General features: G+C 61.6%; 53 protein-coding genes and 2 pseudogenes (2 of these 55 only partly in view). 26 read left to right on the forward strand and 29 right to left on the reverse strand.

Annotated elements, in window-relative coordinates:
• The 14 genes from hutH (BM026_RS10810) to BM026_RS10875 all read left to right on the forward strand — a co-directional run.
• Positions 1-799, forward strand: the 3' portion of a protein-coding gene (gene hutH / locus BM026_RS10810; RefSeq protein ID WP_093121939.1) for a histidine ammonia-lyase. The gene continues 713 nt to the left of window position 1, outside the view; the window shows 799 of its 1512 coding nt (coding positions 714-1512); the start codon falls outside the window, past its left edge; it ends in the stop codon at positions 797-799.
• Between the two features lie 20 nt (positions 800-819).
• Positions 820-2358 carry a histidine ammonia-lyase gene (gene hutH, locus BM026_RS10815; RefSeq protein WP_093528485.1) on the forward strand — a complete coding sequence of 513 codons (1539 nt, stop codon included), beginning with the start codon at positions 820-822 and terminating at the stop codon, positions 2356-2358.
• 151 nt (positions 2359-2509) lie between these two features.
• Complete coding sequence (gene hutI / locus BM026_RS10820; RefSeq protein ID WP_092246322.1) at positions 2510-3715, forward strand: imidazolonepropionase; 1206 nt, start codon at positions 2510-2512, stop codon at positions 3713-3715.
• 12 nt (positions 3716-3727) lie between these two features.
• A complete protein-coding gene (gene hutG / locus BM026_RS10825; protein WP_093121421.1) occupies positions 3728-4528 on the forward strand; it encodes an N-formylglutamate deformylase in 801 nt (266 codons plus the stop codon).
• A 205-nt stretch (positions 4529-4733) separates the two neighbouring features.
• Positions 4734-5666, forward strand: a complete 933-nt coding sequence (locus BM026_RS10830) for a choline ABC transporter substrate-binding protein (RefSeq protein WP_093121415.1) — start codon at positions 4734-4736, stop codon at positions 5664-5666.
• Positions 5663-6598, forward strand: coding sequence for an alpha/beta hydrolase (locus BM026_RS10835; RefSeq protein WP_093121412.1), 936 nt, complete (start codon positions 5663-5665; stop codon positions 6596-6598). Before BM026_RS10830 ends, BM026_RS10835 begins: the two co-directional genes overlap by 4 nt.
• A 103-nt stretch (positions 6599-6701) precedes the next feature.
• Positions 6702-7673 carry a prolyl aminopeptidase gene (gene pip / locus BM026_RS10840; protein WP_092246333.1) on the forward strand — a complete coding sequence of 324 codons (972 nt, stop codon included), beginning with the start codon at positions 6702-6704 and terminating at the stop codon, positions 7671-7673.
• Positions 7670-8107, forward strand: coding sequence for a D-aminoacyl-tRNA deacylase (gene dtd, locus BM026_RS10845; RefSeq protein WP_093121409.1), 438 nt, complete (start codon positions 7670-7672; stop codon positions 8105-8107). The genes pip and dtd overlap by 4 nt, the downstream gene beginning before the upstream one ends.
• Positions 8108-8374: 267 nt before the next feature.
• Positions 8375-10111 carry a glucan biosynthesis protein G gene (locus BM026_RS10850; RefSeq protein WP_071492534.1) on the forward strand — a complete coding sequence of 579 codons (1737 nt, stop codon included), beginning with the start codon at positions 8375-8377 and terminating at the stop codon, positions 10109-10111.
• Entirely contained in the window at positions 10104-12674 is a 2571-nt protein-coding gene (gene mdoH, locus BM026_RS10855; protein WP_093121404.1) for a glucans biosynthesis glucosyltransferase MdoH, read from the forward strand. Before BM026_RS10850 ends, mdoH begins: the two co-directional genes overlap by 8 nt.
• 186 nt (positions 12675-12860) lie before the next feature.
• Positions 12861-13661, forward strand: a complete 801-nt coding sequence (locus BM026_RS10860; protein WP_093528488.1) for a transporter substrate-binding domain-containing protein — start codon at positions 12861-12863, stop codon at positions 13659-13661.
• Positions 13662-13880: 219 nt separating this feature from the next.
• Complete coding sequence (locus BM026_RS10865; protein ID WP_093528491.1) at positions 13881-14678, forward strand: transporter substrate-binding domain-containing protein; 798 nt, start codon at positions 13881-13883, stop codon at positions 14676-14678.
• A 131-nt stretch (positions 14679-14809) separates the two neighbouring features.
• On the forward strand, positions 14810-15769 hold the full coding sequence (locus BM026_RS10870) for an amino acid ABC transporter permease (protein ID WP_071492396.1): 960 nt from the start codon (positions 14810-14812) through the stop codon (positions 15767-15769).
• Positions 15762-16496, forward strand: a complete 735-nt coding sequence (locus tag BM026_RS10875) for an amino acid ABC transporter ATP-binding protein (RefSeq protein WP_093528494.1) — start codon at positions 15762-15764, stop codon at positions 16494-16496. Before BM026_RS10870 ends, BM026_RS10875 begins: the two co-directional genes overlap by 8 nt.
• 3 nt (positions 16497-16499) lie before the next feature.
• On the opposite strand, the gene BM026_RS10880 is transcribed toward BM026_RS10875, so the two are convergent.
• The 12 genes and pseudogenes from BM026_RS10880 to ubiE all read right to left on the reverse strand — a co-directional run bounded on the left by BM026_RS10880 (position 16500) and on the right by ubiE (position 26574).
• Positions 16500-18407, reverse strand: coding sequence for a methyl-accepting chemotaxis protein (locus BM026_RS10880; protein WP_093121397.1), 1908 nt, complete (start codon positions 18405-18407; stop codon positions 16500-16502).
• 106 nt (positions 18408-18513) lie between these two features.
• Positions 18514-19386, reverse strand: a complete 873-nt coding sequence (locus tag BM026_RS29550; protein WP_371322038.1) for a methyl-accepting chemotaxis protein — start codon at positions 19384-19386, stop codon at positions 18514-18516.
• Positions 19372-20430 (reverse strand): annotated as a pseudogene (locus tag BM026_RS29555) (methyl-accepting chemotaxis protein); the annotation flags it as partial. The pseudogene BM026_RS29555 and the gene BM026_RS29550, both read right to left, overlap by 15 nt.
• A 171-nt stretch (positions 20431-20601) precedes the next feature.
• Positions 20602-21309, reverse strand: a complete 708-nt coding sequence (locus BM026_RS10890) for a 16S rRNA (uracil(1498)-N(3))-methyltransferase (RefSeq protein ID WP_093513488.1) — start codon at positions 21307-21309, stop codon at positions 20602-20604.
• On the reverse strand, positions 21306-22094 hold the full coding sequence (gene tatC / locus BM026_RS10895; protein WP_058423693.1) for a twin-arginine translocase subunit TatC: 789 nt from the start codon (positions 22092-22094) through the stop codon (positions 21306-21308). The genes BM026_RS10890 and tatC overlap by 4 nt, the downstream gene beginning before the upstream one ends.
• The gene (gene tatB, locus BM026_RS10900) at positions 22091-22495 is read right to left on the reverse strand and encodes a Sec-independent protein translocase protein TatB (RefSeq protein WP_093528500.1); all 405 of its coding nucleotides are present in this window, start codon (positions 22493-22495) and stop codon (positions 22091-22093) included. Before tatB ends, tatC begins: the two co-directional genes overlap by 4 nt.
• 10 nt (positions 22496-22505) lie before the next feature.
• Positions 22506-22784 carry a twin-arginine translocase TatA/TatE family subunit gene (locus tag BM026_RS10905; RefSeq protein WP_016979166.1) on the reverse strand — a complete coding sequence of 93 codons (279 nt, stop codon included), beginning with the start codon at positions 22782-22784 and terminating at the stop codon, positions 22506-22508.
• Positions 22785-22810: 26 nt separating this feature from the next.
• Positions 22811-23143 (reverse strand): phosphoribosyl-ATP diphosphatase, encoded by a 333-nt coding sequence (locus BM026_RS10910; RefSeq protein WP_071492389.1) that lies wholly within the window; start codon positions 23141-23143, stop codon positions 22811-22813.
• Between the two features lie 2 nt (positions 23144-23145).
• Positions 23146-23538, reverse strand: a complete 393-nt coding sequence (hisI, locus tag BM026_RS10915; RefSeq protein ID WP_058423690.1) for a phosphoribosyl-AMP cyclohydrolase — start codon at positions 23536-23538, stop codon at positions 23146-23148.
• Positions 23539-23579: 41 nt separating this feature from the next.
• Positions 23580-25184 carry a ubiquinone biosynthesis regulatory protein kinase UbiB gene (gene ubiB, locus BM026_RS10920; protein WP_092246357.1) on the reverse strand — a complete coding sequence of 535 codons (1605 nt, stop codon included), beginning with the start codon at positions 25182-25184 and terminating at the stop codon, positions 23580-23582.
• Complete coding sequence (locus BM026_RS10925; RefSeq protein ID WP_093513486.1) at positions 25181-25804, reverse strand: ubiquinone biosynthesis accessory factor UbiJ; 624 nt, start codon at positions 25802-25804, stop codon at positions 25181-25183. The genes ubiB and BM026_RS10925 overlap by 4 nt, the downstream gene beginning before the upstream one ends.
• On the reverse strand, positions 25804-26574 hold the full coding sequence (gene ubiE / locus BM026_RS10930) for a bifunctional demethylmenaquinone methyltransferase/2-methoxy-6-polyprenyl-1,4-benzoquinol methylase UbiE (protein WP_093528503.1): 771 nt from the start codon (positions 26572-26574) through the stop codon (positions 25804-25806). The genes BM026_RS10925 and ubiE overlap by 1 nt, the downstream gene beginning before the upstream one ends.
• A gap of 144 nt (positions 26575-26718) precedes the next feature.
• Here ubiE and BM026_RS10935 point away from each other — a divergent pair, with 144 nt between their 5' ends.
• The 3 genes from BM026_RS10935 (at position 26719) to BM026_RS10945 (ending at position 28509) form a co-directional block, all read left to right on the forward strand.
• Positions 26719-26994 (forward strand): polyhydroxyalkanoic acid system family protein, encoded by a 276-nt coding sequence (locus tag BM026_RS10935; protein ID WP_071492386.1) that lies wholly within the window; start codon positions 26719-26721, stop codon positions 26992-26994.
• 105 nt (positions 26995-27099) lie between these two features.
• On the forward strand, positions 27100-27522 hold the full coding sequence (locus BM026_RS10940) for a phasin family protein (protein ID WP_028615406.1): 423 nt from the start codon (positions 27100-27102) through the stop codon (positions 27520-27522).
• Between the two features lie 12 nt (positions 27523-27534).
• On the forward strand, positions 27535-28509 hold the full coding sequence (locus BM026_RS10945; protein WP_093528506.1) for a phasin family protein: 975 nt from the start codon (positions 27535-27537) through the stop codon (positions 28507-28509).
• A gap of 71 nt (positions 28510-28580) precedes the next feature.
• Here BM026_RS10945 and BM026_RS10950 read toward each other — a convergent pair whose 3' ends face one another.
• From BM026_RS10950 to BM026_RS10975, 6 genes are all read right to left on the reverse strand, one after another.
• On the reverse strand, positions 28581-29108 hold the full coding sequence (locus BM026_RS10950) for a fimbrial protein (protein ID WP_092246366.1): 528 nt from the start codon (positions 29106-29108) through the stop codon (positions 28581-28583).
• A 21-nt stretch (positions 29109-29129) separates the two neighbouring features.
• Positions 29130-30068 carry a fimbrial protein gene (locus tag BM026_RS10955; RefSeq protein ID WP_092246369.1) on the reverse strand — a complete coding sequence of 313 codons (939 nt, stop codon included), beginning with the start codon at positions 30066-30068 and terminating at the stop codon, positions 29130-29132.
• A gap of 56 nt (positions 30069-30124) precedes the next feature.
• Positions 30125-32668: a fimbria/pilus outer membrane usher protein gene (locus BM026_RS10960; protein ID WP_093528509.1), complete on the reverse strand. Its 2544-nt coding sequence runs from the start codon at positions 32666-32668 to the stop codon at positions 30125-30127.
• 143 nt (positions 32669-32811) lie between these two features.
• Positions 32812-33570 carry a fimbrial biogenesis chaperone gene (locus BM026_RS10965; protein ID WP_093528512.1) on the reverse strand — a complete coding sequence of 253 codons (759 nt, stop codon included), beginning with the start codon at positions 33568-33570 and terminating at the stop codon, positions 32812-32814.
• Positions 33567-34355 (reverse strand): fimbrial biogenesis chaperone, encoded by a 789-nt coding sequence (locus BM026_RS10970; protein WP_092246379.1) that lies wholly within the window; start codon positions 34353-34355, stop codon positions 33567-33569. Before BM026_RS10970 ends, BM026_RS10965 begins: the two co-directional genes overlap by 4 nt.
• 93 nt (positions 34356-34448) lie before the next feature.
• The gene (locus BM026_RS10975; protein ID WP_092246382.1) at positions 34449-35030 is read right to left on the reverse strand and encodes a fimbrial protein; all 582 of its coding nucleotides are present in this window, start codon (positions 35028-35030) and stop codon (positions 34449-34451) included.
• A 368-nt stretch (positions 35031-35398) separates the two neighbouring features.
• Between BM026_RS10975 and BM026_RS10980 the strand changes: the two genes are divergently transcribed.
• Positions 35399-36073 (forward strand): response regulator transcription factor, encoded by a 675-nt coding sequence (locus BM026_RS10980; protein WP_256575515.1) that lies wholly within the window; start codon positions 35399-35401, stop codon positions 36071-36073.
• Between the two features lie 36 nt (positions 36074-36109).
• Here the strand turns inward: BM026_RS10980 and BM026_RS10985 are convergent, their stop codons facing one another.
• The 10 genes from BM026_RS10985 to BM026_RS11030 form a co-directional block, all read right to left on the reverse strand.
• The gene (locus BM026_RS10985; RefSeq protein WP_071492378.1) at positions 36110-36730 is read right to left on the reverse strand and encodes a TetR/AcrR family transcriptional regulator; all 621 of its coding nucleotides are present in this window, start codon (positions 36728-36730) and stop codon (positions 36110-36112) included.
• 27 nt (positions 36731-36757) lie between these two features.
• The gene (gene phaC, locus BM026_RS10990) at positions 36758-38440 is read right to left on the reverse strand and encodes a class II poly(R)-hydroxyalkanoic acid synthase (protein ID WP_093528515.1); all 1683 of its coding nucleotides are present in this window, start codon (positions 38438-38440) and stop codon (positions 36758-36760) included.
• 89 nt (positions 38441-38529) lie between these two features.
• Complete coding sequence (gene phaZ, locus BM026_RS10995; RefSeq protein WP_016979176.1) at positions 38530-39375, reverse strand: poly(3-hydroxyalkanoate) depolymerase; 846 nt, start codon at positions 39373-39375, stop codon at positions 38530-38532.
• 84 nt (positions 39376-39459) lie between these two features.
• On the reverse strand, positions 39460-41139 hold the full coding sequence (gene phaC / locus BM026_RS11000) for a class II poly(R)-hydroxyalkanoic acid synthase (RefSeq protein WP_071492375.1): 1680 nt from the start codon (positions 41137-41139) through the stop codon (positions 39460-39462).
• A 249-nt stretch (positions 41140-41388) separates the two neighbouring features.
• On the reverse strand, positions 41389-41766 hold the full coding sequence (locus BM026_RS11005) for a gamma-butyrobetaine hydroxylase family protein (protein WP_071492374.1): 378 nt from the start codon (positions 41764-41766) through the stop codon (positions 41389-41391).
• 148 nt (positions 41767-41914) lie between these two features.
• The gene (hslU, locus tag BM026_RS11010) at positions 41915-43252 is read right to left on the reverse strand and encodes an ATP-dependent protease ATPase subunit HslU (protein ID WP_092246392.1); all 1338 of its coding nucleotides are present in this window, start codon (positions 43250-43252) and stop codon (positions 41915-41917) included.
• A gap of 37 nt (positions 43253-43289) precedes the next feature.
• Positions 43290-43820 (reverse strand): ATP-dependent protease subunit HslV, encoded by a 531-nt coding sequence (gene hslV, locus BM026_RS11015; protein WP_010563201.1) that lies wholly within the window; start codon positions 43818-43820, stop codon positions 43290-43292.
• Between the two features lie 195 nt (positions 43821-44015).
• Positions 44016-44717 (reverse strand): SPOR domain-containing protein, encoded by a 702-nt coding sequence (locus BM026_RS11020; protein ID WP_025858692.1) that lies wholly within the window; start codon positions 44715-44717, stop codon positions 44016-44018.
• A 1-nt stretch (position 44718) separates the two neighbouring features.
• On the reverse strand, positions 44719-46455 hold the full coding sequence (gene argS, locus BM026_RS11025) for an arginine--tRNA ligase (protein WP_093528518.1): 1737 nt from the start codon (positions 46453-46455) through the stop codon (positions 44719-44721).
• A gap of 110 nt (positions 46456-46565) precedes the next feature.
• Positions 46566-48785 carry a primosomal protein N' gene (locus BM026_RS11030; RefSeq protein ID WP_093528521.1) on the reverse strand — a complete coding sequence of 740 codons (2220 nt, stop codon included), beginning with the start codon at positions 48783-48785 and terminating at the stop codon, positions 46566-46568.
• A 215-nt stretch (positions 48786-49000) separates the two neighbouring features.
• On the opposite strand from BM026_RS11030, the gene rpmE reads away from it, so the two are divergent.
• The 3 genes from rpmE to BM026_RS11045 all read left to right on the forward strand — a co-directional run bounded on the left by rpmE (position 49001) and on the right by BM026_RS11045 (position 51505).
• On the forward strand, positions 49001-49234 hold the full coding sequence (gene rpmE / locus BM026_RS11035) for a 50S ribosomal protein L31 (RefSeq protein WP_005784030.1): 234 nt from the start codon (positions 49001-49003) through the stop codon (positions 49232-49234).
• Between the two features lie 14 nt (positions 49235-49248).
• Entirely contained in the window at positions 49249-50055 is an 807-nt protein-coding gene (locus tag BM026_RS11040) for a thermonuclease family protein (protein ID WP_092246405.1), read from the forward strand.
• A 181-nt stretch (positions 50056-50236) separates the two neighbouring features.
• Positions 50237-51505 carry a malic enzyme-like NAD(P)-binding protein gene (locus BM026_RS11045; RefSeq protein ID WP_071492370.1) on the forward strand — a complete coding sequence of 423 codons (1269 nt, stop codon included), beginning with the start codon at positions 50237-50239 and terminating at the stop codon, positions 51503-51505.
• 206 nt (positions 51506-51711) lie between these two features.
• On the opposite strand, the gene BM026_RS11050 is transcribed toward BM026_RS11045, so the two are convergent.
• Complete coding sequence (locus BM026_RS11050) at positions 51712-54171, reverse strand: penicillin-binding protein 1A (protein ID WP_371914370.1); 2460 nt, start codon at positions 54169-54171, stop codon at positions 51712-51714.
• Positions 54172-54222: 51 nt separating this feature from the next.
• Between BM026_RS11050 and BM026_RS29190 the strand changes: the two genes are divergently transcribed.
• The 5 genes and pseudogenes from BM026_RS29190 to BM026_RS11070 form a co-directional block, all read left to right on the forward strand.
• A complete protein-coding gene (locus tag BM026_RS29190) occupies positions 54223-54369 on the forward strand; it encodes a hypothetical protein (RefSeq protein ID WP_156682174.1) in 147 nt (48 codons plus the stop codon).
• 23 nt (positions 54370-54392) lie between these two features.
• On the forward strand, positions 54393-55046 hold the full coding sequence (gene pilM, locus BM026_RS11055; RefSeq protein WP_093121363.1) for a type IV pilus assembly protein PilM: 654 nt from the start codon (positions 54393-54395) through the stop codon (positions 55044-55046).
• Positions 55043-55597: a PilN domain-containing protein gene (locus tag BM026_RS11060; protein ID WP_092246413.1), complete on the forward strand. Its 555-nt coding sequence runs from the start codon at positions 55043-55045 to the stop codon at positions 55595-55597. The genes pilM and BM026_RS11060 overlap by 4 nt, the downstream gene beginning before the upstream one ends.
• Positions 55594-56559 (forward strand): pilus assembly protein PilP, encoded by a 966-nt coding sequence (locus BM026_RS11065; protein ID WP_092246416.1) that lies wholly within the window; start codon positions 55594-55596, stop codon positions 56557-56559. The genes BM026_RS11060 and BM026_RS11065 overlap by 4 nt, the downstream gene beginning before the upstream one ends.
• A 139-nt stretch (positions 56560-56698) precedes the next feature.
• A pseudogene (locus BM026_RS11070) lies at positions 56699-57413 on the forward strand (type IV pilus secretin PilQ) (its annotated part continues 542 nt past the right edge of the window); the annotation flags it as partial.

The following is a 57413-nucleotide window of genomic DNA, read 5'->3' on the forward strand; positions in this document are numbered from 1 at the left end:
TGAAGAAATCATCGCGCTCAAGCCGCACCCGGGCATGCAGCACGTGGGGACCCATCTGCGCGCCTTGCTCGATGGCAGTGAAGTGATCGCCAGCAGCAAAGGCATCCGTACCCAGGACGCCCTGAGCATTCGCTCGATCCCGCAGATCCACGGCGCGGCCCGCGACCAGGTAGAGCACGCCACCCGTCAGATCGAGACCGAACTCAACAGCGCCACCGATAACCCGCTGGTGCTCGGCACGCCGGAACACTACCGCGTGGTGTCCCAGGCCAACCCGCACGGCCAGTCCGTGGCGTTGGCGGCGGACATGCTGGCGATCGCCATGGCCGAAATCGGTTCGGTGGCCGAACGTCGCCTGGACCGCCTGATCAATCCGCACGTCAGCGGCTTGCCGGCGTTCCTGGTCAGCAACCCCGGGGTCAACTCCGGGATGATGATCGTGCAGTACGTCGCCGCCTCCCTGTGCGGGCAAAACCGTCAACTGGCGCAACCTGCGGTGCTCGACAACTTCGTCACCTCGGGCCTGCAGGAAGACCACCTGAGCATGGGCACCAATGCCGCGCTCAAGCTGCACCAGGTGCTGGCCAACGTGACCCAGATTCTCGCCATCGAATACTTGTTGGCGGCCCAGGCGTTCGAGTTTCTCAAGGAACAACGTTTCGGCGCCGGCACCGACCGTGCCTGGCGGTTGTTGCGTGAAGTCGTCCCGGCCTATGAACAGGACCGCTGGCTGGCGCCGGACATTGCCGCCGCCGCTCAGCTGCTGAAAAACACCGATTTACCGAATGTGCACTTTTAAAAGAACAATTCAGAAGGAGTATGAATGTGACTGCGCTAAACCTGATTCCAGGCCAACTGAGCCTTGCCCAGCTGCGAGCCATCTACCAGCAGCCGGTAACCCTCAGTCTGGATCACAGCGCTACGGCGCAGATCGACGCCAGTGTGGCCTGCGTGGAGCAGATTCTCGCCGAGAACCGCACCGCCTACGGCATCAACACCGGTTTCGGCCTGCTGGCCTCGACCCGCATCGCCAGCGAAGACCTGGAAAACCTCCAGCGTTCCCTGGTGCTGTCCCACGCCGCCGGCGTCGGTGAGCCGATCAGCGATGCGCTGGTGCGGCTGGTCATGGTGCTCAAGGTCAACAGTCTGAGCCGTGGGTTCTCCGGCATCCGCCGCCAGGTGATTGACGCGCTGATCGCGCTGATCAACGCCGAGGTATACCCGCATATTCCGCTGAAAGGTTCGGTGGGTGCCTCCGGCGACCTGGCGCCGTTGGCGCACATGTCCCTGGTGCTGCTGGGCGAAGGCAAGGCACGCTACAAAGGCGAGTGGCTGGAAGCGATCGACGCGCTGAAAGTCGCCGGCCTCACGCCGCTGACCCTTGCCGCCAAAGAAGGCCTGGCGTTGCTCAACGGCACGCAGGTGTCGACGGCCTATGCACTGCGTGGCCTGTTCGAAGGTGAAGACCTGTTCGCCGGCGCCCTGGCCTGCGGCGGCCTCACCGTGGAAGCGGTGCTGGGTTCGCGTTCGCCGTTCGACGCGCGTATCCACGCGGCTCGCGGCCAGCGCGGCCAGATCGACGCGGCAGCGGCCTACCGCGACTTGCTCGGCGAAAGCAGCCAGGTGTCCCAGTCGCACCAGAACTGCGACAAGGTGCAAGACCCGTACTCGCTGCGCTGCCAGCCACAAGTCATGGGCGCCTGCCTGACCCAGTTCCGCCAGGCCGCTGAAGTGCTGGTGGTCGAGGCCAATGCCGTGTCGGACAACCCACTGGTGTTTGCCGCTGAAGGCGACGTGATTTCCGGTGGCAACTTCCACGCCGAACCGGTGGCCATGGCGGCCGACAACATGGCGCTGGCCATCGCCGAAATCGGCTCCCTGAGTGAGCGCCGTATCTCGTTGATGATGGACAAGCACATGTCGCAACTGCCGCCGTTCCTGGTGGGCAATGGCGGTGTGAACTCCGGTTTCATGATCGCCCAGGTGACCGCTGCCGCGCTCGCCAGCGAGAACAAGGCGTTGTCTCATCCCCATAGCGTCGATAGCCTGCCGACCTCCGCCAACCAGGAAGACCACGTGTCGATGGCCCCGGCTGCGGGCAAACGCCTGTGGGAAATGGCTGAGAACACCCGTGGCATTCTCGCGGTTGAGTGGCTGGCCGCGTGCCAGGGCCTGGACCTGCGTGAAGGCCTGAAAACTTCGCCGAAGCTGGAAAAGGCGCGTGGCATCCTGCGCGCCAAAGTGGGCTTCTATGACAAGGACCGCTTCTTCGCCCCGGACATCAATGCCGCCAGCGAACTGCTCGCCACTCGCTGCCTCAACGAGCTGCTGCCAGCTCGGTTGCTGCCGAGCCTGTAACTGCGCACGCGATCCAATGTGGGAGCTGTCGAGCCCCAGCGAGGCTGCGAAGACGGCAGCACTGGCGATGGAGATGTTGAGCCTGAACCACCGCTTTCGCAGGCAAGCCACCCACAGGGATTAGTTTCACCGACCACAGACGGAGGCGTTGATGAAAACGCTATGGCAACACTGCCACATTGCAACCATGGCCCAGGGCAAATACTCGATCATCGAGGATGCCGCCCTGGTCACCGCCGGTTCGCTCATCGAGTGGGTCGGCCCGCGCAGTCAAGTCCCTGCGGCGGATTACGCCCAGGTGCATGACCTGCGTGGCGCATGGGTCACCCCCGGGCTGATCGACTGCCACACCCACACGGTGTTCGGCGGTAACCGCAGCGGCGAATTCGAGCAGCGTCTCGAAGGCGTGAGCTACGCCGAGATCGCGGCCAAGGGCGGCGGTATTGCCAGTACGGTACGCGCCACTCGCGCCGCAACCGAAGATGAGCTGTTTGCCAGTGCTGAAAAACGCCTGCGCAGTCTGCTACGGGACGGTGTCACCACCGTGGAGATCAAGTCCGGCTACGGCCTGGACCTGGCCAACGAACGCAAGATGCTGCGTGTGGCCCGTCGCCTCGGTGAAGCCCTGCCGGTCAGCGTGCGCGCCACATGCCTGGCGGCCCACGCGTTGCCGCCGGAGTACAAGGACCGCGCCGACGATTACATCGAGCACATCTGCGCCGAGATGCTGCCGGCCCTGGCCGCGGAAGGGCTGGTGGACGCGGTGGATGCGTTCTGTGAATACCTGGCGTTTTCCACCGAGCAGGTGGAGCGGGTGTTCAAGGTCGCCCAGCAACTGGGCTTGCCGGTGAAGCTGCACGCCGAGCAGCTTTCGTCGCTGCACGGCTCCAGCCTGGCCGCGCGTTACCAGGCGCTGTCGGCGGATCACCTGGAGTTCATGACCGAAGCAGACGCCATCGCCATGGCCGCCTCCGGCACCGTCGCGGTGTTGCTGCCGGGCGCGTTCTACTTCCTGCGCGAAACCCAGTTGCCGCCGATGGACGCCCTGCGCAAACACGGCGTGAAGATCGCCATCGCCAGCGACCTCAACCCCGGCACCTCGCCAGCGCTGTCGGTGCGCCTGATGCTGAACATGGCCTGCACCCTGTTCCGCATGACCCCGGAAGAAGCCCTGGCCGGTGCCACGCAACATGCGGCTACCGCATTAGGCATGGGCGACACCCACGGCTCCCTGGAAGTGGGCAAGGTCGCGGATTTTGTCGCCTGGCAAATCGATCGCCCCGCCGACCTCGCCTACTGGTTGGGTGGCGAGCTGGATAAACGCGTCGTGCGCCATGGCGTCGACGTCACTGTGTGAGGAGTACTGCTTGTGGATAAGGTTCTGAACTTCAAACAAGGCCGCGTTCCGCTACTGATCAGCATGCCCCATGCCGGTCTGCGCCTGACGCCTGCGGTCGAAGCGGGGTTGATCCCCGAGGCGCAAAGCCTGCCGGATACCGATTGGCACATTCCTGCGCTGTATGACTTCGCCGAAGAGCTGGGCGCCAGCACCCTGGCCGCCGAATACTCGCGGTTTGTCATCGACCTGAACCGGCCATCCGACGACAAGCCGCTGTACGCCGGCGCGACCACCGGGCTGTACCCGGCAACGCTGTTCGACGGCGTGCCGTTGTTCCGCGAAGGGCTGGAGCCGTCCCCGGAGGAACGCGTCAGCTACCTCCAGAAAATCTGGGGGCCGTACCACCGTGCCCTGCAAGAAGAACTGGCGCGCCTCAAGGCCGAGTTCGGCTATGCCTTGCTGTTCGATGCGCACTCGATCCGCTCGGTGATCCCGCACCTGTTCGACGGCAAGCTGCCGGACTTCAACCTTGGCACTTTCAATGGCGCCGCGTGTGATCCCGAATTGGCCAGCCAATTGGAAGCCATTTGCGCCGCGCACCCGCAGTACTCCCATGTACTGAACGGGCGCTTCAAGGGCGGCCACATCACCCGGCATTACGGCGATCCGGCTCAGGATGTCCACGCGGTGCAGTTGGAGTTGTGCCAGAGCACTTATATGGAAGAGGTTGAACCGTTTCGGTATCGCCCTGATTTGGCCGAACCGACGCGGGTGGTGTTGAAGCAATTGCTGGAGGGGGTATTGGCCTGGGGGCAAGCGCGCTATCGGTGAATTGGGGTGCTGCTGGAATAGCTATCGGTGGCAAGCCCCCCTCCCACCTTTTGATTGGCGAACCCAGTCAAATGTGGGAGGGGACTTGCCCCCGATGGCGGTCTCACCGTCGCCCCAGTGCAACTGCCGGTCGCCACAGTTCGTGTTGAATGCATGCTCACTGCGTAAGGTTGTTTAATAAAAACAGCCGAGTGAGTGCTCACCCATGAAAAAACTGTTGTTGCCCCTCACCTGTGTCGCACTGCTCAGTGCACACGCCATGGCCGCCGAACCGACCTCCTGCAAAAGCATCCGCATGGGCGTGGTCAGTTGGACCGACGTGATCGCCACCTCGGGCATGGCCGACGTGCTGCTCAATGGCCTGGGCTACGACAGCAAGCAGACCAGCGCGGTGCAGCAGATCATCTTCGCCGGCATCCGCGACAAGCGCCTGGACATCTTCCTCGGCTACTGGAAACCCGCGATGGACAACAACATTGCGCCGTTCCTGGCGGCCAGGCAGGTCAAGGTCTTCGACACCCCGAGCCTCGCCGACGCCCAGGCCACCCTGGCCGTGCCGCAGTACGTAGCCGACGCAGGCTTGAAGACCTTTGCCGACATCGCCCGCTTCAAGGACAAACTGGGCGGCAAGATCTATGGCATCGAGCCGGGCAGCGGCGCGAATACCGATATCCAGAAAATGATCGACACCAATCGTTTCGGCCTGGGCGGCTTCAAGCTGGTGGCCTCGGGTGAGGCGGGCATGCTGGCCGCCGTGCAGCGCGCGGTGAATCGCAAGGAGTTCGTGGTGTTCGTCGGTTGGACCCCGCACCCGATGAACATCAACATGAAAATGGCCTACCTCACCGGCAGCGAAGACGTGTTCGGCCCCGACGAAGGCCGTGCCACCGTGTCCACCGTCACCGCGCCGGACTTTGCCGAGCGTTGCCCCAACGCCAACCGCCTGTTGGAGAACCTTACCTTCACCGCCGCCCAGGAAAGCCAACTGATGGTGCCGATCATGGAACGCCAGTCGCCGCAGGACGTGGCCAGACAATGGCTGCGCGACCATCCCGAGGATTTGCAGCGCTGGCTGGCCGGGGTAAAGGCGTTTGATGGCGGCGATGGTGTGGCGGCGGTGCAGGCGAGCCTTAAATGAATCCATACCCGATTTCGCCTGAACTGGCAGCGTTCGTAGCGAGGACCGAGTCTTTCACCAGCGACGACACGTCGCTGGCTGGGTTGCGCAACGGCTATGACCGCATGTGCCTGGCGTTTACCCCGCCGGTGCCCGAGGGGCTGACGATTGCGGATTTTTCCCTGGCTGGCGTGAGTGTGCGCAGCTATTTGCCCACTGCCCCCACGCCCCTGGATGGCTGGCCGTGCCTCCTTTATATGCACGGTGGTGGTTGGGTGGTCGGTGGGCTGGATTCCCACGATTTCATCTGTTTCGAACTGGCCAGTACCTTGCAGGTGCTGGTGATCGCCATCGATTACCGGCTGGCGCCGGAGCATCCGTTCCCCGCTGCCTATCAGGATTGCCGCGTCGTGTGGCAGGCGATCCAGGCGGGGCAGGGGCCGCATGCCATCAACCGGCAACGTCTGGTGGTGATCGGCGACAGCGCGGGCGGCAACCTGGCCGCGGCGTTGTGCCTGGGGTTGCGCGACGACCGGCAGCCACTGCCGCTGGCCCAGGTGCTGATTTACCCGGGGCTGGGCGGCCCGCCTGACTTGCCGTCGAGACGCGACTGCGCGGATGCCCCCTTGCTCAGCAGCGCCGACACCGACTGTTACCTGGCGCTGTACCTGCAGGGCAGCGGCAAGCCCATAGCCTATGCCATGCCGCTGCTGGCCAATGACTTCAGCGGTTTGCCCAGGGCGCTCATCGCCGTGGCCCAGTTCGACCCGCTGCGCGATGACGGCATGCTTTACGCCGAGCGTCTGCAAGCAGCGGGTGTGAGCACCGTGCTGTATCCGGGCAAAGGCCTGGTGCACGGCTGCCTGAGGGCGCGGCGGCACGTGCCGGAGGTGGATCGGCTCTACGATTTCCTGCTGGATTACCTGGGGAGCGAAGGGCTGACACAGGTCTAAGCGCTCTAGGACATGCTCATTGCACAATTCGGGTTTATAGTGCCAGACGGCAAAATAAAAGACGTCCCCCCAGGGATGAACCCGACCCCCTACGGAGCGCGCAATGCAGACTTGGTACCCGCAGATCAAACCCTACGCCCGGCACGATCTGGCAGTCGATGACACCCACACCCTGTACGTCGATGAAAGTGGCTCCCCCGAAGGCTTGCCCGTCGTATTCATCCATGGTGGCCCTGGTTCCGGTTGCGATGCCCAGAGCCGCTGCTATTTCGACCCGAACCTGTACCGCATCGTCACCTTCGACCAGCGTGGTTGCGGGCGCTCCACTCCCCGCGCCAGCCTGGAAAACAACACCACCTGGGACCTGGTCGCCGACCTTGAGCGCATCCGCGAGCACCTGGGCATCGACAAATGGGTGCTGTTCGGCGGTTCCTGGGGCTCGACCCTGTCCCTCGCCTACGCGCAAACCCACCCGGAACGCGTGCATGGCCTGATCGTGCGCGGCATTTTCCTGGCTCGGCCGCAGGACATCCATTGGTTCTACCAAGAGGGCGCGAGCCGCCTGTTCCCGGATTACTGGCAGGACTACCTTGCGCCGATCCCGGCGGAAGAGCGCCACGACATGATTGCGGCCTACCACAAGCGTCTTACCGGCAACGACCAGATCGCCCAGATGCACGCGGCCAAGGCCTGGTCCGGCTGGGAAGGGCGCATGCTGGGCCTGTGCCCGAGCCCGGCACATGTGGAGCGCTTTTCCGAACCGCAACGCGCGCTGTCCATTGCGCGAATCGAGTGCCACTACTTCACCAACAACTCGTTCCTTGAGCCCAACCAGTTGATCCGCGATATGCACAAGATCGCCCATCTGCCTGGCGTAATCATTCACGGGCGCTACGATATGATCTGCCCATTGGATAACGCCTGGGAGTTGCACCAGGCGTGGCCCAACAGTGAGCTGCAGGTGATCCGCGAAGCTGGCCATGCGGCGTCCGAACCCGGCATCACCGATGCCTTGGTGCGTGCGACCAGCCAAATGGCACGTCGCTTGCTCGATCTGCCGCCTGAAGAAGCATGAAGGGCCTGTTGCAACGGGTGAGAGGCGCCCGGGTGGAGGTCGCGGGCGAAATCGTCGGCGCCATCGACCAGGGGTTGCTGGTGCTGGTGGCCGTCGAGCCTACGGATACGCCGCAGAGTGCCGATAAACTGCTGCACAAGCTGCTGAACTACCGGGTGTTCAGCGATGACCAAGACAAGATGAACCTGTCGTTGAAGGATATCGACGGCGGTTTGTTGCTGGTGTCGCAGTTCACCCTGGCGGCGGATACCAAGAGCGGGCTGCGGCCGAGCTTCTCCACAGCGGCCCCGCCGGCCCTGGGAGCGGCGCTTTTTGATCACTTGCTGTTACAAGCGCAACAATTGCATGGCAGGGTGGCCTCGGGGCGTTTTGGCGCCGATATGCAGGTGCATTTGGTCAATGATGGCCCTGTGACCTTCCTCTTGCAGGCGTGAATGTATTAAAAACGACTTTTAATGCCTAAAAACGCAGGGTTTCGCTACAAATACTTCGTTGTCCCTGATGCGTTGTCTCGCGGGCTACTAGATAATCGCGCGCTACGGGGATCAGCGTTGTTTGGTCCATTTTTGACTTAGGTAGAGACTTGTCCGACAACCAATGGGGAATCATTTTGCCCCCGGGGAGTCGGAACAATGCTCGCCAACCTGGCATATAGATAGCTGGCCGTTGGTTTTTTGATCTGTTTTCGGCGAGGGTTGCTCGTGATTGTTAGTCCCTGTAATGCACCAAAATTGTCTGCCAAACGGTTACGAAACGCACTGGTGACGGGCTCCGCCCTGTTTTGCCTGTTCGGCGCGGGTCAACTGTGGGCATTCAGTCTGGATGATGTGTCGGCCAAGGCAAAAGAGCTGGCCGGACAGAAATACGAAGCTCCGCGCAGCAATCTGCCGAATGAATTCCGCGAAATGAAATTCGCGGACTACCAGAAGATTCGTTTCCGCAACGAAAAAGCCGAGTGGGCTGATCAGAACACCCCGTTCAAGCTGTCCTTCTATCACCAGGGTATGCATTTCGATACACCGGTGAAAATCAACGAAGTCACCGCCGACAGCGTCCAGGAAATCAAGTACGACCCGACGCGCTTCGATTTCGGCGACGTGAAGTTTGATCCCAAGGCCACCGAACAGCTGGGTTATGCCGGCTTCCGTGTGCTGTACCCGATCAACAAGGCCGACAAGCAAGACGAAATCATGACCATGCTGGGCGCGAGCTACTTCCGCGTGGTCGGCAAGGGCCAGGCCTATGGCTTGTCCGCCCGTGGCATGGCGATCGACACGGCATTGCCGTCCGGCGAAGAGTTCCCGCGCTTCACCGAGTTCTGGATCGAACGTCCAAAACCGGGTGAAAAACAACTGGTGATCTTTGCCCTGTTGGACTCCCCACGGGCTACCGGTGCTTACCGTCTGATCCTGCGTCCGGGCACCGACACCATTGTCGATGTGAAATCCCAGATGTTCCTGCGCGACAAGGTCAGCAAGCTGGGCGTTGCCCCGTTGACCAGCATGTACCTGTTCGGTGCGAACCAGCCGTCCAAGGTGCTCAACTACCGTCGTGAGCTGCACGATTCCAGCGGCCTGTCGATCCATGCCGGCAACGGCGAGTGGATCTGGCGCCCACTGAACAACCCTAAACACCTGTCGGTCAGCAACTTCACCGTCGAGAACCCGAGAGGTTTCGGCCTGCTGCAACGCGGTCGCGACTTCAGCCACTACGAAGACCTGGACGACAACTACGACAAGCGCCCAAGCGCCTGGATCGAGCCTGAAGGCGATTGGGGCAAAGGCACTGTCAACCTGGTAGAGATCCCGACGGCCGATGAAACCAACGACAACATCGTTGCGTTCTGGAGCCCGGAAAAACTGCCGGAAGTGGGCCAGCCGCTGGACGTTTCGTACCGCCTGCACTGGACCATGGACGAAAAAGCCCTGCACCCGGCCGACAGCGCCTGGGTCAAGCAGACCCTGCGTTCCACCGGTGACGTGAAGCAATCGAACCTGATCCGCCAGCCGGATGGCAGCGTGGCCTACCTGGTGGACTTCGAGGGCCCGTCTCTCAAGGCCCTGCCGCCGGATGCCGCAGTGCGTAGCCAGGTGAGCGTCAGCGACAACGCCGAACTGGTTGAAAACAGCGTGCGCTACAACGAGCACACCAAAGGCTGGCGCCTGACCCTGCGCATGAAGATCAAGGACGCAGGCAAGCCGACCGAAATGCGCGCAGCGCTGGTGCAGGACGTTCCGCCTCCGGCCCCTGAGCAGGACACGAGCCACGTGCTCAAGGCCGACAAGGTCCTGGCCAAGCAACACGAGAAGCAGGCCAGGAAAGACGCCAAAGACAAGGAAGCCAAGCAGCCAGAAGCTGCCCCAGCCACGCCGGAGCCGATCAAGACCGAACAAGTCCTGACCGAAACCTGGAGCTATCAGTTGCCTGCCGATGAGTAATTCTCAAATCCAGCCGGAGACTCTGTCCGAGTACCTGGCGCATCTACCGATGACCGCTGAGCAGCGCGCCGAACTGGCGGGCTGCACCTCCTTCAGCGAGTTGCACGAGCGCTTGTCGTCGAAGACCTTCGACGCGCCCATCGACGCCGCCCAGGCGTCGGTGGGCACGCGGTTGACCCTCAGCACCGCCGAAGAGCTGCAGGACGCCGAAATGCTGGCCCTCGATGCCGAAGGCCGCGTGTGCCTCAAGGCCACCCCGCCGATCCGTCGTACTCGCGTGGTCCCGGAGCCGTGGCGTACCAATATCCTGGTGCGTGGCTGGCGCCGTATCACCGGGCGCAGCAACCCGCCGGCCCCGCCGAAGGACGAGCGCGTATTGCCGGCTGCCCGCTGGCGTACCGTCGGTTCGATCCGCCGCTACATCCTGCTGGTGCTGATGATCGGCCAGACCCTCGTGGCCGGCTGGTACATGAAAGGCATCATGCCTTACCAGGGCTGGTCGCTGGTCGACTTCGACGAGATCCGCAACCAGACCCTGCTGCAAACCGCGACCCAGGTACTGCCGTACGCCCTGCAAACCAGCATCCTGATCATGTTCGGCATCTTGTTCTGCTGGGTGTCGGCCGGTTTCTGGACTGCGTTGATGGGCTTCCTGGAATTGCTCACCGGTCATGATAAATACCGCATCTCCGGTAAAAGTGCCGGCGACGAGCCGATCCCGAAAGACGCCCGCACCGCGCTGGTGATGCCGATCTGCAACGAAGACGTGCCCCGGGTGTTTGCAGGCCTGCGCGCCACGTTTGAGTCAGTCGCCGCCACCGGTGACCTGGATCGCTTCGACTTCTTCGTGCTCAGCGACAGTAACGAGGCCGACATCTGCATCGCCGAACAGCAAGCCTGGCTTGACGTGTGCCGCGAAGCTGGTGGTTTCGGCAAGATCTTCTATCGCCGTCGTCGCCGTCGCGTCAAACGTAAAAGCGGCAACCTCGACGACTTCTGCCGTCGCTGGGGCGGTGACTACAAATACATGGTCGTACTCGACGCCGACAGCGTGATGAGCGGCGAATGCCTGACCAGCCTGGTGCGCCTGATGGAAGCCACGCCGGATGCCGGGATTATCCAGACCGCGCCGCGTGCGTCGGGCATGGACACCCTGTATGCGCGCATGCAGCAGTTCGCCACCCGTGTGTACGGCCCGCTGTTCACCGCCGGCCTGCACTTCTGGCAGTTGGGTGAATCCCACTACTGGGGTCACAACGCGATCATCCGCATGAAGCCGTTCATCGAGCACTGCGCCCTGGCGCCATTGCCGGGCAAGGGCGCGTTCGCCGGTTCCATCCTGTCCCACGACTTCGTAGAAGCTGCGCTGATGCGCCGTGCCGGCTGGGGCGTGTGGATTGCCTACGACCTGCCGGGCAGCTATGAAGAACTGCCGCCGAACCTGCTGGATGAACTCAAGCGTGACCGTCGCTGGTGCCACGGTAACCTGATGAACTTCCGCCTGTTCCTCGTCAAAGGCATGCACCCGGTGCACCGTGCCGTGTTCCTGACCGGCGTGATGTCCTACCTGTCGGCGCCGTTGTGGTTCCTGTTCCTGGTGCTGTCCACGGCCCTGCTGGCGGTGAACACATTGATGGAGCCGCAGTACTTCATGGCACCCCGTCAGTTGTACCCGCTGTGGCCGCAATGGCATCCGGACAAGGCGGTAGCGCTGTTCTCCACCACCATCGTGCTGCTGTTCCTGCCCAAACTGCTGAGCATCATCCTGATCTGGGCCAAGGGCGCGAAAGAGTTCGGTGGCAAGTTCAAGGTGACCTTGTCGATGCTGCTGGAGATGCTGTTCTCCATGCTGCTGGCGCCGGTGCGGATGATCTTCCACACCCGCTTCGTGCTCGCCGCATTCCTCGGCTGGGCGGCAACCTGGAACTCGCCGCAACGTGACGACGACTCCACCCCGTGGAGCGAGGCGGTCAAGCGCCACGGTCCGCAAACCGTGCTGGGCTTCCTGTGGGCGCTGCTGGTGGTATGGTTGAACCCGAGCTTCCTGTGGTGGCTGGTGCCGATCGTCGGTTCGCTGATGCTGTCGATCCCGGTGTCGGTGATTTCCAGCCGTGTCGGGCTGGGCCTCAAGTCTCGCGACGAGAGCCTGTTCCTGATCCCTGAGGAATACAACCCGCCGCAAGCCTTGCTGTCCACCGACAAGTACACCCACGAAAACCGCTGGCACGCGCTGAATGACGGCTTTGTGCGCTCGGTGGTCGATCCGCAGCAGAACGCTTTGGCTTGCGCCCTGGCAACCTCGCGTCACGCCCAGGCCGAGCCGATCGAGTACCTGCGTACCGAGCGTGTGCGCCACGCGTTGAAAGTCGGCCCTGCCGGCCTCAACAACGGCGAGCGCCTGGCGTTGCTCAGCGACCCGGTCGCCTTGGCTCGCCTGCACGAGCAGGTCTGGAGCGAAGGTCACGCCGAGTGGCTCGCCGCCTGGCGGAACTCGATCAAGGCAGATCCGCATGCACCGTTGCTGCCGCTGAAACCGCTGTCGTCCCAGGCCCAACCGGCCTGATTCGGATACCCCCGAGGGCTCACCTCGGGGGTGCTTCAAGCGCTGATCCTACAGCGTTTCCCGGTTCTTCCTTCTTTGTGTTAACCCCTTGTTTTTTCGAAACAAAAGACCCTCGTTCGAGGCGTATTGCCGTGCGCGTGGCTGCGTTAGCATCGCCCCCGAATTTGACTTGGTGCGGGGGGATTCATGATCAAACGGTATGGTTCGGCGCTGCTGATCGGCGCTGTCGCTTTCATTCACATGGGCCTGGCCCAGGCCGGTGCAATCGATGACGCCGTTCGGCGCGGCGTGCTGAAAGTCGGCACCACACCCACTTACGTGCCCTTCGAAATGACCGATAAACAGGGGCGCATCGTCGGTTTTGAAATCGACCTGCTCAAGGTCATGAGCCAGTCCCTCGGGGTCGAGCTTGAGCTGGTCGCGGTGCCCTACACCGAACTGGTTACGGGGCTCTTGGCGAAGAAATTCGACCTGATCGGCAGCGGCATGACCGTCACCCAGGAACGTAACCTCAAGTTGAATTTCAGCGATTCGTTCATCGTCGTTGGCCAGTCGGTGTTGTTGCACCCAAGCCTTGCGGGCAAGGTCAACGGTGTCGAAGACCTTGACGACGCCAGCTACCGAATTGCTGCCACCGAAGGCACCACGGGCGAGGCGGCGGCCCGACGGTTTCTGGGGGCGGCTCGGATTCGCAGTTTTGCCACGCCCGAGGAAGGGGTTCGCCAGGTGGTGCAGGGCAAGGCTGACGCCTTTATTCATGACGCCCCCTACAACCTGATCGCCCTGAGCCGCCCGGAAAACCGCACGCTGTTGGCGCTGGAACAACCCTTCACCTTCGAACCCCTGGCGTTCGGCTTGAAAAAGGGTGATTTCGACAGCCTCAACTGGATCAACCATTTCCTCAATCAGGTAGCGCAGGACGGGACCTATGATCGCTTGCACGACAAGTGGTTTAAAGACACCGACTGGCTGGTGGAAATCGACTGAAAGTCATAACTGCTTACATATCAATCCGTTGCCCGGGCTGTCTGCGCGAGTGTCTACCCCTGCGCTTTGCTGCAGTGTTGTGGGGCTTTTCCGACATACGCCGACAACAAATAGCCGTGAAACCTTTGTGACGGCAGACGAGTGGGTTAGGATCGCACCCCGAAATGGTGCAGCCCTTTTGCGCGCCGACCTTATAAGAATGGTTCAGGGGACTTGATGATGAAAAAGTATCTTTCGATGCTGCTGCTCGGCGTCACCGCGCTGGTCGCGGCCAATGCGGCCCAGGCCGGCGCGATCGACGATGCCGTCAAGCGCGGTACGCTGAAGGTCGGCATGGACCCGACCTACATGCCGTTCGAAATGACAGACAAACGCGGCGAAATCATCGGTTTCGAAGTCGACATCCTCAAGGCCATGGCCAAGTCCATGGGCGTCAAGCTGGAGCTGGTCTCCACCGGCTACGACGGCATCATCCCGGCCTTCCTGACCGGCAAGTTCGACATGATCGGCAGCGGCATGACCCTGACCCAGGAACGCAACCTGCGCCTGAACTTCAGCGAACCCTTCATCGTGGTCGGCCAGACCCTGCTGATCCGCAAGGAGCTGGAAGGCACCGTCAAGTCCTACAAAGACCTGAACGACGACAAATACCGCCTCACCTCCAAGCTGGGCACCACCGGCGAAATGGTCGCCAAGAAGCTGATCTCCAAGGCCAAGTACCACGGCTACGACAACGAGCAGGAAGGCGTGCTGGACGTGGTCAACGGCAAGGCCGATGCCTTTGTGTATGACGCGCCGTACAACGTGGTCGCCGAGAAGAAAGTCGGTAACGGCAAGCTGGTGTTCCTGGAAGAACCCTTCACCTTCGAACCGCTGGCGTTTGGTTTGAAGAAGGGCGACTACGACAGCATCAACTTCATCAACAACTTCCTGCACCAGATCCGTAACGACGGCACCTACGATCGCATCCATGACAAGTGGTTCAAGAGCTCCGAGTGGCTCAAGGACATGGAATAACGCTTCAGACCGAGTTGCCTGTATCGCAGGCAAGCCAGCTCCCACATTTGACGGTGTTCACACATCAACATGTGGGAGGGGGCTTGCCCGCGATGGCGGCCTCACAGGCAACACAAATCGCGGAAAGTGAAATGAAACAGAAAAAAGCCCAATGGCCCTGGCACCTGCTGACCGTGGTCGTGCTGGTCGGCCTGGCCGGCGCCTTGTACTACGCCACTTCGCTGATGTCCTACGAGTGGCGTTGGAACCGTGTACCGCAATACTTCGCCTACCAGGCCGAAACGTCCCAGCGCGCCGCTGACATCTCCACCGTGGTCGAGCTGGTACGCAAAGGCGATGTGGCCGAGGTGACCCTGCGCAACGACGCGGGCGCCGAGCAAAAGCTGACCGTGGCCGACAACAGCCTGCAGGTGGCCCGTGGCGACGATGTGGCTGAAGGCGATGTGGTCGGCGTGACCCGGCAGTGGGCGTTGGGCCCGTTGATGTGGGGCTTGTGGACCACGCTGTGGTTGTCGGTGGTGTCCGGCATCCTCGGTTTGGCGATCGGGCTGGCCACCGGTTTGTGTCGCTTGTCCAGCAACCCGACCCTGCGGGATCTGTCGACGATCTACGTCGAACTGGTACGCGGTACGCCGCTGTTGGTGCAGATCTTCATTTTCTATTTCTTTATCGGCACGGTGCTCAACCTGTCCCGGGAGTTTGCCGGCATCGCGGCGCTGTCGTTGTTTACCGGTGCCTACGTGGCGGAAATCGTCCGCGCCGGCGTGCAGTCCATCACCCGTGGCCAGAACGAAGCTGCCCGTTCCCTGGGCCTGAGTGCCAGCCAGTCGATGCGCCACGTGGTGTTGCCGCAGGCGTTCAAGCGTGTGCTGCCGCCGTTGGCCGGGCAATTTATCAGCCTGGTGAAGGACACGTCCCTGGTGTCGGTGATCGCGATTACCGAGCTGCTCAAGAGCGGTCGTGAAGTCATCACCACCTCGTTCTCACCGTTTGAAATCCTGTTCTGTGTTGCAGGCCTGTACCTGCTGATCAACCTGCCGCTGTCGAAAATGGCCAGCCGGCTTGAGCGGAGGCTCGCACAAAGTGATTGAAGTCCGCGATCTGGTAAAAGTCTTCGACACCCGTGGCCACGTGGTCCGCGCGGTGGACCACGTCACCACGCATGTGGCCAAGGGCGAAGTGCTGGTGGTGATCGGCCCCTCCGGCTCCGGCAAGTCCACCTTCCTGCGCTGCCTTAACGGCCTGGAAGAGTTCGATTCCGGCTCAGTGAGCATCGACGGCTTGCAATTGGCTGATCCGAAGACCGATGTGAACGCCTATCGCCGTGAAGTCGGCATGGTGTTCCAGCACTTCAACCTGTTCCCCCACATGACCGTGCTGGAGAACCTGTGCCTGGCGCAAAAAGTCGTGCGCAAGCGCGGCAAGCAGGAGCGCGAGGCCAAGGCCCTGGCGCTGCTGGAAAAGGTCGGCATTGCACAGAAGGCCAATGAGTTTCCGTCACGCCTGTCCGGCGGCCAGCAGCAACGGGTTGCGATTGCCCGGGCCCTGGCGATGGAGCCCAAGGTGATGCTGTTCGACGAACCCACTTCGGCGCTGGATCCGGAAATGGTCGGCGAAGTATTGGACGTGATGAAGACCCTGGCCCTGGAAGGCATGACCATGGTCTGCGTCACCCACGAAATGGGCTTTGCCCGTGAGGTGGCCGATCGCGTGCTGTTCTTCGACCATGGCAAGTTGCTCGAAGATGCCGCCCCGGCCGAGTTCTTCGCTGCACCCAAAGACCCACGGGCCCAGGCGTTCCTGCGCCAGGTTCTGTAAGGCTCAGAGCCTGAATTTGCCGACCAGCGTCTGCAAGTCCAGGCTCAGTTTGGTCAGTTGGACACTCGCCGCCGCCGTTTCCTCGCTGGCGGCGGCGGTCTGTTCCGACACATCCCGCACCTTCAACACACTGCGATTGATCTCTTCGGCCACTGCACTTTGCTGTTCGGCCGCAGCGGCAATCTGCGGGTTCATTTCCTGGATCACCGAGACCGTGCGCGCAATCGCCGCCAAGGCGTCACCTGCGTCGCGGGTCAGCCCGACACTGTAGTCGGTCAGGCTGCGGCTGCTGTCCATGATGTCGGCGACTTGCTGGGTGCCGGTCTGCAACCCCTGGATCAGTCCTTCGATTTCTTCGGCCGATTCCTGGGTGCGCTGTGCAAGGCTGCGTACTTCATCGGCCACCACCGCAAAGCCTTCGCCGGCCGTGCCCGCGCGTGCGGCTTCGATGGCGGCGTTCAGCGCCAGCAGGTTGGTCTGCTGGGACACCGATTTGATCACGTCCAGCACACTGCCGATCTTCCGGCTTTCTTGCTGTAACGCCAGCATCGCCCGGCCCGCGAGGGCCATCTCATCTGCCAGTTGGCTTATCTGCTCAACGGCCTGGGTCACCACTTTCTCCCCGGCGCTGGCTTGCAGATCGGCTTCGTTCGCCGCGATCGACGCTTGCTCGGCGTGCCGGGCAACTTCCTGTGTGGTGGCGAGCATTTCGTTCATGGCGGTTGCCACTTGATCGGTTTCGTCTTTTTGGTGGTTGATGCCGGTGTGACTGTGTTCGGTAACGGCCGACAGCTGTGTGGCGGCGCTGGCGACCTGGCGGGCGCTGTCGCCGATGCCGCTGATCAGGCTGCGCAGGTTGCGGTTCATGTCGCTGATAGTTCGCAGCAATTGCCCCAACTCATCGCGGCGTTCCACTTGGATCTCATGGCTGAGATCGCCCTGGGAGATGCGGTTGGCAGACACCAGCACCTGGCGTAGCGGCACGGCGATCTGGCGGGCGATCCACCAGGCTGCAAGGGCACCGAGCAGCAGGGCAGCCACCGTGACGCTGATGAGCAGTGTCCGGGTGTAGTCGGCTTCCTTACCGCGCTTGAGAATCTGGCCATTGCTCACCGCTTCGCTGTGTTCAAGCAACTGGTTGAGCTGCGTTTCAAACCGCCCTTGCGCAGTTTCGGTGGTGAGCTGAGCGTCCTTGAGCTTGATCAACTGCGCGCGATAGTTCGCCAGGTCGGTTTTAAGCAAGGTGGAATCGATCGGCAGGTCTGTCACGGCCGCTTGGGCAATGTCCAGGGCATCGAGGGCCTGGCCGACGGCTTCGGCGTAGGCTTGCAGCGACTCCTCCGCCCAGGCGGGGCTTCGGGCGCGGTCCTCGGCTTGCTCCATAGCCTGGCGCAGGTTCTCGATGGCATCCAGTGCCTGCTGGTCCTGCTGGTCAGGCAGTTCGCTGGCCAGTTGTGCGAGCGTGTCGCTGGCCTGGAGTGCTGTCGCGTGGAGGGGGGAGCGTAAGTTTTCGCGCGCCTGGATCAACGGCGGCAGCTCCACCAGCGCCGCCTTGAAGCTGGCCGACAGGCGTTCCGCTTCCTGGACGCGCTGCAAGTCGGCTGGGTCTTTCAGATGGGTTGACAGGAAGCCGAGGTGCTCATCGATCTGAACGACCTGCCTCTTCATTTTGTCCAGGCTGGCCGTGTCCGCCAGGGTCCGGTACACGATACGGTCCGCACGCATGGCTTCAGCGACAACCGACAGTTGGCTCAAGGCAGTCAGGTTGCCTGAGCGGAACAACACCGCATTCAGGGCTTGCCAGCCGGTCGCGGCGATGGCGAAGCTGAGCATGAGCACCTGGCCAAACCCCAGGGCGAGCTTGAGGCGGACGCTGGCATTGACCAGCCAACGGGTCAGTAGAGGAAGCATGGTGAACCTCCAAATCTGAAAAAGCGTTTCGCGACAAAAGAAACGCTAATTCGATTCGGAGTATTGCTGGGCTGATAACTGCGTAGGAAATTTCACAAGGTGCTGATTAGATGCGGAAGCGCCCCACCAGTGTCTGCAGGTAAATGCCCAGGCGTGCGAGCTCGGCACTGGAGGCGGCGGTTTCTTCACTGGCCGAAGAGGTTTGTTCCGACACATCGCGCACGTTCAATACGCTGCGGTTGATCTCCTCAGCCACCGCACTTTGCTGTTCTGCGGCAGTGGCAATCTGCGAGTTCATCGCCTGGATGGTCGAGACCGTGCGCGTGATGCTCGCCAACGCGCTGCCGGCGCGACGGGTCAGCTCGACGCTGCTGTCAGTGAGGCCACGGCTGTTGTCCATGATGGTCGCGACCTGCTGGGTGCCGCTCTGCAGGCCGACGATCAGCTCTTCGATCTCTTCGGTGGACTTCTGGGTGCGCTGGGCCAGGCTGCGCACCTCATCCGCCACCACGGCGAAGCCTCGCCCGGCCTCCCCGGCACGTGCGGCCTCAATCGCGGCGTTGAGGGCCAGCAGGTTGGTTTGCTGGGCAACGGACTTGATCACATCAAGCACGCTGCCGATTTTGTCGCTTTCACGCTTCAGGTCGCCCATGGCAACGGTGGAGTTGCCCACCTCGGTGGCCAGGCGTTCGATCTGGGCGATGGCTTCACCCACTACCTTGTCACCCTCACGGGCCTGTTGATCGGCAGCCACGGCCGCTTCAGAGGCTTCCTCGGCGTTGCGCGCGACTTCCTGCACGGTGGCGGCCATTTCGTTCATGGCGGTGGCGACCTGGTCGGTCTCGACCTTCTGGCTGTTGACGCCGGCACTGGTCTGTTCGGTCACGGCCGACAGCTGCTCGGCGGCGCTGGCGATCTGGGTGACACCTTCGCTGATCCCGCCGATCAGCTCCCGCAGGCCGACGGTCATGCTTTGCATGGCGCGTTGCAACTGGCCCAGTTCATCCTGGCGCACGGAAGTGAGGTTGTGGCTGAGGTCGCCGGAGGCCACGCGTTCGGCCACCTGCAGCGTCTGGTTCAGCGGAAGAATGATCTGGCGGGTGATTGCCCAGGCGGCCACCAGGCCGAAGATCAACGCCAGCACGGTCGCCAGCAGCAACAGTTGTTTGGCATGTGCGGCATCGGTGTCGCGCACCACGGTTTGCGACGTGGTGAGTTGTTCGCTGTGGCTCTGCAGAGTGTCGCCCTGGGCGCTCATGATTTTCAGCGCGGCAGCGGCGGCCGTCTGGGAGTCGCGGTACTGGCTGACGGCAGCGCGGTAGGCTTGCAGCGAAGTGCTGGCCTCCTGCAGGTTGGCCTGGTACTGCGCGGGCAGTTGTCCTTCGAGTTCGGTGATTTTCTTCAGGGCATTGTCGATGGCATCCAGGGCCGGTTGCTCGGCCTCGACCTTGCCGCTGTAGGTGTAGCCACGCACCTGGAAGCGCGCTTGCTGGATCAGTTTGCTCAGGTCGACCACGCTGTTGAACTGGATGACGCTATCGCCTTGCAGCAGGGATTTTTCCACCTCACTGACCTTGGCCACGGCGTTGTCGGCGGTGTCGCCCAGCCTGCTGCGCGCACCTTCACGCTTGAGCCCGGCCTGGACCATGGCGCCAAAGGCTTTTTTGTATTGGTTCAGGGCATCCTGTTGCTGTTCCACCAGGGCCTTGTCGGCGGGTTGCTCGATCAGGTCGGCGGCGGTTTTGAGGCCGCTGTCCAGTTTGGCGATCAAGCCGTTGACCGCGTCCGTGCCTTGTTCGCCGCGACGCATTTCGAAGTCCAGCCGCGCCAGGCGCAAGTCCTTGGTCAGCCCGTTGAGGCTGGAGATATAGCCCAGCTTGTCACCGCGACTGGTGACATCCTCCAAGCCGGTCCAACCGGTGAAGGTGATCATCAACGTGAGCAGCAATACCAGGCCGAAGCCCACGCCGAGTTTGGTTTTGACGCTGACATTCCCCAGCTTTTCGGCTAACCAACGATACATGCTGCGAACTCCCCTGGAACAAGGCTTGGACTTATTCAAAGGGTATCGGCCGGCATGCGCAATTCTGTAGCGAAGCTGTGTCCATGTGGGAGGGGGCTTGCCCCCGATAGCGGTGTGTCATCCAGCTTATCTGTAGCTGACCCACTGCAATCCACAGGGTTGCTTAGGCGGTTAGAAGAGGCGGGCGAGCAGGGCGGTGACGGCGGTTTCGACGCGCAGGATGCGGGCGCCGAGTTGTACCGGCTGCAAGCCGGCCTTGGCCAGCAGGTCCACTTCGTAGGGAATCCAGCCGCCCTCGGGACCAATCGCCAGAGTCACTGGCTCGTCGAGGCCGCGGGGGCAGGCTGGGTAGTCGCCAGGATGACCGACCAGGCCCAGGGTGCCTTCAACCAGTGCCGGCAGGCGGTCTTCGACAAACGGCTTGAAGCGCTTCTCGATAATGATCTCGGGCAGCACCGTGTCCCGCGCCTGTTCCAGGCCGAGGATCAATTGCTCGCGAATCGCCTCGGGCTCCAGGAAGGGGGTTTGCCAGAAGCTCTTCTCGACCCGGTAACTGTTGACCAGCACTACTTTGGGCACGCCCATGGCCGCTACGGTCTGCAGCACTCGGCGCAGCATCTTCGGGCGCGGCAGGGCCAGCAGCAGGGTCAGCGGCAGTTTGGCCGGCGGCGGTTGGTCGAAGCTCACATGCAACTCGGCTTCACTGGCCTCCAGGCGCAGCAGTTGGGCATTGCCCATCAACCCGCCGATGCGGCCGACGCGCAGGCTGTCGCCTACGGCGGCGCGGTGGACTTCCTGCATGTGCACCAGGCGCCGATCACGCAGCACCACGCGGTCGGCCGCGATGAAGTCGGCCTCCTCCAGCAGCAACAGGTTCACGGCTGGGTCGCTGGCGGCTGGTCGTCGTCGCGCTGGTCGTCCGGGTGTTCGCCGCGCTTGCTGATCAGGCTGCTGAACAGGATGCCGATCTCGAACAGCATCCACATCGGCACGGCCAGCAGGGTCTGGGAGAAGATGTCCGGCGGCGTGAGGATCATGCCGACCACGAAGCAGCCGATGATCACGTACGGGCGAATCTTCTTCAGGTACGCCACGTTGACCACGCCGATCCATACCAGCAGCACCACGGCCACCGGAATCTCGAAGGCCACGCCAAAGGCGAAGAACAACGTCATCACGAAGTCGAGGTAGCTGGTGATGTCGGTCATCATTTCCACACCGGCCGGGGTGGCGGCGGCGAAGAACTTGAAGATCAGCGGGAACACCAGGAAGTAGGCGAACGCCATGCCGGTGTAGAACAGCAGGATGCTCGACACCAATAACGGCACCGCGATGCGTTTCTCGTGCTTGTACAGGCCCGGCGCGATGAAGCCCCAGATCTGGTGCAGGATCACCGGGATCGCCAGGAACAGCGAGACCATCATGGTCAGCTTCAGCGGCGTGAGGAACGGCGACGACACATCGGTGGCGATCATCGTCGCGCCGGCCGGCAGGTACTGGCGCAGCGGCGTGGAGACGAAGGTGTAGATCTGCTGGGTAAAGGCGAACAACCCGGCAAAGATGATGAAGATGGCCGCTACGCAACGCAGCAGGCGGGTACGCAGCTCGGTGAGGTGCGAGACCAGCGGCATGTGCTGGTCGTTTTCCGGTTTATCAGCGCTCATGGGGCTCGCGGCGGCAATGTAGGGTCATGGGGCGCGGGCGACGCGGCAGGCGTCGGCGCAGGCTCGGTTGGCGCGGAGGGTGCCACGGGAGCGGCTTCAACGGTTGGCGCGATGCTGTTTTGAGCCGCAGGTTCGACCGGTTTGGCAGGCTCCTGCACGGGCGACAGAATCTTGCGGGCTTCCTGCTCCAACGAGAGGATGTGCTCGTTGTGCAGTTGCCGGCGGATCTCGTCGGCGCCGATTTCCCGTTCAACTTCCTGTTTGATGGCGTTGAAACTGCGTTTCAGGCGCCCGATCCACAGGCCGGCCGTGCGCGCTGCACCGGGCAGGCGTTCCGGCCCCAATACCAGCAGGGCCACGAGGCCGACGAGCAGCAGTTCAGAGAAGCTGATACCAAACATTAGTCAGTGCTCACGAGTCTTTGCGGGTCGGCTCTTCGACTTTCTCAGCCTGTACGTCGAAAGTACGACGCTCGGTGATTGGCTGGGTCGCCTGCGGGTGCACAGGCTGCGCCGGAGGCACGGGGTTGACGGCAGGGTCGGCCGGCTTTTCGTCGTCGTTCATGGCTTTACGGAAGCCCTTGATCGACTCGCCCACATCGGTGCCCAGGTTCTTGAGTTTCTTGGTGCCGAATACCAGTACCACGACCACCAGAATGACGATCCAGTGTTTCCAGTCAAAAATGCCCATGCTGCGTATCCTCTAGTCTTGGTTATTCAGGCGGACGGGCGCGAGGCCTTCTCGGCGTGCCCGGACAAGCCGAAGCGACGGTCCAGTTCATCCAGCACAGCCTGTGGGTGCTGCCCCAGTTGGGCGAGCATGACCAGGCTATGGAACCACAGGTCGGCGGTCTCGTAGATGACATCGCTGCAGTCGCCGCTGAGCTGCGCATCCTTGGCGGCGATGATGGTCTCGATGGACTCTTCGCCGAGTTTTTCCAGAATCTTGTTCAGGCCCTTGTGGTACAGGCTGGCGACGTAGGAGCTGTCGGCGTCCGCGCCTTTGCGGTCTTCCAGCACCTGGGCCACACGGTTCAGGGTATCGCTCATGTCTAGTGTCCTGCCGAGTAGATAGCGTGCGGGTCTTTGAGCACCGGCTCCACGACTTTCCATTCGCCGTTCTCGAACACGCGATAGAAGCAGCTGTGACGGCCGGTGTGGCAGGCGATGTCGCCGATCTGCTCGACCATCAGGATCACCACGTCGGCGTCGCAGTCGATGCGCATCTCGTGCAGGGTCTGCACGTGCCCGGACTCTTCGCCCTTGCGCCACAGTTTGCCACGCGAGCGTGACCAGTAGATGGCACGCTGCTCAGTGGCGGTGAGGCTCAGGGCCTCGCGGTTCATCCAGGCCATCATCAGCACGCGCCCGGTCTTGTAGTCCTGGGCAATGGCCGGCACCAGGCCGTCACTGTCCCACTTGATCTCGTCCAGCCAGTCTTTCATGTTCAGCTCCGGCAATTTGCGACAGTGTATAACCGGATTGGCTATCGACGCACGATCAGATAAACACCCACGGCGACCATGATGCCGGCCGGCCAGTGGCCCAGTGGGTTCAGCGGGCCACCAATGGCGAGCATGACGCCGCCGACCAGATGCGCGGCGCCCAGCAGGCGCAGGAACCAGTCGTCCTTGGGCTTCTTCCAGGGCGGCGACGGGTCCTTGGCGTGGGGTTGGGACATGCGCTCCAACAGGTCGCGGGTCATGTTGGCCAGATGCGGCAGTTGCTCCATCTGGCTGTGCAGGTTGCCGAGCATGGTTTTCGGGCTCATACGCTCGCGCATCCAGCGTTCGAGGAACGGCTGTGCGGTGTTCCACAGGTCGAGGTCCGGGTACAGCTGGCGGCCCAGGCCTTCGATGTTCAGCAGGGTTTTCTGCAATAGCACCAATTGTGGCTGCACTTCCATATTGAAGCGCCGCGCGGTCTGGAACAGGCGCATCAGTACCTGGCCGAAGGAAATATCTTTTAACGGTTTTTCGAAGATTGGCTCGCACACCGTGCGGATCGCCGCTTCGAACTCGTTGAGCTTGGTCTCGGCCGGCACCCAACCCGAGTCGATGTGCAATTGCGCCACACGGCGGTAGTCGCGCTTGAAGAAGGCGAACAGGTTGCGCGCCAGGTAGTCCTGGTCTTCCGGAGTCAGGCTGCCGACGATGCCGCAGTCGATCGCGATGTACTGCGGGCTCCACGGGTTGACCGTGCTGACGAAGATGTTGCCCGGGTGCATGTCGGCGTGGAAGAAACTGTCGCGGAACACCTGGGTGAAGAAAATCTCCACGCCACGCTCGGCAAGCATCTTCATGTCGGTGCGCTGGTCGGCCAGGGTCGCGAGGTCGGTGACCTGCACGCCGTAGATGCGCTCCATCACCAGTACTTTCGGGCGGCACCAGTCCCAGTACACCTGCGGCACGTACAGCAACGGCGAGCCTTCGAAGTTGCGCTTGAGCTGGCTGGCGTTGGCCGCTTCGCGCAGCAGGTCGAGTTCGTCGTAGATGGTTTTTTCGTAGTCGGCGACCACGTCCACCGGGTGCAGCAGGCGTGCGTCGGCGCTGAAGCGCTCGGCAGCGCGGGCGAGGATGAACAGCCACGCCAGGTCCTGGCCGATGATCGGCTTGAGGCCGGGGCGGATCACCTTCACCACCACTTCTTCGCCGGTCTTGAGTTGCGCGGCGTGCACCTGGGCGACCGAGGCCGAGGCCAGCGGGTCGACGTCGAAACGGCTGAACACGTCGCTGATCTTCTTGCCCAGTTGCTCTTCGATGAGCTTCATCGATTGCTGGGAGTCGAACGGCGGCACGCGGTCCTGCAGCAGCATCAGCTCGTCGGCGATGTCTTCGGGCAGCAGGTCGCGGCGGGTCGAGAGGATCTGCCCGAACTTGATGAAGATCGGCCCCAGGTCCTGCAAGGCCAGGCGCAGGCGTGCGCCTCTGCTGAGTTCCAGCTGTTTGCGCGGGAACCAGCGCCATGGCAGCGCATAGCGCACGGCGAGCAGGAACCACGGCAGGGGCAGGGCGAACAGCAGGTCATCGAGGCGGTAGCGGATTACGACGCGCTGGATACGAAACAAACGGCGGACGGCGAGCAGCTTCATGCGTTATCGCTTGGATCAAGGGAACGGCTCAGGCGCTCGAAGCGCGCCTCAAGGCGTTCCAGGTCGATTTTGGCCTTGTCGAGTTCACGAAAGCGCGCTTGCGCTTCCCGCTCCCCGACCAGGGTGCGCGATTCTTCGCTCAGGTATTCGGCGAGGTTCTGGTTGAGGCTGGCGAACCCTTGCTGGTACCAGCGCGAACGGCTGCGCAGGTGCCCGCTGATCAACTGGGTGGTGACGGGGCCGATCCAGCGCGACAGTTCGTATTCCCAGTCCAGTTCCAGGTCCTGCAGGATGGCGGCGAGGTCCATCAGCACCGAGCTGTCGCCTTCCAGCTCGACTTCGGCGCTGTGCAGGATGGCGGTCTTGTTGCGGCTCAGGGCCAGGTGCAACAGGCTCGATGCCGGCGCACGCAGCGTGCAGTCGGCGTCGGCGGCCCACTGGGTTGCAAGCATCAGGCCTTCATCGCTGGGCAGGATAAACAGCTGCAAGCGGGGGCTGCGGCAATCGACGGCAATGACTTTACCGTTGAGGTGCGCAAGCCGTGCCAGGGCGGTACTGTCCAGGCGCAGCACACGGTTGAGGCCGTGTTCAACGCTGGCGAGAAGGCCTTTGATCAGCATCAGGGCTTGATGCCGCGATGCAGGGCGACGATACCCGAGGTCATGTTGTGGTAGGTCACGCGGTCGAAACCGGCCTCTACCATCATCGACTTCAGGGTTTCCTGGTCGGGGTGCATGCGGATCGATTCGGCCAGGTAGCGATAGCTGTCCGGGTCATTGAGCACCAGCTTGCCCACCAGTGGCATGAAGGCGAACGAGTAGGTGTCGTAGACCTTGGACATCACCGCATTGGTCGGCTTGGAGAACTCCAGCACCAACAGGCGGCCACCCGGCTTGAGTACGCGCAGCATCGAGCGGATCGCGTCTTCCTTATGGGTCACGTTGCGCAGGCCGAAGGCGATAGTCACGCAGTCGAAATGGTTGTCCGAGAATGGCAGCTTCTCGGCATCCGCCTGGACGAACTCGATATTGCCGGCCACGCCTTTATCCAGCAGGCGATCGCGACCGACCTTGAGCATCGAACTGTTGATGTCGGCCAGCACCACCTGGCCGGTCGGGCCGACGAGCTTGGAGAACTTGGCCGCCAGATCGCCCGTGCCGCCGGCGATGTCCAGCACGCGGTTGCCGGGGCGAACGCCCGACAACTCGATGGTGAACCGCTTCCACAGGCGGTGCATGCCGCCCGACAGCACGTCGTTCATCAAGTCGTACTTGGCTGCCACGGAGTGGAACACCTCAGCGACTTTTTCCGCTTTTTGGCTTTCCGGGACGTTCTTGAAGCCGAAGTGAGTGGTGGGTTCGGCATCGCTGCCTTTGCGCTGATCAGTCATATCGCTGTCACCAAAAGAGAATGCGGGACATGATAATCCCCAAGGCCTGCTTTGTCTTGGCAAGGCTGAAGGTAAGATGGGCGGTCAGCGAGACCTTTTGCCGCATCGAAGGTATCCAAGTCCCTATAAAGAGGAGTCATTGCAATGGCCCGTATAACTGTTGAGCGTGCACATTCCCTGGGTAAAGAGGGCGCGCGGGCAAAGGCCGACAAGTTGGCGCACAAACTCAAGGAGCAATACGGCCTGGAGCCGTCGTGGTCCGGCGATACCTTGAATCTCAAGCGTTCGGGGGTTAAAGGCACGGTATTAGTCGCTGAGGATTCGCTGCGCATTGATGTGGAGCTGGGGCTGTTGATGTCGGCCATGAGTGGCACCATCAAGTCCGAAATCGAAAAGGCCCTGGATAAGGCGCTGGCGTGATCCCATTGTTCTTAGGGTGCCGATTCTAATTTTCCCGCCTACTTTGTGCCCAAGCCCTCAACTCCTGTGGGCCGTTCCTCCCCCCTATTCTGCGTGAGGTGCACCATGGCCAAAGTTATCCTGAAGAAAAAAATCGACGCCCAGACCACCACCCTGAGCGAGGTCAAGTCCTACGCCCGCAAGATTTGGTTGGCGGGTCTGGGGGCTTACGCCAAGGTCGGAAGCGAGGGCGGCGAGTACTTCAAAGAGCTGGTTAAAACTGGGCAACATGTTGAAAGCAAAGGCAAAAAAGTTGCAGTTGAACAACTTGAGGCCGCCAACAGTCAGATTGACCAAGTAAAGAGTAATGTCTCCGCAGTCAAAGGTCTGGTAGAAGTTCAGCTGGATAAAGTTGAAAAAGCTTTTGATACTCGCGTTGCCAGTGCCTTGAATCGAATCGGCATTGCGTCTAAACATGACGTTGAGACACTCTCTGCTAAGCTCGAAGAGCTGACGACATTGCTAGAACGTGTCGCGCGTAAACACTAAGGAGACATCGGGATGGCTGTTAAAAAGACTACTCAGAAAGAAGGCAGCTCGTGGGTCGGGGAAGTTGAAAAATATTCCCGTAAGATCTGGCTTGCTGGTTTAGGCGTGTACTCGAAGGTTAGCAGTGACGGCGGCAAATACTTCGAGACTTTGGTCAAGGACGGCGAGAAGGCCGAGAAGTTGACCAAAACCACGGTTGGAAAAAAAGTTGAAGCGGCCAAGGCAACTGCCGGCTCTGCCAAATCCAGCATTGCTGACACTTGGGAGAAGTTGGAACAGACTTTCGACAAGCGCCTCGCCAGTGCCGTTTCGCGACTGGGCGTGCCGAGTAAAGCTGAACTCAAAACGCTGCACAGCAAGGTCGATACCCTGACCAGGCAAATTGAAAAACTCACCGGCGCCAAAGTGGCTCCGGCGAAAACCGCAGCCGCCAAACCTGCTGCCAAGCCTGCCGCTAAAACAGCAGCGGCCAAACCGGCTGCCAAAACTGCCGCCAAGCCTCTGGTAAAAGCCGCCGCCAAGCCGGCCGCCAAACCAGCGGCCAAGGCTGCTGCGAAGCCAGCCGCCAAAACTGCTGCAGCCAAACCCGCTGCCAAGCCTGTCGCTGCGAAAGCTGCTGCCAAGCCAGCCGCTAAACCAGCGGCTAAACCCGCAGCCTTGGCTGCTGCTAAACCCGCAGCCAAGGCTGCTGCAAAACCAGCAGCAAAACCTGCCGCCAAGCCAGCGACCAAAACCGCAGCGGCCAAGCCAGCCGCCAAGCCAGCCGCCAAGTCGGCCGCCGCGAAACCGGCTGCCAAGCCAGCGGCAAAACCAGCCGCCGCGAAGAAGCCTGCGGTAGCGAAAAAACCAGCAGCACCGAAGCCAGCTGTTGCCAAGCCTGCTACTGCGCCAACCACCTCCACAGCCAACTCGGTGTCCGCGCCGACCCCTGCTGCTGCGACCCCGACTGCAACGCCGGTAACCCCGACGCCATCCAGTCAGTCCTGATTTTTTCCAGGAGACGAAAAATGCCCGGCCTACGAAGGTCGGGCATTTTTTTACCCCTTAAGACCGTTTCGTCAGTTGTAAGTGATGGAAACGGTGACCGCGCTGACCAGGCTGCCCTGGGTGATGGCTTCACCGGTCTTATGGTAAGCCGCCGCGAGGGGAAGTACAGCCTTGTTGCCGTTCGTCGTCACAGTTCGGCTGCGCTGCTCAGGGGTGCCATTGGCGGGGATGGTCGAAAGGGTGGGCGCGCGATGTGTCAGCCACAGCGCAGTGCCTTTTGAGCCGCCGGTATTGGCAAATAACTCGCCGTTACCCACGGCGGGTGTTCCGGCAAATAGGAAGATCACGTTACGGATATCCGATTCGCAGTCGGCGGTAACCTCGAAGTCGAGCTGGCCGGCGGATGGGCTCGCGTCCAGGTCGGAAATCTTGATCGTTGGCAACGTAATGTTCCGATTTTCGTCGCCCGCTGCCAGGTTGCAGGTGCCGGCGTTGACTTGTCCGGCGAAACTCAAAGTGCCGGTAGTCGCGGCGTGGGCGGTGAGGCTGACGAGTCCGCCAATCATGGTCATCAGCAGGGGAATGCTTCGAAGGTACATCGGGTTTTCCTCGGGTTTCAGTTAGTTGTAGGTAATGCTGACGGTGGCGGTACTAGCCAGAGTGCCTGGGCTGACCCTGCCGTTTTTGTGGTACGCGGCGCTGAGCGGCAAGACTGCCCGATCACCGGACACCGTCACCGTGCGCTGGTCATTGACGCTGATGGTCTGAGGCACGCCGTTGATGCGTGAGTAGAGCCACAGCCCTATGCCTTGGGCAGTGCCCGTATTGGCGAACAGTGCGGTGTTGTCTGGCGCGGGCGTCCCGGTAAAACGAAAGGTGACGCTGCCGGCATCGGTGCAATTGGCGGTGAGATCGAAGTTCTGAACGCCGGCGTACGCTGCGTCGTTCAAATCGCCGACATTGATCGGGGCAAGTGTGATCAGGCGGTTGACGTCCCCGGCGGCCAGGTCACAAGTGGCGGGAGCCCGGATGAAACGTATGGCGTTGCCGAACACCAATCGAAAACTTTCCGGGACGTTATGCCACCTGTCCTCCCAGAGGCTCCCACTGGGTATGGTCCCGTCTGCCACTGTGCCCATCCTGTAGAAAGTGACTTGCGCCGAGGTGAAGCTTTGGACTTTCCCGGGGTACATAACGGTGTGCTGACTGAAGAGCCCGAAGTTTGCCGGCCCGCCATCGGCCCATGTCATCGACACCGTGATACCGATACCGGGCACCTCAGTGCGATAGATAAGTGTGCCGGGGTACAGATCGCGTGCGTAGCGCCCGGTAATCGTCCTCAGCGTCTGCCCCCAGCAATGGGTTGTGAAGCCGGGCGATGTGCCGTTGAACGCCTGTCGCAGGATCACGCCGCCGACAGGAATGCTGTCCGGCACGCTGATTGTCGTGGCCGTATTGAGGGTCAGCGTTGCATCCGGGTACCTGTCACAGGCCGCCTGTGCAGTGATCGATGTGCCCAGGGCCAGTAGTGCCGCCAGGAGGGGGAGGTGATGTTTCATCTTCAGTCCATCGTGAAAAGTGGCTGTGTAAACACGGGATGAACGGCCGGCCGCAGTCATTGGCATGCACCTGCGTCCACCTGAAGCAAGCGGTTGGCACCCTGTTGTCCACTGACGTCGTAACGAAGCCGGCAGGAAGCGTTTCCCTCGGACCCCCACTTCACCGCCAGTACCCCCTGGGAGCGCGGTACGCGCACAAAGGCTTTGCCACCCTGGCCGACCACGCCGACGCTGTCGCCATTCTCGTCGAACACATCGGAACCGAAGGGCAGCAGGCTGCCATCCTTGCGTAATGCAGAGATCAATAAGGCTTGGCCGCTGACGGTGTCGAAGTGCAGTTTCACCACCGAGCCTGCACGGGGGGCGACGTTTTGCGCGGCGCTCTTGAGTTCCACATCTACAGACAGATCCTTGGGGTCCAACTCGACCACGTTCTGGCGATAAGGTGTGAGGTACGGCACCACGGCATACCCGCCCTTGCCGACCTGGGCGCCGTGATTGCCATTGATCCGCGCACCTTGTGCGCCTGGGGCCTGGACAATGCCAATGGTTTCGCCCAGTTCCGGTGCGAAAATCACACCACCTGCGTGAGCGACGATGCCGCCGGTCATGCCCAGGGACGTTGCGCGGTAGGCGTTGCTCTGGCCGAACCCTGCCGACAGCACGCCGTGGCTGGTCTGGTATTTCATGTCGGCAGAGACCGAGTTACTGCGGCCCTGCGTACGGCTACCCCCCACTCCGTAGCTGAATTGGCCGCGCTCGCCCAGGGTGCCGCCGAGGTTCATCCGTTCACCGCTGCTTTGATCGCCGCGATAGACAGTGGTGGTCAGGGTGGGGGAGCGAGCGTCGCTGCCTAAGGGCAGGCTCAGGGTCAGTTCCACTTGCTTGTCGACCCGCTCGCTCAGCAGATCCTTGGTGCGCTGGGCGCTGAGGGTGTAGCGCAGGCCCTTCCAGTTGCCGCTGTAACCGGTGGTAAAGGTCAGGTTGCCGCTGGTGCGGTTCCAGTAGTTTTGCGAGGATCCGGTCAGGTAGACCGTGCCGTTGCTCAAGCTTTGATTGAGGCTGATGTCCATCCTGTCGCGCAGACGCGATACGTTATCCAAGTTGTGCCCGCCGATGGCGAGGTCGCGCACCCGTGCGGCGTCGGCGATGCTCAGAAAGCCTTGCGTGGAGTATCGGTAGGCGCCGAGGGCGAAGTGGGTGCCGGTGTCGGTGAAGTTCTTGCTGTAGCGCAGCTGCACGCTTTGCCCCTGGCGTGAACCGTGGCCCGGTAATGTTGCATCTGAGTGGGTCAGGTCAAGGGAGAGCGCTCCATACGGGGTATTGAATGCCGCGCCCAGCAATTGCGACAAGTAGTCGTCACCCGCCACCGTCCCGGTGTAGCCGGTCACCAGGTTACTGAGGCCGTGCTGGTAAGTGGCTTGTACCAGCCTTGGGGGATGGCGCAGGCCGATTTCATCCATCCTGCCGACGCTAAGGGAATAGCGGCTGTGGCCAGTGCGCAGCAGATTGGCGTTGGCGGCGAATGGCACTATGAATTCGCGTCGACGGCCATCTGCCTCGGTCACCGTGACGGTCAAGTCGCCGCCATAACCGGTAGGAAACAAATCGTTGAGCACGAACGGGCCAGGAGCGACCGACACTTCATCCAACAACACGCCCCGTTGGCGCACGGTGACCCGTGCATTGGTCTCGGCGATGCCGCGCACGACCGGGGCGAACCCGGTCTGAGAGTCCGGCAGCATCCGATCATCGCTGAACAGGCTGGCACCACGCAGGCGCACGCTGTCGAACAGTTCGCCTGGGGTATAGATTTCGCCGAGCATCATCTGTGATCGCAGCGGGCTCAACTCGCGCTGCACATAGGTGCTGCTGCGCTGATAGCCCGAGGAGGTTTCGGTCTGGCTGAAGCTGCCGCTGTGGCGCCAGTGCCAGTCTCCCAGATTGAGCCCCGTATTCAGGCCCAGGTAATGAGAGTCGACGGAGCGGCCATTTGTGCGGGTCTCAAAGGTGTTGGCGTTGTAGCGCACGAAAGCCGCGTCGACCCCGCCGTCCCAGTGCCTGGGGTCGACATAACCGCGTGCTTTACGTGCCAGGTAGATCTGAGGAACCTGCAGGGTCAGGCGGTTTTCGCCCGGGTCGAATTGACCGGTGCTTCCCGGCAGGTAGGTTGAGATGTCTTCGCAGGGTGCAAACGCGGGAGTGGGCGTTTGTCTGGCTTCGCTGGGTTGAGCTTGTGCCGCGTCCAAGTCGATGCCAAACCTGAGCACGACATCCCGCTCCAGGCACATCTGTGCGGAATCTCGGCCCTTTACCGCGACAAACGTGAGGCTTTCGCGCCCAATCCATTGGCCATTGAGATAAACGTCGGTGCGGTAGCTGCCGGGCAGCACGACGTTACCCTGGCTGAATTTGCCTATGTCGACTTGTTGGCCGCCAACCCCATCCGGGAAGAAGGCCGGGTTGAACCTGACATTCTCGGCACCGTGGGCGCCCACAGCATAGGCGCTGCTCATCAGTAAAAGGCAGCGCGTCGCAAGCATCAATTGATGACGCGCAAAAGGCCAGTTTCTTAAACTGGCGCGGGTGTTAAAACTCATGTGTACCACTTCCAAAAAATAGGGGCTGTCCGAATTTGGGCAATGGGAAGCCCTACCCTGAAAACCGGGCATCAAACCAACGTGTGCAGTGAGGTCAGTAGCGCGGAGAGGCGGGCCAATACGGCGCTAGGCAGCTCTCGGGGTCATGTCGAGACCCGGGCACTGTGGGTATTGCGCACTCCGTAGTCGTCGAGTGTCTGGAACTCCACGGTGGCGGCGCTGCCTGGCGGGGTGTTGAGGCTGGGCAGTTCAAAGCGCGTGCGATCACCCGGCGCCACCATGTTTCCAGCACCTGAAGACGCAGCCTTGCGTGGATGGCGCTGCCGGGACTCCAGCAACTCGACCTGTTCGAAGGTTACGTAGTAAGGCGTGGGGTTATAGACCTCCAGTACCTGGCCTTGCGCGGTCGATTCACGCCGCCATTGCAGTTTTCCCGGTGCCTCGTCGACCCCGGAAGGCAGGTTCGACGGTCGGAAAAACAGCTTGATCCGCGAGCGGAAGGCCAGTTGCAACTGATTGGCCTCCTGGGAGTGCGCGGGCACCTCCAACAGGTTGAGCCAGAACAGACTTTCCTGTTCCGTGGGCAAGGTGTCGCCCGTGTACGCCAGGCGTACGACCTGCTGCTTGCCTGGATCCATGCGAAAGATCGGCGGCGTGGCGATAAACGGCACCGTGGCCCTATCCGGGGTCGAGTGTTCGTCACCGCTGTCCAGCCAGACTTGGACCAGCACGGGTGCCTGGTTCTTGCTTTCGAGCCTGACCGTCACCTCCTTGTCGCGCTGCGGGTAGATGATCCGAGTGGTGCCAATGACCACACTGGCGTGCCCGACGGCGGCACCGGAAAGCGCAAGTGTCAATGCAATGAGACGGGCCACCCAGTGTGAAGTGAAAATGGCATTCATGGTTTCGATCGCCTGGCGTCTGGTGGTGTGACGCTTGCCGAGTGGCGCACGCGGGCACCGAAGTCGCTGACGGCGGTGAATTCGACGTTCAGCGCGCCGGTGGGGTATTCGCGCAACAATGGCAGTGCAAACAGCTTCACGTCGCCGCACGGCATCATCAGGCTGTCGTTGGCCTCTTTGTTTGGTGCTTTAGTGAATCGTTTTCCTTCGCTCAGCAAATCCACCGAACTCAGGGAAACATGATATGGCGTGGGGTTGGTGGCTTGCAGGGCGTAGCCATGCTCATGGGCGACCAGTTTCCATTGCAGCTTTGACGCAGCGCTGGCTACGGAGTAGGGCAATGCCTGCGGTCGCAGGAACACACGCAAGCGGGTCCGAAATGCCAGTTCGATCTGGTTGCCTTGTTCGGTACCGGCGGTAAGCGGTGGTACTTCCAGCACATTCAGCCAGTAGAGGCTTTCGCGATCGGGGGCTGCGGCCGCTCCGGTATAGCGCAGCCGCAGCGCCTGCTGCTGGTGGGGCTCAACGCGGAAAATCGGTGGCGAAAGGGTAAACGGCGTGCGTACCGTCGCCGGCGTCGAGCGGATATCGCCCGTGTCCAGCCAGGCTTGTACCAGCGCTGGACGGTCACCTTTGTTCTCCAGGCGTACCACCACTTCCTGCTGGTCAGCGGGATAGATCACGCGGGTGCCATGCATAATGACCCCGGCCCGGGCGGGAACTGCTTGCAGCAGTAACCCCGCAACACCACAGGTGTAAAGCACGAGGCAGGCCAGCTTTTTCATGCTCAAAGCTCTCTTCGAATCAAGCGGGTGGGCCTGCCTGGCGGCGGCAGGCCCGTTGCGTGCAAGGCCCGCCAGAGCGGGCCCGCTTTTCTATCAATCGGCGTACACGACCATGAAGCCGACGCGGGTCTTGACAGTACCTTCAGTCGCGACACCACTGGCGTACATCTGTGCGGCCAATGGAATGACAGCCTGGTTGTCGGCGATGACCACACCTTCGGATTTTTCCGTGTAAACGTTGATCGGAGTGCCATTACGGTTAGTCACCTCAACCTGTACGTTCTTGGCGTTGGTGGTGTCGGATGGGTCATCGTAGCCGTCGATGTTCAAGCGCCCGGTCGCCACATCAATCGCCGGGCTGGTAGGGTCGAAAGCAACCATTGCGGTGCGTCCGTTGGTGCAGCCACCTTCGCCAGGTGCGCCAATGCGGATGGTGAAGCCGGTCAGGTTGGCGCGATCACCCGGTTTCTGCAGGCGTGCGGCGGACACGCCACCAAGGTTGACGTCTTTGACCACGGCGCCGGTGCCTGGCGCTGCGCCTTCAATGGTGCAGGTCGTATCGCTCACCAACCCGGTGAAGTTGATGGTTCCGTCGTTGGCAGCCTGTGCCGGCTGCGAAACCGCTGCGGCTAAGGCGAGTACTACGGCGAGGGTGGAGAAAACGTGGACTTTCATAGTGTTCCCAATCGTGAGTTATCTGAGTAACCCGCCACACATTGAAGTGTTGCATCGGTAATTTGTTTCGTTTTTTTACCGAATGGCAGGTGGCAGTAATTTGGCTGGGAACGTTATTTTTGCCTATCGACAGGTCACGAGATTTATCTCGTAAATATTCGAAGTCTAAAATTTTAATTAAAACAATTGTATGTGGTGGTGTCTGTAGGGTTTCAATGTAAGACATGTATGTAGGAATAACTTGTAAGGCGCATGTTGGCTGTTTTTGATGGATTGATTCACGAAAAAGGCTGCGCTATACACTGTTCGTGCAACGAGCATATGTGTACTAATTTGTACTTACTTGAGCGAACTTCCGGGTGTCTGAAATGCACACCATCATGTTGCTGGATAACCATGAAATGGTTCGGCAGGGAATTGAACTGGGCCTGCGCAAAGAGCCCGACCTGGAGGTCATCGGCTCCTTCGGTACATCCAGGGAGTTGCTTGATGCGCTCGGCCGACAACCTGCGGATGTGGTGGTGATGGACTTTACACTGGGGCCGTCAGACATCGATGGCCTCGGCCTGATCCAGATGCTGGGCAGGCGTTTCAAACGTTGCAGGGTGCTCGTTGTGTCATCCCGCTGCACGCGTGCAACGGTGATACTGGCGCTGAAGGCCGGGAGCTTTGGAGTGCTGGGCAAGACCGAACACCTCACGGAATTGATAGTGGCTATTCGGACTGTCGCCCAGGGGCGGATTTACCTGCAGCGTTGCATGTTGTCGGTGCTGCAGGAGGGAGAGTCTGTTCTGGCACGGGAGAATATCAAGTCGACACTTGAACATTCACTGCCGGTACGATTGAGCGGCGCCTTGACCCCCAAGGAACAGGAAGTCCTGCGTTGTTTTCTGGACGGAATGTCCGTGAATTCAATCGCGGCAAAGTTTTCGCGTAGCGCGAGTACTATCAGTACACAAAAACAGTCGGCGTATCGGAAGTTGGGTATCAGGACCGACAGTGAGCTTTTTATGTTTACCAAGCAGTTTGGTCGTCCTGATTAGCGCCGCGTGGTTTGAATGTTTGACTTGCGCGAGTATTTAAATCGGCCTGTCCAGATAACGCAGGGCCAATTGCTCAGTTGTCTGGCGTGCCGGCGATAGCAGATGGGGCGCCACCAGCATCATGATCTGGTAAACCACCACCTGTACTTCGCCTTCACGATCGAGAATCCGTTGGTAATCCAGGGAGAACAGCAAGGTCATGGTGATCTGCTCCACCAGTTGCCCAAGGGCCTGGGTGCTACTGACCAGTTGTCCTGCCGTCTTCAACCGCGCCAGCAATGACGCCAGGGTCCGCTTCAGCGCCGTCAGCAGGTTGCGAATGCCCTTGGCCAGCTTCGGCAGGCGCCCTGCCAGATTCGACAGGTCCTGAAACAGAAACCGATAATGCGCCATGCGCTCGACAATCAAGTGCAAGAACAGCCAGTAATCCTCGGCTTCCAATTGCGCGTCTGGCGGTGGGTCCAGCAGGGGCGCCAGCTCATTCTGGAAACGCTCGAACAGCCCCAGGACCAGCGGCTCCTTGCCATGGAAGTGGTAGTAGAGGTTGCCGGGGCTGATCCCCATTTCATTGGCCACCTCCATGGTCGACACGTTGGGTTCGCCCTTCTGGTTGAACAGTTGCAGGGCGCATTCAAGGATACGGTCGCGGGTCTTCATCCAGTCTTCTTAAGGTGATCGTTGAGCTCAGCGCACGCGCACGTAAGTGCCCGGTGCCGCTTCCATCGGTGGGTAATTCTGGTTGCCCAGGGCGGTGAGGGTTTCGCGTTGTACGCCGGAACGCTGTTGGATCCACTCCAGCCAACGCGGCCACCAGCTGCCTTCGATGTGGTTGGCGTCGTAATACCAGGCGCGTGGGTCGCTGCTCAGCTTGAGGTTTTCGACGTAGTTGGCCTTGGGGTTGCCCGGCGGGTTGAGAATGCTCTGGATATGCCCGCTGTTGGACAGCACGAAGCGCCGCTCGCCGCCCAGCAACTGAGTGGAGCGATACACCGCATCCCACGGCGTGATGTGGTCGTTGATGCCGGCCACGCTGAAACTGTCCACCGTGACCTTCTGCAAATCGATGGGCGTGCCACACACTTCCAGGCCGCCGGGATGGCTCAGTGGGTTGTGCTTGAAGAAGTCCAGCAGGTCGCCGTGCAAGGCGGCGGGCAGGCGCGTGTTGTCGTTGTTCCAGTACAGGATGTCGAAGGCCGGTGGTTCCTTGCCCAGCAGGTAATTGTTGATCCAGTAGTTCCAGATCAGGTCATTGGGGCGCATCCAGGCAAACACCTTGGCCATGTCGCGGCCGTCGAGCACGCCTTGCTGGTAGGAGCGACGCTTGGCGGCTTCCAGGGTCTGCTCGTCGGCGAACAGGGTGGCGGGGCTGTCGATCTGGCTGTCCAGCAGGCTCACCAGGTAACTTGCGCTGGAGATGCGGCGCAGCTGGCGCTTGGCCTGTAGGTGGCCTTGCAGCGCGGCGATGGTCAGGCCGCCGGCGCAGGCGCCCATCAGGTTGACCTCGCGGGCGCCGCTGATCGCGCGACAGACGTTGAGTGCTTCCTCCAGCGCGGCTACATAGGTGGAAAGGCCCCATTCGCGATGCCGCACATCCGGATTGCGCCAGCTGACCATGAAGGTCTGCAGGCCGTTTTTCAAGGCGTACTGCACAAAGCTGTTGGCCGGGCTCAGGTCGAAAATGTAGAACTTGTTGATTTGCGGCGGCACGACCAGCAGCGGCTTGGCGTACTGTTTTTCGCTCATGGGCTTGTACTGGATCAGCTCCAGCAGCTCATTGCGAAACACCACCGAACCGGGGGTGGTGGCGACCGTCTTGCCCACTTCGAAGGCGTGCTTGCTCACCTGGCGCGGCAGGCCATTGTTGTGCAGCAGGTCTTCGACCAGGTTGGTCACCCCACGCACCACGCTGTTGCCGCCGGAGTTGAGCAGCTCCTTGATCGCCAACGGATTGAGCAGGGTGTTGGAGGGCGAGACCGCATCGTTGAGCAATGAGAAGGCAAAGTGCGCACGGGCCCGGTCATCGTCGCTGAGGGCGCTGTCATCGATCCAGTGACGGGTCTGCTTCTGCCAGCTCAGATAGGCCTGCAGGCTGCGGCGGTACAGGGGGTTTAGCTTCCAGGTGGGGTCGTTGAAGCGGCTGTCGTTGGGGTTGGGTTCGTGCACGGTTTCACCGAGCAGTACGCGGCCCAGTTGCCCGCTCAGCGCCCAGGCATGCCGAACGGTATGCACCGGGTTGCGCAGGCCATGGGCAGCCACGCTGCGCAGCGTCGACAGCAAATCCCGGCCGCGCAGGCCGGTGATCGCATTTTGCGCGTTGATGAACGCGGCGGGGGTGGGCGCCGGGTTCGTCACGGGTCTTTCTCGCATGAGCCAACACTCCTTCGTCAAGCCATCAAACAGGCACGCCAATTCAGAACCATAGTCGGTTCCTGGCAAGTTGCGCGGCGGTGTGGTCCTTACACAGCCGGTCGCGGATGAATCACCGCGCGCATGCGCTCCTCTTCAAGAAACTTCATGATGATCGGCGCCACGGCTTCGGCCCGGGTGATCAGGAACAGGTGGCCGTCATCGATGATGTGCAACTGTGCATTGGGAATGCGCCAGGCGAGCATGCGCATGTTGATCAGCGGGATCAGCGGGTCATCGTCCCCCGCCAGCACCAGGGTGGGCTGGCGGATCTTGTGCAGCCAGTGGATGCTGGTCCAGCCCAACCCGGCGAACAGTTGCCAGTAGTAGCCGAGCTTGCCGGCCGAGCGCACTTTGCTGGCGTGTTCGGCGGCCAGTTTCGAATCGCGGCGGAACGAACCGCCGTAGATCATCGGCGCGATGCGCACCACGTGGGACGGCTGGATGTAGCGGCGCGGGCTGGCCATCAGCCACAGCACTTTTGGCTTGCCCGGCACCATCACTGCACCCGCCGCCGTGGCTGCGAGGATCAACTTTTTGCACCGCTCCGGGTAGTCATAGGCAAACTGCTGCGCCAGCGCGCCGCCCCAGGACACGCCAACCGCATTCACCTGGCCATAGTCCAGGTAATCGAGCATACGCGCGGTGAGTTTGGCCAAACCGGGAAAGCGGTACGGTCGATTGGGTGTCGACGAGCCGCCCACGCCGGGCACATCGAAGGCGATCACTTCCAGGTCCGGGTCCAGCGCCTGGACGAACGGAAACACCAACTCAAGGTTGGCGCCGATGCCATTGAAGATCAGCAGCGGCGTCAAGTGAGGCTTGCCCGGGCGTACCGCCGTGCGGATGGTCTGGCCATCCAGGTCGATGGTACGGAAGATGAACGGTTGCGGCATGCTCAAACCCTGTGAAGTGTTACAGCCGGAATGCGGTCAATGTGGGAGGTGGCAAGCCCCTCCCACATTTGAATGCATTTCAATTTAGCGTTCGTGTACGTAGGTGCCGGGCGCCGCCTCTGCTGCGGCGTAGGTTTTGTTACCCAAACTCGTCGGCGCCTTCTTCAACTTGCCCGCTCGCTCCGCCTGCCATGCCTGCCAATGCAGCCACCACGAATCCGTATGCTTGGTCGCATTCTCCTGCCACTCAAGCGGCTTGCCCGCCAGGCCATCGCTGGTCTGGTAGCGCGCCTTGGGGTTGCCCGGCGGGTTGAGGATGCTCTGGATATGCCCGCTGCTCGACAGCACGAACTCGACCTTGCCACCAAACAGCTGCGCCGACTTGTAGCAGGATTGCCACGGCGTAATGTGATCGTTGGTGCCCGCCAATGAATAGATATCGGCAGTGACCTGCTTCAGGTCGATGGGCGTGCCGCACACTTCCAGTGCGTTGGCGCGCACCAGTGGGTTGTTCTTGAACAGTTCGATCAGATCGCCGTGGAACGCCGCCGGCAAGCGCGTGGTGTCGTTGTTCCAGAACAGGATGTCGAACACCGGCGGCTCGTTGCCCAGCAGGTAGTTGTTCACCCAGTAGTTCCAGATCAGGTCATTGGGGCGCATCCAGGCGAACACCTTGGCCATGTCGCGGCCTTCGAGCACGCCGGCCTGGTAGGAATGGCGCTTGGCCGCCTCCAGGGTCTGCTCGTCGACGAACAGCGCCACCTGGGTGTCCAGCGTGGTGTCCAGCACGCTCACCAGCAGGGTCAGGGCGTTGACCTTCTTCTCCCCCAGCGCCGCGTAGTGGCCCAAGAGGGCGGTGCAGGTGATGCCGCCGGAGCAGGCGCCGAGCATATTCACGTCTTTGCTGCCGGTGATCGCGGTGACCACATCGACGGCTTCTTTCAGCGCTTCGATATAGGTCGACAGGCCCCACTCGCGCTGCGCCTTGGTCGGGTTGCGCCAGCTGACGATGAACGTCTGCTGGCCGTTGCGCAGGCAAAAGCGCGCCAGGCTCTTCTCCGGGCTCAGGTCGAATACATAGAATTTGTTGATCTGCGGCGGCACCACCAGCAGCGGGCGTTCGTGCACCTGTTCGGTGATCGGCTTGTACTGGATCAACTCCAGCACGTCATTGCGAAACACCACCGCGCCTTCGGTGGTGCCCAGGGTCTTGCCCACTTCAAAGGCGCCCATGTTGACCTGGCTGGGCATGCCGCCGTTGTGCACCATGTCCTTGGCCAGGTGGGACAGGCCGTCGAGCAGGCTCTTGCCGCCGGTTTCAAAGAAACGCTTGACCGCCGCCGGGTTGGCCGCGCTGTTGGTGGGGGCCATGGCTTCGGTCATCAGGTTGATCACGAAGTGGCCACGGCTGATGTCCTGTTCCGACAGGTTGCTGTCGCCGATCCAGTCGTGCAGTTCCTTGCGCCACGCCAGGTAGGTTTGCAGGTAGCGCTTGTAGAGCGGGTTCTGGCTCCAGGCCGGGTCGGTGAAACGACGGTCATCGCTTTCCGGCACCAGCGCGGATTTGCCAAACATCACATTCTTCAGCTCGACGCCAAAATGGGCGACGTGCTTGACGCTGTGCAACGGTTGCTTGATGGCTTGGGTCAGCACCATCTTCGCCGAGGCGAGTAAATCCTTTTTACGTAACGCGATGATCGGGTTGAGCCCCAGAGTGTTTTCCGAGGCCTGGCGTTTCAAGTCATCGTTGTTCTTGTTACTCATCTACGACGCTCCATTGTCCGAAAGACGAGTACCGGGGACCGCTGCGCACCCAGTTTCGATACACAACACAAGCCTGGTACTGCGACTCGGGTGACCGTTGATACCACATCGTCAAATGCAGGGAACTTGCCAGTTCCATTGGTTACCCGAGTTTAATTTTTTTCGCAAGCGGGCCAATCGTTGGCCACGCGACAGGGCATTCAAGCAGATGAAATTAGAAAATGCGCTCTAAAGAGCAAGACGCCTGAGCTAGAGCATCAGCCGTACGACTGACTCGCTCGGGTCGCGGGTTTTGCCAGCGGCTTTGAGTTCGGCAAGATAGTCGGCCCACAGCGCGTCCTGACGCACGGCCAACTGATAGAGGTAGTCCCAGGTGAACAGTCCACTGTCATGCCCGTCGTCGAAGGTCAATTTCAGTGCGTACTGGCCGGCCGGTTCGATCTTGATCAGCTTCACGTTGAGCTTGCCGAATTGCAGGATCGGCTTACCGTGGCCCTGGACCTCGGCGGAAGGCGAGTGGGTGCGCAACAGTTCGGCAGGGAGTTGGTACACTTCGTCGGGCCCGTAGGTGAGGCCGAGGGTGTTGGAGGTTTTGTGCAGGTTTACAGCAGTGGGAAACTTCGACATTGGCAATAATCCTGATGGAACCGGCCTCAAAATGTGGGAGGGGGCTTGCCTCCGATGGCAGTGTGTCAGTCAGCATATGTCTGTCTGATAGACCGCTATCGGGGGCAAGCCCCCTCCCACATTGAAGCGAAGCGATTCTGTGTGAGGCTTACAGAATATAGCGCGACAAGTCTTCGTTTTGCGCCAATTCGCCCAAGTGGCTGTTGACGTAAGCCGTGTCGATCTTGATCACTTCGCCATTCTGCGCACCGGCCAGGTCGCCGGCACTGAAGGATACTTCCTCGAGCAAGCGCTCCAGCAAGGTGTGCAGGCGACGGGCACCGATGTTCTCGGTCTTCTCGTTGACCTGCCAGGCGATCTCCGCCAGGCGCTTGATGCCGTCTGGCTGGAACTCGATGCCCAAGCCTTCGGTTTTCAGCAGTTCACGGTACTGCTCGGTGAGCGAGGCGTGCGGCTCGCTGAGGATGCGTTCGAAGTCGCCCGGGGTCAGCGCCTTCAACTCCACGCGAATCGGCAGGCGGCCTTGCAGCTCCGGCACCAGGTCGCTTGGCTTGCTCAGGTGGAACGCACCGGAGGCGATAAACAGGATGTGGTCGGTCTTGACCATGCCCAGCTTGGTGTTCACGGTGCAACCTTCGATCAGCGGCAGCAGGTCGCGCTGTACGCCTTCACGGGACACATCGACGCCGCCGGAGTTACCGCGCTTGGCCACCTTGTCGATCTCGTCGATAAACACGATGCCATGCTGCTCGACCGCCTCCAGGGCCTTGGCCTTGAGTTCTTCCTCATTCACCAGGCGCCCGGCTTCTTCGTCGCGCACCAGTTTCAGCGCTTCCTTCACCTTGAGCTTGCGGCTTTTCTTCTTGCCCTTGCCCATGTTGGCGAACAGGTTCTGCAACTGGCTGGTCATCTCTTCCATGCCAGGCGGGGCAGAGATGTCGACGCCGGACACTTCGGCGACTTCGATCTCGATTTCCTTGTCGTCCAGCTGGCCTTCACGCAGGCGCTTGCGGAACAGCTGGCGGGTGTTGGAGTCCGAGGCCGGTGCGGCTTCTTCGTTGAAGCCCATGCGTGCCGGTGGCAGCAAGGCGTCGAGGATGCGTTCTTCGGCGGCGTCTTCGGCGCGATGGCTGACCTTGGTCATTTCCTGTTCGCGCAGCATTTTCAGAGCTGCGTCTGCCAGGTCACGAATGATCGACTCGACGTCACGGCCCACATAGCCTACTTCGGTGAACTTGGTGGCTTCTACCTTGATGAACGGCGCGTTGGCCAGTTTGGCCAGGCGACGGGCGATCTCGGTTTTGCCGACGCCGGTCGGGCCGATCATCAGGATGTTCTTTGGCGTTACTTCAACGCGCAGTTCTTCGGGCAGTTGCATCCGGCGCCAGCGGTTACGCAGCGCGATGGCTACGGCGCGCTTGGCATCGTCCTGGCCGATGATATGGCGGTTGAGTTCATGGACGATTTCGCGGGGAGTCATGGACATAATGTTTGGCGGCCTCAAGCGGGAATAAGCCTACGGCTTACTCGGCGAGGTCCTGCTCCTCAATGGTGAAGTTGTGGTTGGTGAACACGCAGATATCGCCGGCGATGCCCAGGGCAGTCTCGACGATTTCGCGGGCCGACAGGTCGGTTTTCTTCAACAGTGCGCTGGCTGCCGCCTGGGCGTAGCCACCGCCGGAACCCATGGCGATCAGGCCATGTTCGGGCTCAACCACATCGCCGTTGCCGGTGATGATCAGGGACGCGTCTTTGTTGGCGACGGCCAGCATGGCTTCCAGGCGGCTGAGGGAGCGGTCGGTGCGCCATTCTTTGGCGAGTTCGACTGCGGCGCGCACGAGGTGGCCCTGGTGTTTTTCCAACTGGCCTTCGAAACGTTCGAAAAGGGTGAAGGCGTCGGCGGTAGCGCCGGCAAAGCCCGCGAGAACCTGGCCGTGGTACAGGCGACGCACTTTCTTGGCGTTGCCTTTCATCACGGTATTACCCAGGGAAACCTGGCCGTCGCCGCCCATGACGACTTTGCCGTGGCGACGTACTGAAACGATGGTGGTCAAGGGGAGAGTCTCCACGCAGCGGGGCGAAAATGCCCTGATGGAAACTCATATGGGGGTGGCGGAAGGGATTTCAACCATAGGGGGTTATGGCGGACGAGTGGTGCTCAAGGGTCTGACACACATTCCACAGCGCGGCAAAACCAAATGTGGGAGGGGACAGGCCCCGTCCCACATTTGATCCAGGTTGGCTGAAGGTCAGCGGCTCTGGCGTTGTTGTAACAACAGGTTGCTAAAACCCGCGCCGGCCAATTGCTTTTGCGCCACGGTCAGCTGTTCACGGTTGCTGAACGGTCCTACCAGTACGCGATACCAGGTCGCATCCTTCACAGTGCCGGACTCCACCGTCACCGACTGGCCCAGCAGAATGATCTGCGCCCGCACGCGGTCCGCATCCGCCTGTTTGGGGAACGAGCCCGCTTGCAGGAAGAACTTGGTCACTGGCGCAGCCTTGGTCTCGGCCACTGGCGGTGCCGGCGGCGGGGTGATCCCGGCCAATGCGGCCTGGGCGCGCGCTGTGTCGATTTTAGCGGCTTCCGCCGGGGTGACCGGGGTGGTCGGCACTTGCGGCGTCGGCAGGGTTTTCTCCGGCACGGCGTCCGGCGGCACGATCACTTCCGATTCGGGCAACAGCGTGTAGAAGTCGTACTTCGGCTTTACCGGAGCGGTCGGGCTCGGCGCAGTCTTGTTGGCTTCGGCCATTTTCGTGGCCTTCTGTTGCTCCTGCTTGACCCGTTTGACGTCATCGCCCTTGCCCGGATCAAGTTTCATCAGGAATACGATAAACGCGCCGACGGTGAGGCCGATCGCCATCCACAACCAGCCTGGGATCGGCTTCTTCGCCGGGGCCTGATAGCGGCTGGCGCCGCGCTTGGGTGCAGGTTTTTTCTTGGCAGCCAACTTACATACGCTCCAGTGTTTCCAGGCCCAACAGTTCCAGGCCTTGCTTGAGGGTCCGTCCAGCCAGGGCGGCGAGGCGCAGGCGGCTTTGCTTCTGGGCTTCGTCGTCGGCAGTCAGGATCGGGCAGTTCTCGTAGAAGCTGGAGAACAGGCCGGCGACTTCGTACAGGTAGGTGCACAGGATGTGCGGCGTGCCTTTTTCGCCGACGCTGTTCAGCACTTCGCCGAATTGTGCCAGCTTGGCGGCCAGTTCCTGCTCGTGCGGGGCGTCCAGCACGATGTGCCCTTCAACTTCGCTGAAGTCCTTGCCCAGCTTGCGGAACACGCCGGCCACGCGGGTGTAGGCGTAAAGCAGGTACGGTGCGGTGTTGCCTTCGAAGTTGAGCATCAGCTCGAAGTTGAAGCTGTAGTCGCTGGTGCGGTGCTTGGACAGGTCGGCGTATTTCACCGCACCAATGCCTACCACGCGGGCGATGTTGCGCAGGTCGGCCTCGGCCAGTTCCGGGTTCTTTTCCTTCACCAGGTTGTAGGCACGTTCCTGGGCTTCGGTCAGCAGGTCGATCAGCTTCACGGTGCCGCCGTCACGGGTCTTGAACGGGCGGCCATCGGCGCCGTTCATGGTGCCGAAGCCCATGTGTTCCATGTGCATCGGGTGGGTGACGAAGCCCGCGCGGCGTGCCACTTCGAACACCTGCTGGAAGTGCAGGGCCTGGCGCTGGTCGACGAAATACAGCGCACGGTCGGCCTTGAGCACCCCACTGCGGTAGCGCACGGCCGCCAGGTCGGTGGTGGCATACAGGTAGCCGCCATCGGCCTTGACGATGATCACCGGCAGCGGCTCGCCGTCGGCGGTCTTGAACTCTTCGAGGAACACGCATTGCGCGCCGTTGCTCTCCACCAGCAGGCCCTGGGCCTTGAGGTCGTTGACCACGTTGATCAGGTCGTCGTTGTAGGCGCTTTCGCCCATCACGTCGGCCATGGTCAGCTTGACGTTGAGCAGATCGTAGATTTCCTGGCAGTGCGACAGCGAGATCTCACGGAAACGGTTCCACAGCGCCAGGCATTCCTCGTCACCGGCTTGCAGTTTGACCACCAGGCCACGGGCGCGGTCGGCGAACTCTTCGGATTCGTCGAAGCGCTTCTTGGCGGCGCGGTAGAAGTTTTCCAGGTCCGACAGCTCGTTGCTGGTGATCGGGTTTTCTTGCAGGTAAGCCATCAGCATGCCGAACTGGGTGCCCCAGTCGCCCACGTGGTTCTGACGGATCACGCTGTCGCCGAGGAACTCCAGCACCCGCGCCACGCCATCGCCGATGATGGTGGAGCGCAGGTGGCCCACGTGCATCTCTTTGGCCAGGTTCGGTGCCGACAGGTCGATGACCACGCGCTGCAGCGGGCCGGCCTTGAGCACACCGATCCTGGCGTCGGCCAGGGCTGCATCCAGGCGCGAAGCCAGGGCCTGGGTATTCTGGAAGAAGTTGATAAAACCGGGGCCGGCGATTTCGGCCTTGGTGACGCTTTCGTCGGTCGGCAGCGCGGCGATGATTTTTTCCGCCAGGTCGCGCGGTTTCATGCCAGCCGGCTTGGACAGCATCATCGCAATGTTGCTGGCGAAGTCACCGTGGGTCTTGTCGCGGGTGTTTTCCACCTGGATCGCCGGCGACAGGCCTTCAGGCAACACACCTTCGTTGACGAGTTGGGTGAGGGCTTGTTGGATCAGCTGGCGAATGGTGTCTTTCATGGTGTTCTCTTTCGACCGCAAGCGGCGGCGCGCGATGCGCAGGTGGAAAAACTGGGCATTATCCGTGGCGAGGGCGGGCTTGCCAACCTTCGCGGGACCTGTGGCCAGGGTTAATACAAATCTACCGGGTCTACGTCCAACGACCATCGCACTTGCCGGCCGCTGGGCATTTGCTCCAGGGCAAGCAACCAGCTACTTAATAGCCGATGCAGCGGTGCGCGGGAGGTTGCCTGCAAGAGTAGCTGAGCGCGATAACGCCCGGCGCGGCGCTCCATGGGCGCAGGCACCGGGCCGAGCAGTTCGATGCCGCTCAGACCCAGTTCACCAAGCAAACGTTCGGCTGCGCTGCACGCTTCATCCAGGAAACCTTCGGCCTGCCCCGGCTTGTGCGCTTCGGCGCGTAGCAGTGCCAGGTGGGAAAACGGCGGCAGGCCGGCGGCGCGACGTTCGCTCAGGGCCTGTTCGGCGAAGGCGAAGTAGCCTTGCTCGGTGAGCTGGATCAGCAGCGGATGGTCGGCCAGGTGCGTCTGGATAATCACTCGGCCTGGCTCCTCGGCACGCCCTGCGCGGCCCGCAACCTGCACGATCAACTGCGCCATGCGCTCGCTGGCACGGAAATCCCCGGAGAACAGCCCACCGTCCGCATCCAGGATCGACACCAGGGTCACCCGTGGAAAGTGATGCCCCTTGGCAAGCATCTGCGTGCCGATGAGGATGCACGGCTGGCCTTTCTGGATGGTGGCGAACAGCTGGTTCATCGCGTCTTTGCGCGACGTGCTGTCACGGTCGACCCGCAGCACCGGGTAATCCGGGAACAGGATGCCCAGGCGTTCCTCGGCGCGCTCGGTGCCTGCGCCGACCGGTCGCAGGTCGACTTTGCCGCACTGCGGGCAATGGCGCGGCACCCGCTCCACATGGCCGCAGTGGTGGCAGCGCAGTTCGCCGTGGCGCTGGTGCACCGTCATGCGCGCGTCGCAGCGCTCGCACTCGGACATCCAGCCGCAGTCATGGCACAGCAGCGTCGGCGCAAAGCCGCGCCGATTGAGGAACACCAGCACCTGCTGACCAGCGGCGAGGGTCTGGCCGATGGCTTGTTGCATTGGCCCGGAAATACCGCTGTCCAGCGGGCGGCTTTTGACGTCCAGGCGCAGGAAACGTGGTTGCTTGGCGCCGCCCGCCCGTTCGTTGAGGCGCAAGAGGCCGTAACGGCCGGTGTAGGCGTTGTGCAGGCTTTCCAGGGACGGCGTGGCCGAGCCCAGCACAATCGGGATGTCTTCCTGGCGAGCGCGCACCAGCGCCAGGTCGCGGGCGTGGTAGCGCAGGCCTTCCTGCTGTTTATAGGAGCCGTCGTGTTCCTCGTCGATGATGATCAGCCCGGGGTTTTTCATCGGGGTGAACAGCGCCGAACGGGTGCCGATAATAATGTCGGCCTCGCCATCCCGCGCTGCCAGCCAGGACTCCAGGCGCTCGCGGTCGTTGACCGCCGAATGCACCAGCGCGATACGCGCATTGAAACGCTGCTCGAAGCGCGCCAGGGTCTGCGGGCCGAGGTTGATCTCGGGGATCAGCACCAGCGCCTGTTTGCCGGCTTGCAGGGTTTCGCGGATCAACTGCAAATAGACTTCGGTCTTGCCGCTGCCCGTGACGCCGGCCAGCAGGAAAGCGTGGAAGCTGTCGAAGCCTGCGCGGATCGCTTCGTAGGCGGCGCGTTGCTCGGGGTTCAGCGGCAATTCCGGCTGGGCCAGCCAGTGTTCGTGGCGGGCGTCAGGGGCGTGCTTGCGGATTTCCACCTGTACCAGGCCTTTGGCAAGCAGCAGGTCGAGGCTGTCTTTGCTCAGCATCAGCTTGCTCAGCAGTTGATGAGCCACGCCATGGGGATGCTGCGCCAGCGTGGCCAGTGCTTCACGTTGGCGTGGGGCACGGGCGATGCGCGGGTCGTCGAGGCGCGCGCCGGGCACCATCGACCAGAAGCGCTCCTGACGCGCTTCGGCCAGTTCGCCCTGGCGCAGCAGCACCGGCAAGGCCCAGCTCAACGTATCGCCCAGGCTGTGCTGGTAATACTGAGCGGTCCACAGGCACAGCTTGAACAGCGCGGGTGGCAGTGGAGGGGTGGTGTCGAGGATGGCCAGCGCGGGCTTGAGTTTTTCGACCGGCACTTCGCTGTGGTCGGTGACTTCAACCAGAATGCCGATCATCTCACGCCGCCCGAACGGCACACGCACACGCATGCCCGGTTGCAACTGCGCCCGCAGTACGCCGGCCGGCGCCCGGTAATCGAACAGGCGGCGCAGGGGCGAAGGCAGGGCGAGGCGCAGAATGGCGTCGGGCACGCGAGGAGTCTCATATAAAGGCAGGCGGTGGCGCAGGGGCGGGAGCCTAGCAGAGCCGGGAGGGCTTGGGTATGCCACGGTTTTCTGATGAAAGGAGGTTTTCAGCCAGATGTGCAGCTTGCGTGATTGAAAAGGTCTGGTAGAATCCGCGGCCTAATTACGTGCGGTATTCGACAATAGTGTCGAGTGGCGGCACGCTAGCCCGAGGAAGTGCCATGAAAGCCGATATCCATCCAGCGTACGAAACCATCGAAGTCACCTGCAGCTGCGGCAACAAGTTCGAAACCCGTTCGAACCTGTGCAAGCCACTGGGTACTGACGTATGCAACGAGTGCCACCCGTTCTACACCGGTAAGCAGAAAACTCTGGACACCGGCGGCCGTGTACAGCGCTTCGCAGATCGCTTTGGTGCTTTCGGCAAGAAGCCTGCTGCTACTCCAGCAGAGTAAGGCTCAAAAGCCTTATGGGCTTTTGCCAGCTGTTGAAAAAGGCGTCCCGTGTGGGCGCCTTTTTTGTGCCTGGGATTTGGCTTTCAGTCGCCCAGGCCGACGTGTTTTGCCCCGCGCCGTCCGCCTTGGCCCGGGTGGAGGTGCAACGCGTGGTGGATGGCGACACCGTGCGCCTCAAGGATGGCCGCAGTGTGCGGATGATCGGTCTCAATGCCCCGGAAACCGGCAAGCAAGGCCGCTCCGACGAGCCCTACGCCGTTGCGGCCCGCCAGCGTTTGCAGGTGTTGGTTGAGGCCAGTGGCGGCCGGGTTGGCTTGGTGCCGGGGCGCGAGAGCAAGGACCGCTACGGCCGTACCTTGGCCCACCTCTACAGCGCTGATGGAAAGAATCTTGAGGCGCAACTGCTGGCCGAAGGCCTGGGGTTTCAGGTGGGGGTCGCGCCCAATGTCGATCTTGTCGCTTGCCAGACAGCTGCGGAGGACAGCGCCCGTGACGCGCGTTTGGGCGTATGGCAGCAGTCACCCGTGCAAAGCGTGGCGCAACTCAAGCAGTCCGGCTTCGCCCTGGTCAGCGGCCGAGTGAGCAAGATCGAACGCAATCGTGGTGGAATCTGGATCGAGTTGCAGGGTTCACTGGTATTACGCATTGCACCCGAACTCGCCCGCCGGTTCGACTCGGTATTGCTCAGTGGTCTGCAAGGCAGGGCAGTCGAGGCCCGTGGCTGGGTGCAGGATCGATCCAAACGGGGTGGCCGGAAAAACGGCCAGGCACGTTGGTTGCTGCCGCTGACCGACCCCAGCATGCTCAAATCGGCTGATTAATAAAAAATTGTAGACATTTTTTTATTCGATTGTGAACAGTTAACCCCTTGTATCCCGTGGCCTTAGACCAAAGTACGGCGCTTTGGGGCCTTGACACCTGTGACTACCCAGTCTTGTAGGGACTTTGCGACACGCGTATCCTCGGCGGTCCGTCGACCAACAGTAAAAGCGGAATGCCGATATGTCTGATTTGAAAACTGCCGCTCTCGAATATCATGCCCATCCTCGTCCAGGAAAGCTGAGTGTAGAGCTCACCAAGGCCACTGCCACCGCCCGCGACCTGTCGCTGGCCTACAGCCCTGGTGTTGCCGAGCCCGTACGTGAAATCGCCCGCGACCCCGAACTGGCGTACAAGTACACCGGCAAAGGCAACCTGGTTGCAGTGATTTCCGATGGCACCGCGATTCTCGGCCTGGGCAACCTCGGTCCATTGGCCTCCAAGCCAGTCATGGAAGGCAAGGGCGTGCTGTTCAAGCGCTTTGCCGGCATCGACGTTTTCGACATCGAAGTCGACTCCGAAAGCCCGCAGGCTTTCATCGACACGGTCAAGCGCATTTCCATCACCTTCGGTGGCATCAACCTGGAAGACATCAAGGCACCTGAGTGCTTCGAGATCGAAAAGGCCCTGATCGAACAGTGCGACATTCCGGTATTCCACGATGACCAGCACGGCACCGCGATCGTAACCGCGGCCGGCATGATCAACGCCCTGGAAATCGCCGGCAAGACCCTTGCTGACGCGCAGATCGTCTGCCTGGGCGCCGGCGCTGCGGCCATCTCCTGCATGAAGTTGCTGGTGAGCATGGGCGCCAAGCTGGAAAACATCTTCATGGTCGACAGCAAGGGCGTGGTCCAGTCCGAGCGTACCGACCTGAACCAGTACAAGGCGATGTTTGCCCACGCCACCGACAAGCGTACCCTGGCTGACGCCCTCGACGGTGCAGACGTGTTCGTCGGCCTGTCCGGCCCGAACCTGCTGAGCGCCGAAGGCCTCAAGTCCATGGCGGCCAACCCGATCGTGTTCGCCTGCTCCAACCCGGACCCGGAGATCTCGCCGGAACTGGCTCACGCCACCCGCAGCGACGTGATCATGGCCACCGGCCGTTCGGACTACCCGAACCAGGTCAACAACGTACTGGGCTTCCCGTTCATCTTCCGTGGCGCCCTGGATGTTCGCGCCAAGCGCATCAACGAAGAGATGAAAGTGGCTGCCGCCAATGCCCTGCGTGAACTGGCCAAGCTGCCGGTGCCTCAGGACGTGTGCGACGCCTACGGTGGCGCCAAGCTGGAATTCGGTCGTGAGTACATCATCCCGAAACCAATGGACAAGCGCCTGATCACCCTGATCTCCGATGCCGTGGCCAAGGCCGCCATCGAGACCGGCGTGGCCACCCTGCCGTATCCGAAGCACTACCCGCTGAAAAGCGTGGATGATGTGTTCAACGGCTAAGCCGTTGTAGCGCACCAACAGAAAGCCCCGGCTCTTGCGAGTCGGGGCTTTTTTGTGGCGATTCACTTGGGCCTTGTGGAGACCCAAGTGTGGGAGCGGGCTTGCCCGCGATAGCGATGGATCAATCAGCTCATGTGGCGCCTGACACACCGCAATCGCGAGCAAGCCCGCTCCCACATTGAATCTGTTTCAGGCCATAAATCTCACTAGAACAGATCGATCGGCGCCGCCTCATCCGCCGGCAGCGGGCTACCCGGTGCAACGCCATTGCCCAGCTCGTTGACCGACGGCGGCGTGTCTTCGCTCTTGAACAGTTCGAAGTACGCGTTCGGCGTGCTTGGCGAAGCTGCACGGCCACTGATCGGGTCGATGCGCAGGCTGAGGATGCCTTCCGGCTCCGGCTGGGTGTGCGGCGGCTTGTCCTTCAAGGCTGCGCCCATGTAGCTCATCCAGATCGGCAGCGCGACGGTGCCACCGAATTCGCGGCGACCCAGGCTTTCCGGCTGGTCATAGCCGGTCCACACGGTGGTCACGTAGTCGGCGTTGTAGCCGGAGAACCAGGCGTCCTTGGATTCGTTGGTGGTACCGGTCTTGCCGGCGATGTCCGGCCGGTTCAGCGCCAGGGCGCGGCGGCCGGTCCCCTTCTTGATCACATCTTCCAGGATGCTGTTGAGAATATAAGTGGTACGGCCGTCGACAATACGCTCGGCAACTGCCGGCGCCTGTGGCTCCGCCGGGGTACCGTTGGCGGCCTGCGTCGTGCCTGGGGTCGGCTCGATGGTGATGCCGCCATTGCTTGGCGCTGCCAGGCCATCCGTCGCTGCCACGCCGTTGACCACGTCACCTGGCACGCGTGGTGGGTTGGCGGTGAACAGGGTTTCGCCGTTGCGGCTTTCGATCTTGTCGATCAGGTACGGTGTGATCTTGTAGCCGCCGTTGGCAAAGGTGCTCCAGCCGGTGGCGATTTCCATCGGTGTGAGGGTCGCAGTGCCCAGGGCGAGGGACAGGTTGGGCGGCAGGTCTGACTTGGCGAAACCGAAGCGCGTCATGTAATCGATGGTCTTGCCCACGCCCATTGCCTGCAGCAAGCGGATCGACACCAGGTTACGCGACTTGTACAGCGCTTCGCGGATGCGGATCGGGCCAAGGAAGGTGTTGGTGTCGTTCTTCGGGCGCCAGACCTTGTCCAGGTACTCGTCGACAAACACGATGGGTGCATCGTTGACCAGGCTGGCGGCGGTGTAGCCGTTGTCCAGCGCGGCGCTGTAGATGAACGGCTTGAAGCTCGAGCCCGGTTGGCGTTTGGCCTGGGTCGCGCGGTTGTAGTTGCTCTGCTCGAACGCGAAGCCACCGACCAGGGCACGGATTGCACCGTTCTGCGGGTCCAGCGACACCAGTGCGCCCTGGGCCAGCGGCACCTGGCTGAACTTGAGGCTGTCGTCCTTCTGGCGTTGTACGCGGATCAAATCGCCCACCTGCGCCACGTCCGACGGTTGCTTGGGCATCGGGCCCATGCTGTTGGTGTTCAGGAACGGGCGCGCCCACTTCATGCTGTCCCATGCCACATGGGCTTCGCCGGTGCGGGTCAGGACCTGCACGCCATCTTTTTTCACCTGGGTGACGATGGCCGGCTCCAGGCCGCTGATCGCACGTTGTTTGCCCAACTCGGTGGTCCACGCGCTCAGGGTCTTGCCCGGCAGGCGTGATTCGGGGCCACGGTAGCCGTGACGCTGGTCATAGGTGATCAGGCCGGAATGCACCGAATTATTGGCGATATCCTGCAAGTCGCTCGGCACGGTGGTGGTCACGCGGAAACCTTCGGTATACGCCTCGCTGCCGTAGCGGCCGACCATCTCGGCGCGCGCCATTTCGGCGATGTAAGGGGCGTTCACTTCCGGCGTCGGCACGTGGTAGCTGGCATTCAACGGCTCGGCGATGGCGCTTTCGTAAGCGGCCTGGTCGATCTTGCCCAGCTTGTACATGCGCCCCAGGATCCAGTCGCGGCGCTCTTTGCTGCGCGCCGGGTTGGCCAGGGGGTTGAAGCGTGAGGGCGCCTTGGGCAGGCCGGCGATCATGGCCATCTGCGCCAGGCTGGCGTCACGGATGGACTTGCCATAGTAGACCTGCGAGGCCGCCTCGATCCCGTAGGCGCGGTTGCCCAGGTAGATCTTGTTCACGTACAGCTCAAGGATCTCATCCTTGGTCAACTGGCGTTCGATTTGCAGTGCCAGGAGGATCTCGGTGGCCTTGCGCGAAAAGCTGCGCTCGCTGGTCAGGAAGAAGTTCTTCGCCACCTGCATGGTGATGGTGCTGCCGCCGGATTGAATGTGTCCGCTTTTTACCAATTGCGTGGCCGCACGCACCAGGCTGCTGGGGTCGACGCCATAGTGGTTGGCAAAATTATCGTCCTCAGCCGAGAGCAGGGCGCTGATGAAATTGGGTGGAATATCGGCAAAACGGATCGGTGTGCGGCGCATTTCGCCGAACTCCGCGATCAGTTTTTCATCGCTGCTGTAGACCCGCAAAGGAATCTGCAACTGGATACTTCTGAGAGCCTCTACGGAGGGCAAACCCGGACTAAGGTAGAGGTAGGCCCCGCTGAGCACGAGCAGCAGCCCGCAAACGATGGCGACAATGGAGTACCCGAAAAACTTCAGCAGACGAATCAAGGCTTTTGGATTTCCAGAGAAAAGAATGGGTTAGGCGTCGGGGCTTGCATGGCAATCGATGGATCGACCCGAGCTGCAGATAAAAAGCGGCAAAAAACGCTGGGCATTAAAGCATTTTTCGACTTGGGGCGTCATTCGCACCTGCTCAACAAGTCGACCGAATGCATGGCGCCCGGCGGCAATCAGGCGGTATGACAGGCAAAGCTTTAGGGAGTTTTATGGGAAAAGGATTTTTCACGGGAAAACTCGATACCCTGCTGGGCGTCGACATCAATGACACGGCAATCCGGCTGGTGGAGCTGGGCCGTTCAATCACGGGTTACCACATTCGGGCCTATGTCACCCAGGCATTGCCGGTACGCTCGGTGGTCGACGGCACATTTCTGGATCTCGAAGGCGTGGGACGCACCTTGCGCAGTGCGTTGTCGCGAATGGCAACGTCGGTCCGTGGTGCTGCCGCTGCGGTATCCGGGCCCTCGGTGATCACGCGCATAATCGAGATGGAGGCTGGGCTCACCGACGATGAGATGGCCTGGATGATCCAGATGGAGGCAGACCAGTACATTCCTTATCCATTGGATGACGTGGCCATCGACTTTCAAGTGCGCGGGCCGACCGCCCTGGACCCAGGTCGTGTCGAGGTGCTGCTGGCGGCGTGCCTGAAGGAACACGTCGAGGCACGGGAGGCGGTTCTGGCGCTGGCCGGGCTGGTGCCGAGGGTGGTCGATGTCGAAGCGTTTGCATTGGCGCGCGCATGCAGTCAGGATTTCGCCAGCTTCACGCCGGGCCATCGAGTCGATGGTGCACAATGGGCCGTGGACGCCCACGGGATGGGAATTGCTTGCGGGTTGGCCCTGAGGAGTTTCGCTTGAAGACACGAATCAACCTTTTGCCTTGGCGCCAGGCGCTGGCGGAGCGGCGACGCAAGTACCTGCTGGCGTGCCTGCTGGCGTTCGCCTGCGCGGCGCTCGCAGCCGTGTGGCTGGCGGACCAGGTGATCGACCAGGCCATTGACCGGCAAGTGACCCGTAATGACCATCTGGGCAAGCAAATCACCGGCCTGGATTCGCGCATCAAGACCATCGACGACCTGCAGGAGCAAAGCCAGCAGTTGGCGCAGCGCATGAAGGTTGTGCAGGACCTGCACGACTCCCGCTCGTCCGGTGCGCAATTGTTGGATCAGTTGGCGCGCGCAGTACCCGACGGTGTCCATCTGCATGAAGTGGTGGCGAAGGGCGATACGGTGAGTATCAGCGGCAGTGCCGAGTCGAGCCAGGATATCGCCCAACTGATGCGTCGCCTGGAGGCCGCGCAAGGCGCCCACTCTACGCGGTTGCAACAGGTGCGAACCGAGGGCGCGCGTGGCAACAATGAATTCCAGCTGATGGTGCGACAGGGCGAGCCTTCCGAGGCACAACCTTGAGCCCGTTGAGGCTCAATCTTTCTGCACTCACTCACAACGCTGCAAAATGGCCCCTACCTGGCAAGGCCCTGTTGGGCTGTGCGCTGGCGAGCCTGATATTTGTGGTGGGTGACCTTGTGTACCTGAGCCCGTCGCGTCAGCGGCTAAGCCAGGTCGAGGTGCGGGAAGTGGCCCTGCAACAGCAAGTCGCTCAAAAGACGGCCATGGCTGCCCCCCTTGAGGCGCGCACGCAGCAGCTCCAAGTGATGCAGGTGAAAGCCGATGAGCTTTTCCGGGCGTTGCCGGGCGAATCCGAAATGCCCGGCTTGCTGGAAGACATCGCGCACTTGGCATTGGCCAATGGTCTGGTGGTCGAGAGCGTCACGCCATTGGACGAACAGTCTCAGCAGTACTATCACGAGCAGCCGGTACAGGTCGGCGTGACAGGGGCTTACCACGACCTGGCGACGTTCCTGAGTAGCTTGGGTGGTCTGGCGCGAATCGCGACGGTGCATGATGTGGTCCTGCGGCGGGATGGCAAGCTGCTGCGCCTTGATCTGCTGGTCAAGAGCTACTGGCAGCCGGGCGGCGGGGGAGGCGGTCAGGCCCGCCAAGGGCAGCCCTTTGTCTACGAGGCTTCTGGGCTGCGCGACCCTTTTCAGCGGCTTGCCGTTCAGGTCGATCATCTACCTGGGCGGCCAGCCCGTGCGCCAGATCTCGCCCGGCCACGTGCAGCCCTGGAAAGCCTTGCGCTGGACCAGTTCGAAATGGTCGGCACGCTGTCTCGCGGGTCGCAGGTTTTCGCCTTGCTGCGTGCGGCCTCCACGGTGCATCGCCTGGCGGTCGGTGACTATCTGGGGCCGGACCATGGCCGGGTCACGGCCATCCATGAGCGTCACATAGAGCTGGTCGAGCTGTTTCCCGATGGTCAGGGTGCATGGCTGGAGCGCCCGCGAACCCTGGTGTTGAACGTCAACTCATAACGGAATCGAATCAATGAAAAGGATTTTCTTGTCCTTCGGTGTGGCGCTATGGATAGCGTTCACGGCGCCGATGGCTGTTGCTGTGCCCAATCGTGTAGACCTGATCCAGTTGCCACCGCCTGGCAGCGCCACGTCGAGCGCTTACACCGGCGACAAGCTGAACCTCAACTTCCAGAGCATCGAGTTGCGCACCGCGCTGCAGCAGATTGCCGATGTGGCGGGCCTCAATCTGGTTGCCAGCGACGATGTGCAGGGCTCGATCACCCTGCGTCTAAAGGATGTACCTTGGGATCAGGCGTTGGACCTGGTGCTGCAAGCCAAGGGCCTGGATAAGCGGGTAAAGGCCGGTGTGTTGCTGGTCGCGCCCGCCGAGGAGTTGGCCGCGCGTGAGCTGCTGACGCTGGAGTCGCGCAAGCAAATGGCCGAACTGGCGCCGTTGCGTCGGGAGCTGTTGCAGGTCAATTACGCCAAGGCGGCGGACCTGGCCAAGTTGTTTCAGTCATTCACGGGCCTTGAGGGCGTCACCGATGAGCGTGGCTCGGTGGCGGTGGATGATCGCACCAACAACATCATCGCCTATCAGACTGGCGAGCGGCTGGAGGAACTGCGCAGGATCGTGGCGCAGCTGGATGTGCCGGTGCGCCAGGTCATGATCGAGGCGCGGATTGTCGAGGCGAATGTCGATTATGACAAAAGCCTGGGCGCGCGCTGGGGTGGGCGGCTCGCTCGCGGCAACTGGAGCGCGGGTGGCATTCCCAAACCTCTGCCTGAAGGCGCGGAGCCGCCGGAAAACCCACCCAGTTCACCTTTCGTGGACTTGGGAACACTCAACGGCACCTCGGGCTTGGGCATCG

Origin of the sequence: Pseudomonas sp. NFPP24, assembly GCF_900112095.1 — a bacterium.
GTDB lineage: Bacteria > Pseudomonadota > Gammaproteobacteria > Pseudomonadales > Pseudomonadaceae > Aquipseudomonas > Aquipseudomonas extremorientalis.

Bases quoted from the DNA above. Each gene is read 5' to 3' on its own strand.
- hutH (WP_093528485.1), top strand. From the start codon at position 820: ATGAATGTGACTGCGCTAAACCTGATTCCAGGCCAACTGAGCCTTGCC.
- hutI (WP_092246322.1), top strand. From the start codon at position 2,510: ATGAAAACGCTATGGCAACACTGCCACATTGCAACCATGGCCCAGGGC.
- BM026_RS10830 (WP_093121415.1), top strand. From the start codon at position 4,734: ATGAAAAAACTGTTGTTGCCCCTCACCTGTGTCGCACTGCTCAGTGCA.
- BM026_RS10835 (WP_093121412.1), top strand. From the start codon at position 5,663: ATGAATCCATACCCGATTTCGCCTGAACTGGCAGCGTTCGTAGCGAGG.
- pip (WP_092246333.1), top strand. From the start codon at position 6,702: ATGCAGACTTGGTACCCGCAGATCAAACCCTACGCCCGGCACGATCTG.
- dtd (WP_093121409.1), top strand. From the start codon at position 7,670: ATGAAGGGCCTGTTGCAACGGGTGAGAGGCGCCCGGGTGGAGGTCGCG.
- mdoH (WP_093121404.1), top strand. From the start codon at position 10,104: ATGAGTAATTCTCAAATCCAGCCGGAGACTCTGTCCGAGTACCTGGCG.
- BM026_RS10860 (WP_093528488.1), top strand. From the start codon at position 12,861: ATGATCAAACGGTATGGTTCGGCGCTGCTGATCGGCGCTGTCGCTTTC.
- BM026_RS10865 (WP_093528491.1), top strand. From the start codon at position 13,881: ATGAAAAAGTATCTTTCGATGCTGCTGCTCGGCGTCACCGCGCTGGTC.
- BM026_RS10870 (WP_071492396.1), top strand. From the start codon at position 14,810: ATGAAACAGAAAAAAGCCCAATGGCCCTGGCACCTGCTGACCGTGGTC.
- BM026_RS10880 (WP_093121397.1), bottom strand. From the start codon at position 18,407: ATGCTTCCTCTACTGACCCGTTGGCTGGTCAATGCCAGCGTCCGCCTC.
- BM026_RS29550 (WP_371322038.1), bottom strand. From the start codon at position 19,386: ATGCAAAGCATGACCGTCGGCCTGCGGGAGCTGATCGGCGGGATCAGC.
- tatC (WP_058423693.1), bottom strand. From the start codon at position 22,094: ATGAGCGCTGATAAACCGGAAAACGACCAGCACATGCCGCTGGTCTCG.
- tatB (WP_093528500.1), bottom strand. From the start codon at position 22,495: ATGTTTGGTATCAGCTTCTCTGAACTGCTGCTCGTCGGCCTCGTGGCC.
- BM026_RS10905 (WP_016979166.1), bottom strand. From the start codon at position 22,784: ATGGGCATTTTTGACTGGAAACACTGGATCGTCATTCTGGTGGTCGTG.
- BM026_RS10910 (WP_071492389.1), bottom strand. From the start codon at position 23,143: ATGAGCGATACCCTGAACCGTGTGGCCCAGGTGCTGGAAGACCGCAAA.
- hisI (WP_058423690.1), bottom strand. From the start codon at position 23,538: ATGAAAGACTGGCTGGACGAGATCAAGTGGGACAGTGACGGCCTGGTG.
- ubiB (WP_092246357.1), bottom strand. From the start codon at position 25,184: ATGAAGCTGCTCGCCGTCCGCCGTTTGTTTCGTATCCAGCGCGTCGTA.
- BM026_RS10925 (WP_093513486.1), bottom strand. From the start codon at position 25,804: ATGCTGATCAAAGGCCTTCTCGCCAGCGTTGAACACGGCCTCAACCGT.
- ubiE (WP_093528503.1), bottom strand. From the start codon at position 26,574: ATGACTGATCAGCGCAAAGGCAGCGATGCCGAACCCACCACTCACTTC.
- BM026_RS10935 (WP_071492386.1), top strand. From the start codon at position 26,719: ATGGCCCGTATAACTGTTGAGCGTGCACATTCCCTGGGTAAAGAGGGC.
- BM026_RS10940 (WP_028615406.1), top strand. From the start codon at position 27,100: ATGGCCAAAGTTATCCTGAAGAAAAAAATCGACGCCCAGACCACCACC.
- BM026_RS10945 (WP_093528506.1), top strand. From the start codon at position 27,535: ATGGCTGTTAAAAAGACTACTCAGAAAGAAGGCAGCTCGTGGGTCGGG.
- BM026_RS10950 (WP_092246366.1), bottom strand. From the start codon at position 29,108: ATGTACCTTCGAAGCATTCCCCTGCTGATGACCATGATTGGCGGACTC.
- BM026_RS10955 (WP_092246369.1), bottom strand. From the start codon at position 30,068: ATGAAACATCACCTCCCCCTCCTGGCGGCACTACTGGCCCTGGGCACA.
- BM026_RS10960 (WP_093528509.1), bottom strand. From the start codon at position 32,668: ATGAGTTTTAACACCCGCGCCAGTTTAAGAAACTGGCCTTTTGCGCGT.
- BM026_RS10965 (WP_093528512.1), bottom strand. From the start codon at position 33,570: ATGAATGCCATTTTCACTTCACACTGGGTGGCCCGTCTCATTGCATTG.
- BM026_RS10970 (WP_092246379.1), bottom strand. From the start codon at position 34,355: ATGAAAAAGCTGGCCTGCCTCGTGCTTTACACCTGTGGTGTTGCGGGG.
- BM026_RS10975 (WP_092246382.1), bottom strand. From the start codon at position 35,030: ATGAAAGTCCACGTTTTCTCCACCCTCGCCGTAGTACTCGCCTTAGCC.
- BM026_RS10980 (WP_256575515.1), top strand. From the start codon at position 35,399: ATGCACACCATCATGTTGCTGGATAACCATGAAATGGTTCGGCAGGGA.
- BM026_RS10985 (WP_071492378.1), bottom strand. From the start codon at position 36,730: ATGAAGACCCGCGACCGTATCCTTGAATGCGCCCTGCAACTGTTCAAC.
- phaC (WP_093528515.1), bottom strand. From the start codon at position 38,440: ATGCGAGAAAGACCCGTGACGAACCCGGCGCCCACCCCCGCCGCGTTC.
- phaZ (WP_016979176.1), bottom strand. From the start codon at position 39,375: ATGCCGCAACCGTTCATCTTCCGTACCATCGACCTGGATGGCCAGACC.
- phaC (WP_071492375.1), bottom strand. From the start codon at position 41,139: ATGAGTAACAAGAACAACGATGACTTGAAACGCCAGGCCTCGGAAAAC.
- BM026_RS11005 (WP_071492374.1), bottom strand. From the start codon at position 41,766: ATGTCGAAGTTTCCCACTGCTGTAAACCTGCACAAAACCTCCAACACC.
- hslU (WP_092246392.1), bottom strand. From the start codon at position 43,252: ATGTCCATGACTCCCCGCGAAATCGTCCATGAACTCAACCGCCATATC.
- argS (WP_093528518.1), bottom strand. From the start codon at position 46,455: ATGAAAGACACCATTCGCCAGCTGATCCAACAAGCCCTCACCCAACTC.
- rpmE (WP_005784030.1), top strand. From the start codon at position 49,001: ATGAAAGCCGATATCCATCCAGCGTACGAAACCATCGAAGTCACCTGC.
- BM026_RS11040 (WP_092246405.1), top strand. From the start codon at position 49,249: ATGGGCTTTTGCCAGCTGTTGAAAAAGGCGTCCCGTGTGGGCGCCTTT.
- BM026_RS11045 (WP_071492370.1), top strand. From the start codon at position 50,237: ATGTCTGATTTGAAAACTGCCGCTCTCGAATATCATGCCCATCCTCGT.
- BM026_RS29190 (WP_156682174.1), top strand. From the start codon at position 54,223: ATGGCAATCGATGGATCGACCCGAGCTGCAGATAAAAAGCGGCAAAAA.
- pilM (WP_093121363.1), top strand. From the start codon at position 54,393: ATGGGAAAAGGATTTTTCACGGGAAAACTCGATACCCTGCTGGGCGTC.